This window comes from Buttiauxella sp. JUb87, assembly GCF_004361975.1.
GTDB lineage: Bacteria > Pseudomonadota > Gammaproteobacteria > Enterobacterales > Enterobacteriaceae > Buttiauxella > Buttiauxella ferragutiae.
The window spans coordinates 1,531,087-1,588,757 of the sequence record NZ_SNVY01000001.1; the positions used below are offsets into that span (position 1 = coordinate 1,531,087).

At 50.6% G+C, this 57,671-nt stretch carries 51 protein-coding genes, 7 tRNA genes and 1 other RNA gene (1 of these 59 running past the window's edge); 25 read left to right on the plus strand and 34 right to left on the minus strand.

All coding sequences use genetic code 11. The features are described 5' to 3' along the window. Window positions 1-88 precede the first annotated feature (88 nt). The 3 genes from EC843_RS07215 (at window position 89) to EC843_RS07225 (ending at window position 1,478) form a co-directional block, all read left to right on the plus strand. Window positions 89-163: transfer RNA gene (locus tag EC843_RS07215), tRNA-Arg, on the plus strand. 517 nt (window positions 164-680) lie between these two features. Further along, complete coding sequence (locus EC843_RS07220; RefSeq protein WP_133521979.1) at window positions 681-950, plus strand: DUF1778 domain-containing protein; 270 nt, start codon at window positions 681-683, stop codon at window positions 948-950. Window positions 951-953: 3 nt separating this feature from the next. Continuing rightward, window positions 954-1,478 (plus strand): GNAT family N-acetyltransferase, encoded by a 525-nt coding sequence (locus EC843_RS07225; RefSeq protein ID WP_133521980.1) that lies wholly within the window; start codon window positions 954-956, stop codon window positions 1,476-1,478. Window positions 1,479-1,627: 149 nt separating this feature from the next. On the opposite strand, the gene EC843_RS07230 is transcribed toward EC843_RS07225, so the two are convergent. Both EC843_RS07230 and EC843_RS07235 read right to left on the minus strand, forming a co-directional pair. Continuing rightward, a complete protein-coding gene (locus tag EC843_RS07230; RefSeq protein ID WP_064544685.1) occupies window positions 1,628-2,083 on the minus strand; it encodes a type II 3-dehydroquinate dehydratase in 456 nt (151 codons plus the stop codon). Next, on the minus strand, window positions 2,080-3,453 hold the full coding sequence (locus EC843_RS07235; protein WP_064544683.1) for an MFS transporter: 1,374 nt from the start codon (window positions 3,451-3,453) through the stop codon (window positions 2,080-2,082). Before EC843_RS07235 ends, EC843_RS07230 begins: the two co-directional genes overlap by 4 nt. Before the next feature lie 168 nt (window positions 3,454-3,621). Between EC843_RS07235 and EC843_RS07240 the strand changes: the two genes are divergently transcribed. The 3 genes from EC843_RS07240 to EC843_RS07255 all read left to right on the plus strand — a co-directional run bounded on the left by EC843_RS07240 (window position 3,622) and on the right by EC843_RS07255 (window position 6,492). Beyond that, a complete protein-coding gene (locus EC843_RS07240; protein WP_064544681.1) occupies window positions 3,622-4,548 on the plus strand; it encodes a LysR family transcriptional regulator in 927 nt (308 codons plus the stop codon). A 502-nt stretch (window positions 4,549-5,050) separates the two neighbouring features. Next, a complete protein-coding gene (locus EC843_RS07250) occupies window positions 5,051-5,590 on the plus strand; it encodes a DUF2058 domain-containing protein (RefSeq protein WP_064544677.1) in 540 nt (179 codons plus the stop codon). Window positions 5,591-6,060: 470 nt separating this feature from the next. Next, a complete protein-coding gene (locus EC843_RS07255; protein WP_083963319.1) occupies window positions 6,061-6,492 on the plus strand; it encodes a hypothetical protein in 432 nt (143 codons plus the stop codon). 111 nt (window positions 6,493-6,603) lie between these two features. On the opposite strand, the gene catA is transcribed toward EC843_RS07255, so the two are convergent. From catA to EC843_RS07320, 13 genes are all read right to left on the minus strand, one after another. Next, entirely contained in the window at window positions 6,604-7,530 is a 927-nt protein-coding gene (gene catA, locus EC843_RS07260) for a catechol 1,2-dioxygenase (RefSeq protein ID WP_121815149.1), read from the minus strand. Between the two features lie 33 nt (window positions 7,531-7,563). Next, window positions 7,564-8,679, minus strand: coding sequence for a muconate/chloromuconate family cycloisomerase (locus EC843_RS07265; RefSeq protein ID WP_133521981.1), 1,116 nt, complete (start codon window positions 8,677-8,679; stop codon window positions 7,564-7,566). After that, complete coding sequence (locus EC843_RS07270; protein ID WP_064544670.1) at window positions 8,663-10,003, minus strand: MFS transporter; 1,341 nt, start codon at window positions 10,001-10,003, stop codon at window positions 8,663-8,665. The genes EC843_RS07265 and EC843_RS07270 overlap by 17 nt, the downstream gene beginning before the upstream one ends. Window positions 10,004-10,047: 44 nt before the next feature. After that, complete coding sequence (locus EC843_RS07275) at window positions 10,048-10,542, minus strand: flavin reductase (protein ID WP_064544667.1); 495 nt, start codon at window positions 10,540-10,542, stop codon at window positions 10,048-10,050. Between the two features lie 10 nt (window positions 10,543-10,552). Further along, window positions 10,553-11,485, minus strand: a complete 933-nt coding sequence (locus tag EC843_RS07280) for a PDR/VanB family oxidoreductase (RefSeq protein WP_064544665.1) — start codon at window positions 11,483-11,485, stop codon at window positions 10,553-10,555. Window positions 11,486-11,494: 9 nt separating this feature from the next. Continuing rightward, window positions 11,495-12,235: an SDR family NAD(P)-dependent oxidoreductase gene (locus EC843_RS07285; RefSeq protein ID WP_064544663.1), complete on the minus strand. Its 741-nt coding sequence runs from the start codon at window positions 12,233-12,235 to the stop codon at window positions 11,495-11,497. 10 nt (window positions 12,236-12,245) lie between these two features. Continuing rightward, on the minus strand, window positions 12,246-12,725 hold the full coding sequence (locus EC843_RS07290; protein ID WP_064544734.1) for an aromatic-ring-hydroxylating dioxygenase subunit beta: 480 nt from the start codon (window positions 12,723-12,725) through the stop codon (window positions 12,246-12,248). 3 nt (window positions 12,726-12,728) lie between these two features. Then, on the minus strand, window positions 12,729-14,039 hold the full coding sequence (locus tag EC843_RS07295) for an aromatic ring-hydroxylating dioxygenase subunit alpha (protein WP_064544661.1): 1,311 nt from the start codon (window positions 14,037-14,039) through the stop codon (window positions 12,729-12,731). 28 nt (window positions 14,040-14,067) lie between these two features. Further along, window positions 14,068-14,580, minus strand: coding sequence for a nuclear transport factor 2 family protein (locus EC843_RS07300; protein WP_064544659.1), 513 nt, complete (start codon window positions 14,578-14,580; stop codon window positions 14,068-14,070). An 11-nt stretch (window positions 14,581-14,591) separates the two neighbouring features. Continuing rightward, window positions 14,592-14,951 carry a hypothetical protein gene (locus EC843_RS07305; protein ID WP_064544657.1) on the minus strand — a complete coding sequence of 120 codons (360 nt, stop codon included), beginning with the start codon at window positions 14,949-14,951 and terminating at the stop codon, window positions 14,592-14,594. Window positions 14,952-14,973: 22 nt separating this feature from the next. Further along, a complete protein-coding gene (locus tag EC843_RS07310) occupies window positions 14,974-16,101 on the minus strand; it encodes an acyl-CoA dehydrogenase family protein (protein WP_064544655.1) in 1,128 nt (375 codons plus the stop codon). Between the two features lie 42 nt (window positions 16,102-16,143). After that, the gene (locus EC843_RS07315; protein WP_133521982.1) at window positions 16,144-17,265 is read right to left on the minus strand and encodes an amidase; all 1,122 of its coding nucleotides are present in this window, start codon (window positions 17,263-17,265) and stop codon (window positions 16,144-16,146) included. A 330-nt stretch (window positions 17,266-17,595) separates the two neighbouring features. Next, a complete protein-coding gene (locus EC843_RS07320) occupies window positions 17,596-18,060 on the minus strand; it encodes a MarR family winged helix-turn-helix transcriptional regulator (RefSeq protein ID WP_133521983.1) in 465 nt (154 codons plus the stop codon). Between the two features lie 299 nt (window positions 18,061-18,359). On the opposite strand from EC843_RS07320, the gene hpaX reads away from it, so the two are divergent. Further along, complete coding sequence (gene hpaX, locus EC843_RS07325) at window positions 18,360-19,748, plus strand: 4-hydroxyphenylacetate permease (RefSeq protein WP_133521984.1); 1,389 nt, start codon at window positions 18,360-18,362, stop codon at window positions 19,746-19,748. A gap of 55 nt (window positions 19,749-19,803) precedes the next feature. On the opposite strand, the gene EC843_RS07330 is transcribed toward hpaX, so the two are convergent. Both EC843_RS07330 and EC843_RS07335 read right to left on the minus strand, forming a co-directional pair. Continuing rightward, window positions 19,804-21,576, minus strand: coding sequence for a patatin-like phospholipase family protein (locus tag EC843_RS07330; protein WP_133521985.1), 1,773 nt, complete (start codon window positions 21,574-21,576; stop codon window positions 19,804-19,806). Window positions 21,577-21,594: 18 nt separating this feature from the next. Next, the gene (locus tag EC843_RS07335; protein ID WP_133521986.1) at window positions 21,595-23,118 is read right to left on the minus strand and encodes a DUF2272 domain-containing protein; all 1,524 of its coding nucleotides are present in this window, start codon (window positions 23,116-23,118) and stop codon (window positions 21,595-21,597) included. Window positions 23,119-23,526: 408 nt separating this feature from the next. Here EC843_RS07335 and EC843_RS07340 point away from each other — a divergent pair, with 408 nt between their 5' ends. The 3 genes from EC843_RS07340 (at window position 23,527) to EC843_RS07350 (ending at window position 26,173) form a co-directional block, all read left to right on the plus strand. After that, window positions 23,527-24,129 (plus strand): hypothetical protein, encoded by a 603-nt coding sequence (locus tag EC843_RS07340; RefSeq protein WP_133521987.1) that lies wholly within the window; start codon window positions 23,527-23,529, stop codon window positions 24,127-24,129. Between the two features lie 345 nt (window positions 24,130-24,474). Beyond that, window positions 24,475-25,275 carry a MipA/OmpV family protein gene (locus EC843_RS07345; protein WP_064544730.1) on the plus strand — a complete coding sequence of 267 codons (801 nt, stop codon included), beginning with the start codon at window positions 24,475-24,477 and terminating at the stop codon, window positions 25,273-25,275. Window positions 25,276-25,279: 4 nt separating this feature from the next. Further along, window positions 25,280-26,173 carry a LysR family transcriptional regulator gene (locus EC843_RS07350; protein ID WP_064544648.1) on the plus strand — a complete coding sequence of 298 codons (894 nt, stop codon included), beginning with the start codon at window positions 25,280-25,282 and terminating at the stop codon, window positions 26,171-26,173. A 61-nt stretch (window positions 26,174-26,234) separates the two neighbouring features. Here the strand turns inward: EC843_RS07350 and EC843_RS07355 are convergent, their stop codons facing one another. From EC843_RS07355 to EC843_RS07375, 5 genes are all read right to left on the minus strand, one after another. Then, window positions 26,235-27,224: an aldo/keto reductase gene (locus tag EC843_RS07355; RefSeq protein WP_133521988.1), complete on the minus strand. Its 990-nt coding sequence runs from the start codon at window positions 27,222-27,224 to the stop codon at window positions 26,235-26,237. Window positions 27,225-27,250: 26 nt separating this feature from the next. Further along, the gene (locus tag EC843_RS07360; protein WP_133521989.1) at window positions 27,251-28,102 is read right to left on the minus strand and encodes an aldo/keto reductase; all 852 of its coding nucleotides are present in this window, start codon (window positions 28,100-28,102) and stop codon (window positions 27,251-27,253) included. Window positions 28,103-28,221: 119 nt separating this feature from the next. Further along, window positions 28,222-28,668 (minus strand): YetF domain-containing protein, encoded by a 447-nt coding sequence (locus EC843_RS07365; RefSeq protein ID WP_064544641.1) that lies wholly within the window; start codon window positions 28,666-28,668, stop codon window positions 28,222-28,224. 12 nt (window positions 28,669-28,680) lie between these two features. After that, entirely contained in the window at window positions 28,681-29,187 is a 507-nt protein-coding gene (locus EC843_RS07370; RefSeq protein ID WP_133521990.1) for a hypothetical protein, read from the minus strand. 75 nt (window positions 29,188-29,262) lie between these two features. Further along, a complete protein-coding gene (locus tag EC843_RS07375) occupies window positions 29,263-30,762 on the minus strand; it encodes an MDR family MFS transporter (protein ID WP_133521991.1) in 1,500 nt (499 codons plus the stop codon). 319 nt (window positions 30,763-31,081) lie between these two features. Between EC843_RS07375 and EC843_RS07380 the strand changes: the two genes are divergently transcribed. Beyond that, complete coding sequence (locus EC843_RS07380; protein ID WP_064544635.1) at window positions 31,082-31,273, plus strand: hypothetical protein; 192 nt, start codon at window positions 31,082-31,084, stop codon at window positions 31,271-31,273. 469 nt (window positions 31,274-31,742) lie between these two features. On the opposite strand, the gene alaC is transcribed toward EC843_RS07380, so the two are convergent. Beyond that, window positions 31,743-32,948: an alanine transaminase gene (alaC, locus tag EC843_RS07390; RefSeq protein ID WP_064544633.1), complete on the minus strand. Its 1,206-nt coding sequence runs from the start codon at window positions 32,946-32,948 to the stop codon at window positions 31,743-31,745. 241 nt (window positions 32,949-33,189) lie between these two features. Here alaC and EC843_RS07395 point away from each other — a divergent pair, with 241 nt between their 5' ends. The 3 genes from EC843_RS07395 to EC843_RS07405 all read left to right on the plus strand — a co-directional run bounded on the left by EC843_RS07395 (window position 33,190) and on the right by EC843_RS07405 (window position 37,657). Next, a complete protein-coding gene (locus EC843_RS07395; RefSeq protein WP_121815140.1) occupies window positions 33,190-34,431 on the plus strand; it encodes a DUF1479 domain-containing protein in 1,242 nt (413 codons plus the stop codon). 791 nt (window positions 34,432-35,222) lie between these two features. Next, the gene (locus EC843_RS07400; RefSeq protein ID WP_121815139.1) at window positions 35,223-36,929 is read left to right on the plus strand and encodes a sensor histidine kinase; all 1,707 of its coding nucleotides are present in this window, start codon (window positions 35,223-35,225) and stop codon (window positions 36,927-36,929) included. Beyond that, window positions 36,926-37,657, plus strand: a complete 732-nt coding sequence (locus tag EC843_RS07405; protein ID WP_064544627.1) for a LytTR family DNA-binding domain-containing protein — start codon at window positions 36,926-36,928, stop codon at window positions 37,655-37,657. The genes EC843_RS07400 and EC843_RS07405 overlap by 4 nt, the downstream gene beginning before the upstream one ends. Before the next feature lie 30 nt (window positions 37,658-37,687). Here EC843_RS07405 and glk read toward each other — a convergent pair whose 3' ends face one another. Further along, complete coding sequence (glk, locus tag EC843_RS07410; RefSeq protein WP_064544626.1) at window positions 37,688-38,653, minus strand: glucokinase; 966 nt, start codon at window positions 38,651-38,653, stop codon at window positions 37,688-37,690. A 220-nt stretch (window positions 38,654-38,873) separates the two neighbouring features. Between glk and EC843_RS07415 the strand changes: the two genes are divergently transcribed. Further along, window positions 38,874-40,106 (plus strand): ion channel protein, encoded by a 1,233-nt coding sequence (locus EC843_RS07415; protein WP_121815138.1) that lies wholly within the window; start codon window positions 38,874-38,876, stop codon window positions 40,104-40,106. 63 nt (window positions 40,107-40,169) lie between these two features. Here the strand turns inward: EC843_RS07415 and EC843_RS07420 are convergent, their stop codons facing one another. Continuing rightward, complete coding sequence (locus EC843_RS07420) at window positions 40,170-41,828, minus strand: thiamine pyrophosphate-binding protein (RefSeq protein ID WP_133521992.1); 1,659 nt, start codon at window positions 41,826-41,828, stop codon at window positions 40,170-40,172. A 182-nt stretch (window positions 41,829-42,010) separates the two neighbouring features. On the opposite strand from EC843_RS07420, the gene mgrA reads away from it, so the two are divergent. Together mgrA and EC843_RS07430 are read left to right on the plus strand one after the other, a co-directional pair. Further along, complete coding sequence (gene mgrA, locus EC843_RS07425) at window positions 42,011-43,000, plus strand: L-glyceraldehyde 3-phosphate reductase (RefSeq protein WP_064544620.1); 990 nt, start codon at window positions 42,011-42,013, stop codon at window positions 42,998-43,000. A gap of 152 nt (window positions 43,001-43,152) precedes the next feature. After that, complete coding sequence (locus tag EC843_RS07430; RefSeq protein WP_064544618.1) at window positions 43,153-43,509, plus strand: DUF2502 domain-containing protein; 357 nt, start codon at window positions 43,153-43,155, stop codon at window positions 43,507-43,509. 42 nt (window positions 43,510-43,551) lie between these two features. Here the strand turns inward: EC843_RS07430 and EC843_RS07435 are convergent, their stop codons facing one another. Next, window positions 43,552-44,790 (minus strand): Nramp family divalent metal transporter, encoded by a 1,239-nt coding sequence (locus tag EC843_RS07435; protein ID WP_121815136.1) that lies wholly within the window; start codon window positions 44,788-44,790, stop codon window positions 43,552-43,554. A gap of 350 nt (window positions 44,791-45,140) precedes the next feature. Between EC843_RS07435 and EC843_RS07440 the strand changes: the two genes are divergently transcribed. Then, window positions 45,141-46,328: a NupC/NupG family nucleoside CNT transporter gene (locus EC843_RS07440; protein ID WP_064544614.1), complete on the plus strand. Its 1,188-nt coding sequence runs from the start codon at window positions 45,141-45,143 to the stop codon at window positions 46,326-46,328. A 44-nt stretch (window positions 46,329-46,372) separates the two neighbouring features. Here EC843_RS07440 and EC843_RS07445 read toward each other — a convergent pair whose 3' ends face one another. The 4 genes from EC843_RS07445 to EC843_RS07460 all read right to left on the minus strand — a co-directional run bounded on the left by EC843_RS07445 (window position 46,373) and on the right by EC843_RS07460 (window position 50,710). Next, window positions 46,373-48,013, minus strand: coding sequence for a diguanylate cyclase (locus tag EC843_RS07445; protein WP_133521993.1), 1,641 nt, complete (start codon window positions 48,011-48,013; stop codon window positions 46,373-46,375). A 41-nt stretch (window positions 48,014-48,054) separates the two neighbouring features. Then, on the minus strand, window positions 48,055-50,247 hold the full coding sequence (locus EC843_RS07450) for an EAL domain-containing protein (RefSeq protein ID WP_133521994.1): 2,193 nt from the start codon (window positions 50,245-50,247) through the stop codon (window positions 48,055-48,057). Window positions 50,248-50,510: 263 nt separating this feature from the next. Next, a tRNA-Ala gene (locus EC843_RS07455) sits at window positions 50,511-50,586 on the minus strand. 48 nt (window positions 50,587-50,634) lie between these two features. Then, window positions 50,635-50,710, minus strand: a tRNA-Ala gene (locus EC843_RS07460). Window positions 50,711-50,931: 221 nt separating this feature from the next. Here EC843_RS07460 and EC843_RS07465 point away from each other — a divergent pair. Beyond that, on the plus strand, window positions 50,932-51,285 hold the full coding sequence (locus EC843_RS07465; RefSeq protein WP_064544608.1) for a YfeC-like transcriptional regulator: 354 nt from the start codon (window positions 50,932-50,934) through the stop codon (window positions 51,283-51,285). A gap of 63 nt (window positions 51,286-51,348) precedes the next feature. On the opposite strand, the gene gltX is transcribed toward EC843_RS07465, so the two are convergent. Then, window positions 51,349-52,764 carry a glutamate--tRNA ligase gene (gene gltX / locus EC843_RS07470; RefSeq protein WP_064544606.1) on the minus strand — a complete coding sequence of 472 codons (1,416 nt, stop codon included), beginning with the start codon at window positions 52,762-52,764 and terminating at the stop codon, window positions 51,349-51,351. Window positions 52,765-53,024: 260 nt separating this feature from the next. Between gltX and EC843_RS07475 the strand changes: the two genes are divergently transcribed. From EC843_RS07475 to EC843_RS07495, 5 genes are all read left to right on the plus strand, one after another. After that, a tRNA-Val gene (locus EC843_RS07475) sits at window positions 53,025-53,100 on the plus strand. 61 nt (window positions 53,101-53,161) lie between these two features. After that, window positions 53,162-53,237, plus strand: a tRNA-Val gene (locus tag EC843_RS07480). Between the two features lie 33 nt (window positions 53,238-53,270). Continuing rightward, window positions 53,271-53,346: transfer RNA gene (locus tag EC843_RS07485), tRNA-Val, on the plus strand. Between the two features lie 3 nt (window positions 53,347-53,349). Then, window positions 53,350-53,425, plus strand: a tRNA-Lys gene (locus EC843_RS07490). 31 nt (window positions 53,426-53,456) lie between these two features. After that, window positions 53,457-53,593: non-coding RNA, RtT sRNA (locus tag EC843_RS07495), on the plus strand. A gap of 98 nt (window positions 53,594-53,691) precedes the next feature. Here EC843_RS07495 and EC843_RS07500 read toward each other — a convergent pair. Continuing rightward, window positions 53,692-54,630 carry a LysR family transcriptional regulator gene (locus tag EC843_RS07500; RefSeq protein WP_121815133.1) on the minus strand — a complete coding sequence of 313 codons (939 nt, stop codon included), beginning with the start codon at window positions 54,628-54,630 and terminating at the stop codon, window positions 53,692-53,694. Between the two features lie 90 nt (window positions 54,631-54,720). Here EC843_RS07500 and EC843_RS07505 point away from each other — a divergent pair, with 90 nt between their 5' ends. After that, complete coding sequence (locus tag EC843_RS07505; protein WP_064544596.1) at window positions 54,721-55,710, plus strand: bile acid:sodium symporter family protein; 990 nt, start codon at window positions 54,721-54,723, stop codon at window positions 55,708-55,710. Here the strand turns inward: EC843_RS07505 and EC843_RS07510 are convergent, their stop codons facing one another. Then, window positions 55,711-55,926 (minus strand): DUF3820 family protein, encoded by a 216-nt coding sequence (locus EC843_RS07510; protein ID WP_133521995.1) that lies wholly within the window; start codon window positions 55,924-55,926, stop codon window positions 55,711-55,713. Window position 55,927: 1 nt separating this feature from the next. Next, window positions 55,928-57,671: the 3' portion of an NAD-dependent DNA ligase LigA gene (ligA, locus tag EC843_RS07515; protein WP_064544594.1), read on the minus strand. Its footprint extends 275 nt past the window's final position; 1,744 of the gene's 2,019 nt are visible here — the last part of the coding sequence; its start codon lies off the right edge, out of view — the gene reads right to left on this strand; the stop codon is at window positions 55,928-55,930.

Sequence of the window (57,671 nt, forward strand, 5' to 3'; positions counted from 1 at the left end):
AACAAAGTCCCAGGAGCTTACTTGAATAAGTGACTGGGGTTTGTGAATGCAGCCAACACCTCCACAATTTAAAGTATGAAGGGTATGAGTCCTCTTAGTTAAATGGATATAACGAGCCCCTCCTAAGGGCTAGTTGCAGGTTCGATTCCTGCAGGGGACACCATTCACATATATCCCATCGTCTACTCAAGACTACAAAAACCCAATAAATCAAGCCACATAACCATATTTCCGTATCTCAACGTCTTCTCACATCCGCTTTTTGTAGGTCGGAAAAGCGAAGCGTCTTCCGACAATATGCAGCAAATGGTGGATGACGCTGCCGCTTATCCACCCTACTAATCCAGTCTTAATTTGTTGTTTGCGAGCCCCTTCGCACATCAAAAATGCAACGCTGTAACTCCCATTATTCTACTTGTCACCTGAAAACCAGCGAGCGTAAGATAAGCTAATTAAACACGTTATTCACCTCTGAGTTAGCTGTGGTATTGGCGTCTCCAGAACACATTCGCGGGATCCGGAACTCATAATTTAAAAATGACGAGTTGAATGATTTGTCGACGATTTCTATAGTTGACGTACGGAATTAAGCCGTACAATTCAGATGAGTTTAAATCTCTTTGAATAACTGAAGCGAAGAGAATGACTGCCGCATAGCGTGAACAGGCAAGGAGCACGTAATGTCAGCATTGAAGAAACAGCGCATCGATCTCAGATTAACCGATGACGACAAGAGCATGATCGAAGAAGCGGCAGCCATGTCCAACCAGACGATTACCCAGTTTATGGTTGCCAGTGCCTCAGAACGAGCAGCGGAAATTATTGAGCAGCATCGTCGTCTGCTCCTCAACAAAGAATCATGGAACCTTGTGATGGATGCCATCAGCAATCCGCCTGCTCCGAATGAGAGGCTGAATCGAGCTGTTAAGCGTCTACAAAACATGGAGTAGGACGTGGCTAATTTGACCATTGAGATTTTTTCAGAAGATATCGAATATGATTTTTCGGGCTTCGATTGTGGTGAGGAGTCGCTAAATAATTTTCTTACTGCACATCTTGCACGCCAGCATAGTGGTCGAATTTTGCGGGGTTATTTGCTTCTGACTAAAGAGCCGAATCCGAAGGTCGTCGGTTATTACACTCTTTCTGGTAGCTTTTTTGAAAAGGAAACGCTTCCATCGAATTCACTGAAGCGGAAAGTGCCTTATGCCAATGTTCCAGGTGTCACATTGGGTCGCCTGGCCGTTCACAAATCCCTTCAGGGACAAGAATGGGGAAGCACACTCGTCACGCATGCGATGAACGTCGTTTATCTGGCTTCCCTGGCGGTTGGTGTACATGGAATATTTGTTGATGCTCTAAATGCGCGGGCAAAACAATTCTACTTAAAACTAGGTTTCATTGCCCTTACAGGAAGTAACGAAAATTCGCTTTTCTATCCAACGAAGTCCATCGAAAAGCTGTTTGAAGACCAATAACGAGAAGTCCCAATACATCCCGTCGCCTCCAGACTCTATTCCCCAATCGCTGACGTTTTGCTTCCTAAGCTTGCAACTGAAAACATGAAAAGGCGGCCCCGGCACTTATCTGCCTCTGGACCGCCCTGCATGCATCCGGCGAAAAAGGATCAGTTGTTAACCACCTGCCTGCGCAGCAAATCATCTATGGCGCGGATCGCCAAAGGATAACCGTCGGCCCCCATGCCACAAATCACGGCATTGACCACGCCCGACATAATTGAGTGTCGATGCAGTTCATCACGGGCATGGATGTTCGACAGATGCAGTTCAATCAGCGGTGTGTCGAGCATCTTCAGGGCATCGAGCACCGGAATCGAATGAAACGAGAAGCCGGCCGGGTTGATGATTACCGCAGCGCCCTGCTCGAAGGCTTCCTGAATCCAGTCGACCATCACGCCCTCGTGGTTGGTCTGGCGAAAATCGCATACCAGGTCAAGTTCTCCGGCGAGCCGTTCGCTGCGTTGGCGTATCTGCTCGAGCGTAGTGTGTCCGTAAATGTGCGGCTCACGACGACCCAACAGGTTCAGGTTTGGGCCGTTAAGGATGAAGACGGTGCGGTTCATGGTCGTCCTATTGTGTTATTTGAAAAGAGAGCTGAAGCAGCATTTGCTTCCGTGTCAGGTGCTGCGACGGTATTCAGATCGATGCCGCGGGTTTCTGGGCCAATGAGGATCATGGCAAGCGAGATCAGGTTGATAGCAGCGCACAGCGTCACCAGAGGCCATGGCGAGTTGTTCGACTGGCTCATCAACCACACGGCGATCATCGGCATCGGGCCACCGATCACCAGGTTTGCGCCGGTGTAGGCCAGTGCGGAACCCGAATAACGCACCTGGGTTGGAAACGCTTCGGCGAAGGCCACGGGCTGGATGCCGCTCTGAAACTGGGTGAAGCCAAGGAACAACCCCATAACAGCCATGATCGCCGCGACGTTTAATGTATTGAGGATCGGGAAGTAGACGAACAGGATCAGCAGGGTCATGCACGAACCAAAGGCCAGTGCTTTTTTGCGCCCCCAACGATCGGACAAATACCCTCCCGCCAGCGCACCAAAAATCGCGCACATGTTTGCCACCATCAGTGACATAAAGCCTGTCGACTGGCTAAAGCCGAGGTGCTTGGTCAGGTAGCTGAGGGAGAAAATCACAATCAGATAGAACAGCGCCGCTGGCGAGCAGAAGAAGAACATCAGGCGCAGGATGGTTTTGTAGTGGCTGCCTACCGCGGTCTTGAGCGGGCTTTTTTCCTGCTTGACCGGCGTCTTTTTCAGGGCGACAAACGCAGGGGTTTCGTCGACTTTCAGCCGGATAAAGATGGCGACCACCACCAGCACGAAACTCATGACGAAGGGAATGCGCCAGCCGAAGCTTTCGAATTGCGCAGTTGATAGTGTCGCGGCAAGCCCCATCAACACGCCGTTGGCCAGTATCTGACTGAGTGGTGAACACAGGCCGAGTAAGCCGGAATAACGCCCGCGTCGGTCTGGAGAAGCGTGCTCCAGCGCCATCAGTTGTGCCCCGGTGGACTCACCGCCCAGCGCGAAACCTTGAATAATTCGCAGGATAACCAGCAATATGGGTGCCCAAATACCGACCTGGGCATAGGTCGGCAACAAGCCCATCAGTACTGATGCCAGACCCATCAGTGTCACGGTTGCCAACATCAGGTTGCGACGACCCAATTTGTCACCGAGATAACCGCAGGTGATCGCGCCCACAGGGCGAGCGGCCAGACCCACACCGAAGGTAGCAAGCGAGGCGAGCAAACCGGCGGTCGGCTCCATCGCCGGGAAAAACAATTTAGGCAGAATGGTTGCTGACACCGCGCCATACAGCGTGAAATCAAACCATTCCAGGGCAGTACCTATGGTCGCGGCGGTGACCGCTTTGCGGGGCATGCGTAGGTCATGACTCGCGTGAGTTGTTGTATTCATTGAGGTAGTGGTCCTTTAATTATTATGGTTGCAGGATATCCATACCACTCCGCTCCGGCACAGGTGCACGCAGGAAACGTCGAAGTCAGTAGACATTAGCGCATCCCCTCTGCAGAATAATTATCAAAATTACGATAAATAGATAAGCTCAACTTATCACTGAGGATTATGGAACTACGTCATTTGAAAGCCTTCGTTGTCGCCGCAGATTTGCAGCATTTCAGCCGGGCGGCCGAACAACTGGGCATTGCGCAACCCGCACTGAGCCAGTTAATGCGTACTCTTGAGTCTGAGCTTGGGCTGGCACTGTTTCGGCGGGAAAACCGTGGCGTGGTGTTGACCGCGGCGGGCGAGGCATTTTTGCCCCATGCGCGGCAATCCATCGAGTCCGGTAAGCTGGCGATTGCCGCAGCACGGCGTGCCCGGCGTGGCGAGGTGGGTGAGATAAACATCGGCTATCACTCGGCGTTATTCGAGGCCAACCTGCCGCAATTACTGCGGCACTACTTCAGCACCTTCCCCGACGTCAAAGTCTCGCTGGTGGATGCGGGAATTAGCGCGCAGTTCGAAATGTTGATCGACCATAAACTGGATCTGGCCTTTGCCAGGGTGTTTAAAGATCACCTGCCGGACCGTCTGCGCATTCATCAATTCAGCAAGTCGAGACTGGTGTTGCTGATCCCGGATAACCACGAGCTGGCAGATAGTTTTACCGGTGACCTGTCGACGCTGCGCCACGAGAAATTCGTGTTTTTGCAAGACGCTGCCGGTATCGGCTTGACCTCACATACTCTTCAGGCGTGCCGACAAAACCATTTGCACCCTGAGAACATTATGTATGTCCCGTCGCTGATGAGTATTCCCGGCCTGGTCGCTGCAGGCATTGGGCTGAGCATCGTGCCAGAAACCATCACCCACTTAACCATGCCTGGGATAAGGATTGTGCCGCTGGATCAACCGGAAATGGTGAGTGAGCTGTTGTTGATTTCAAGGATTGATGAGCGTTCAAGCGCAGTGCTGCACTTTATCAATGAAGCCCACGGTTGGGATGAGGCTGCTGAGATGAAAAAGACAGGAACTAAACCCCAGCCATGAGATGACTGGGGGAAGACCGAGTTTTAATAATCAGGGACACAATTTACACCGGGCTGATGCTCCGGCTTCGGTAAGCTGTAACACTCCGTATCAAGCTCCAATACTCCCGGTCCGAAAGACTGGGCGTGTTGGAGCTGATACTCGCTGGTGCTGGTCCTTTTAGGGACAGGTTGATTACTCTCGGTCTCCACAGTTTGCGAATAACAAGGTGCGGCAATGGCAGATAACAACAAAGCAGCAAAATAATATTTCATTTCTGACCACCTTATCTGGTTGTGTCACGATGTGTTCACAAGGAACACCTCACCATGAACGTGATCTGCATCACATAAAATCATGCATTCGGGTGATTTTTACTCGTGCAACACATCAGGTACCGCCAAACCACAGCCTTACAAGGCGTTAAACCAAACTGATGCACTCTGGCTCCTACAACCTCGCACAGCCTCGAAAATTAAAGGTATAATCCCCTCAACATTTTTTATTGGTTTTAGACACGAACATGACAAAACTCACATTACAAGAACAGATGCTTAAAGCTGGCTTAGTCAGCAGTAAAAAAGTAGCGAAAGTACAAAGAACGGCTAAAAAATCGCGGGTTCAGGCTCGTGAGGCAAGAGAGGCTGTGGAAGAAAATAAAAAGGCACAGATCGAACGTGATAAACAGTTAAGCGAGCAACAAAAGCAAGCTACTTTATCTAAAGAATTAAAAGCGCAGATAAAGCAACTCATTGAAATGAACAGAATTGTTATTTCAAAAGGTGATATTGGTTACAACTTCACAGATAATAATTTAATTAAAAAAGTCTATGTGGATAAGGTAACGCAAACTCAATTAACTAATGGCCGCCTCGCCATCGCTCGTCTGGTTACAGACAGTAACCCTGACGGTGAATACGCGATTATCCCCGCGAGTGTCGCCGATAAAATTGCCCAGCGTGATGCGAGCTATATTGTATTGAATAGCGCGCTCAGCCAGGAAGCGCAGGACGAAGAAGATCCATACGCAGATTTCATCGTTCCTGATGATTTGATGTGGTAGTCAAGATTTCCAGGTGTTTAGCTGGTCAGAATCTCTTAGGGCAACGGGCTGACTCCGTTGCCCTCATCTCAATAAATCGTATCACTGTTCGTAGCCCTGAATTTCATTAACACTAAATTCCCCTTTTGCGAGCAGTCTCGCATCGCACAAATGCAACGCTGAAAACCCAACAATCTGACTTGTCACCTGCAAACCTTAGGTCGTATTCTTTCTGCGCACCAGCAAAATCTGGTGTCGGGCGTAGGAACCTGAGTACTCTCTATGGCGAAATCATGGCGTTAGCGTCTTTTTGATTGTCGCAGCACTCGCACACCTTTATCCTTATCAACGGTGGCGCTGATGGGGCAACCTTCGGGTTGGCCAGCTATCGTAGAGAGTCTGGTATTCCTACCCCCATTAGCGCCACCAACTTGAGCGTAGGAACTCCGGTGGTGACGAAGTTTATAACTCTCGCTACGGAGACAATCATCATGATGTCAGCTCAAAATTTTTCTCAGCTGCACTCCAGCAACGCCCTGCTTTCCCCCATTACCGCCAGCATGGATTTATTCCAGATCCTCAATGTCTGCGAATTGCTTGCCGATGAGCTGATCGAATGCAAAACAGTAACCGAACAACAAGCGCTTTGCGGGCGAATTGCGCACTGTCTGGAAGTGATGAAAACCACCTTTGAGCAGCCGCTGCCTGCTTATCTGGTGGAATGCCTCACCGTCGAAAAAGAAGTCAAAATACAGGTGAATCACGATTCAGAAATACAGCGCCAGTATTGCCACGCGCTCACCCAAACATTATTAAGCCGCGCCCATTCGGCAGATGTGAACCGCGCATTAACTGGCATGTTATTTGAGTTAATCAATGAACTGGTCGAGGATTTGCAGGCACCGCGATTTTTGCACGGTTAGATGATTTTGTCGGGTGGCGCTACGCTTACCCGACCTACGAAATAGGTTTTGTAGGGTGGATAAGCGATAGCGCCATCCACCATTTATACTCTGTTATTAACGCTAAAAGCGTTATTCCATCACGCGCATTCTTTTAATTTTGGCTTCATCGCTATTATCGCTTGCCGCCACCAGCGTGAAGTCGAAATTCACTTCGGTGTGCGGCTGGTTAATTTTGCGCTGTTCTGCAATGTGCGTGTCGGTAATTTTAAGCGGGTCGGCAATTAATTCTTCACGGGTGGCAAAAGCAAAGTCATCCCATAAATAAGCATCGCCATTCAGGTTAATCTGGGTGGTTAAATGTTTATAACCAGGCGCTGAGACAAAGAAGTGGATATGCGCCGGGCGGTTGCCATGGCGACCCACTGCAGTCAGCAGTTTTTGGGTTGGGCCATCTGGCGGGCAACCATAGCCGCACGGTACAATACTGCGCACGGCGTAGCTGCCATCGGCACCGGTCTGGATGCGGCGACGTAAGTTATACTGGCTTTGCGACTGGTCAAAGAATGAATATCCCCCCAACGTGTTGGCATGCCAGATATCAACAACCGCCCCAGCAACTGGCTTGCCGTTGGAGTCCGTCACTTTGCCTTGTAACCACATGATTTCAGCCTGCTCTGTGCCGTCATCCATGCGCGCGTAATTCTGGCTTAATGGCGCATTTGCCACATACAGCGGGCCTTCGATGGTGCGAGGGGTTCCCACTTCAATTCCGGCTGCCGCTTCTTTTTCATCCGCACGGATATCCAGATAATGTTCCAGCCCTAAACCCGCCGCTAATAATGCCGCTTCTTTACGCTCGCCTAATTCATTCAGGTAATTAACCGCCAGCCAGAATTCTTCATCGGTAATATCGTATTTTTTGATGGTCTGGCAAATATCACCCAGCACTTGATGCAGAATGACTTTTAAGCGCTCGTTGCCTTGCTGTGAAACTAACCCGCTGCTGATAGCAAGTAACTTTTCTAATTCAGATGTTTTTACTGGATTCACTGTCATTTTATATTCCTCACTGTAGGGTAAGAGTCTGTCTTATTTTCTGGCGTAAAAATTCAGTTTATCTGCGTCAATTTCAATGCCCAGCCCTGGCCCCTGCGGTAATGTGACTTGCCCGTCGCTGAAATCCAGCGGGCGTACCACAATGTCGTCCTTAAGCAGTAACGGGCCGAACATTTCGGTTCCCCACTGCATGTTGATTGTCGACCAGGCGTGCAATGAGGCGACGCTGCCCAGCGTTCCCTCCAGCATGGTGCCGCCATACAGCCCAATGCCCGCCGCCTGTGCCACATGCGCCAGTTTCAGCGCCTGCACTGGCCCGCCTGCTTTGGCAATTTTCAGGGCAAAAGCACCGCTGAACCCGTTGCTCGCCAGGGCGTAGCCATCGTGGCTGGTTGCCACGGATTCATCAGCGAGGATCGGTACCGCAAAACGCTGGCTTAGCGTGATCAAAGCTTGTCGGTCCCACTGCGGCGTCGGCTGTTCCACCAGGTCGATACCGCCGTCCTGCAACTGCGTCATGCCTTTTATGGCGGTGGTCAGATCCCACGCCTGGTTAACGTCAACACGGATACTGACCTCACCGCCAAGAGCAGATTTAATTGCCAGCGCGTGGCGAATATCCACTTCCAGAGCGCGCGCACCAATCTTCAGTTTGAAAGTATTGTGTCGCCCTTCGGCCAGCAGGCGTTTTCCCTCTTCGATATCTTTTTCGGTATCGCCACTCGCCAGCGTCCACAGCACCGGCAGGCGCTCAGTTAACGCACCGCCCAGCAAGTCACTGACCGGCAATCCCAGCACTTTTCCCTGCGCATCAAGAAACGCGGTTTCCAGTGCCGATTTTGCAAAGGTGTTTCCCTTCACGCTGGCGTTCATCACGTCCGCCAGCGCGGCCACGCCGTTAAAGGTTTTGCCGCACAATAACGGTGCCAGGTAGCACTCAATGGCTGACTTAATCGCCTCCGGGCTTTCCGAGCCGTAGCTCAAACCGCCGATGGTGGTCGCCTCTCCCCAGCCGATAACACCCTGCGCACAGGTCATGCGAATGATAGTCAGCGTCTGGCAGCCCATGGTTGCCATGGAAAGCTTGTGTGGACGAATGGTCGGGATATCCACCAGCCAGCAAGCAACTGACTCAATTGTGAGACTCATTAACAGCTCCTTCAGTTAAACGCGGCAACGCCGGTGATTTTTTCTGTGAAGGCAGGCTCCACAGCGCAATCAGCGCCAGCAGGGCATAGCCCATCAGCAATAATGAAACCGGCCAGTAAGCATCAAATTCAATCAGCAACGCCACCGCCAGCATCGGCCCTAAACCACCGGAAAATATCGATCCCACTTCATGCCCCAGCGCCAGGCCTGAGTAACGTACCCGCACCGGGAAGAGATCGCTCATGATGCACGGCTGAGTACCGATCATCGCCCCGTGGCACACCGGTAAACCGAGGATCATCGCGACCATGATCCAGCCATAATCGCCGGTCGACAGCAGCCAGAAGAACGGGAAAGCCATCACCAGCAAGCCAATCACGCCGACGTAATACACCGGTTTGAGGCCGATACGGTCAGACAATGCGCCCCAGAACAGAATCGAGAACAGCTCCACCACCATCGCGAGCGTCACCGCGCTAATGATGACGCCGGTGCTGATACCAATGTGTTTGGCATACACCACCGAGAAGGTGAAAAAGATGTAGGACGCGCCATTCTCTGGCAACCGCAGCGCGATGGCCTGCAACAGCGCTTTCGGGTGCTCTTTAATCAGCACCAGCAATGGCAGTTTTTCGTGTTGGTCTTGAGGCTTAGCCTGTTGAAAGACCTGGCTTTCACGGATGTTTTTACGGATATAAACCCCGACCAGAAAAATCAGCAGACTCAGCAGGAACGGCACCCGCCAGCCCCAACTCATGAAGGCCGCTTCCGGGAGTTTCTGCACCAGCCAGAAGGCAAATGCCGATAACACAAAGCCCCCGGAAACCCCCATCTGGCTCCAGGCGGTAAAGAATCCACGGCGTGATGTCGGCGCATTTTCGCTCAACATCAGCACACCACCGCCCCACTCGCCACCGGATGCCACGCCTTGTAAGAAGCGCAGGCTGATCAGTGAAATCGGCGCCCAAATGCCAATCTGTGCGTAAACCGGCAGCAGACCAATCACAAAGGTGGTCGCGCCCATTAACGACAGCGTCATCACCAGAGTCATTTTGCGGCTGTATCGGTCACCCAAATGCCCAAACACAATCCCACCCAGCGGGCGAGCCAGGAAACCGACCGCAAAGCCTGAAAACGCTAATAACGTTCCCTGTAGCGGATCGCCGCCCACCGGGAAGAACAACGGGCCAAACACCAGTGCGGCGGCCGTCCCATAGAGGAAAAAGTCGTACCATTCCAGCGCATTACCGAGCACCGATGCGATAACAAGCTTGCGCATTTGCCGGGCATCGTGCGGTGCATTTTCTTTCGCGATGTCACTCATGGAGCGTTTCCTCGTGGATAAAAGATGCGCTAAACCGTTGGCGGCTACACTTCAACATCGTCGCCGATGGTGTGGTAACGGCGGTTAAAGTAGACCAGGCCGCGTGGCTGTTCGCTGACACGAATCGCCTGCACCTGGCAATAAAACACCGTGTGGCTGCCGACTTCATGGCAGGTATCAATAACGCAGTCGAAGCTGGCGACTGATGAGCTGAGAACCGGCGCACCGCTGGCCATTACCTGCCAGTTATCGTGCAGAAAACGTTGCTCAGAACGCAGGTTGGCATTAGCAAAAACGCCGGACAAATCCTGATGCTCGCCGGACAACACGTTGACGCATAACGCGCCGTTTTGTTTGAAATGGTCGTTAGCGAAGGAGTTGCGGTTCATACACACCAGCAAGGTTGGCGGCTGGTCGGTCACGCTGCATACCGCAGACGCCGTGAAGCCGAATTTTCCCGCCGGGCCATCGGTGGTAATCACCGAAACCGCGCTCCCCAGTTGCGCCATCGCATTACGAAAATCTGTTTGCAGAGTCATGGGATATTCCTTACAAATCGATGATTAAACGCGCGCCTTTGGCGCGGGAACAGCACAACAGGATTTGATCGCCATCGGCTTTCTCTTCATCCGTCAGATAGCTGTCGCGGTGGTCCGGTTCGCCTTCCAGCACATCGGTCAGGCAGCTGCCGCAAATCCCTTGTTTACAGGAAACGCAGACTTTCAAACCCGCCAGTGCCAGTGCTTCGACGATGCTTTGGTTTTCAGCCACCTGCACGGTGATCCCGCTGGCCGCCGCCACCACTTCAAATGCCTTGCCCTGAATCTGGACATCGGCACTAAAACATTCCTGATGAATCTGTTGCGCCTGGTAATTCAGGGTTTTGGCCGTCTCATTGACCGCATCCATTAATCGCGTCGGGCCGCAGACATACACATGGGTATTCGGTGGTACATCGCTGAGCACCGCTGAAAGGTTCAGGCGCTGCTCGTCGCTAAAATGCAGCTGAACTTTTTCGGCATACGACGCGCTTTCCAGTTGCGCGACAAACGCCGCACCAGAGCGTGAACGGCAAGCGTAATGCAGAGTAAAAGAGCGCCCGGCGGCGTGCAGTTCTGCGGCCATCGCCAGCATCGGCGTGATGCCAATCCCGCCGCCAATCAGCAGGCTATGTGCCGCGCAGGCTTCAAGAGCAAACAGATTTCGTGGCACGCTGACCTGCACTTCATCGCCTTCACGCAGGGTATGCACCGCCAGCGATCCGCCCTGAGATTGACTGTCTTTCAGAATACCCAGTTGGTAATGCTGGCGGTTTTTTGGGTCGCCACACAGCGAGTACGGGCGCACCAGATCTTCACTCAGATGCAGGTCGATATGCGCACCCGCACCGTATTCCGGAAGCTCAAGGCCGTCGGCGTGGGCGAGCGTGAGTAGCACGACATCGCCCTGCAATTCGCGCTTAATAATTTGCAAAGTCAGCATGTCCGCTCCTTAGCGCATAAACAGGCCACCGTTGATGTCCCAGGTTGCCCCAGTAACAAACGATGCCTGTGGTGAAGCCAGTAATGCCACGGCCTGAGCAATAAACTCGGCCTCGCCCAGCTTGCCGACCGGGATCATCTGCAACAGTCCGGCCATTTTTTCTTCCGGCACCAGCGCATGAACCGAAGGCAAATCCATCGGCCCTGGGGCGATGGCATTAACCGTGACGCCGGATTTGCTCAGCTCGCGGGCAAAGATTTTGGTCAGCGTCAAAATGCCGCCTTTTGACGCGGCGTAATGCGCGCCGGAAGCGGTGCCGCCGTTCTGTCCTGCCAGCGAAGCGAGGTTGATAATCCGCCCGTAGCCACGCTTAGCGAAGTAGCGCCCCATCGTCTGGCAACCAACAAACGTGCCGCGCAGATTAGTGGAGATCACCTGGTCAAATTCATCGACAGTGATATCCATTACCGGGGTTGCCAGCGTCAGCGCGGCGTTGTTAACCAGCACATCCAGGCTGCCAAAACGCTCAACGGTTGCCGCCAGCGCGAGTTCAAAATCCTGCGGCTGGCGAATATCCAGCCCGACCGCCAGCACCTTGCCCTGGCCGTTATCCAGGTTGTCTGCCGCCTGCTGCGCACGTTCGCGGTTCACGTCCGACAACACCACCTGGAATCCCTGCTCCAGCAGGTATTTGGCGATGACATTTCCCAGTCCGGCAGCAGCACCTGTGACTAATACGGTTTGTGTCATAAATAGCCCCTTAAAGGATGTAACCGATGCTGTGCAGCACATCGTCGCTGTTGATCAAGCGGATCACTTTTTGTTTGATAAGCAGTTGATCACCCTGGCGTTGTAACTGCCAGGTAATGTCTGCGGCGTAGTGGCGGCTGTGGCCTTTGCGGTGTTCCCACAGCGACTGCGCCCCACGCACCACAATCACGTCATCCTGCGATTCCAGCAGGCGAAAACGCGACAAGGTGCGCAACGTCCTGGCGCGCGGCGTAGTGGAGATCGATTCGCCGCTATACAGGCGTTTCACGCGGCGGGCGCGCATTTCATGGTCGTCGCAGGCGTAGTTCAGGGTGTTTTTAAAATCAGTTTCCTGTGGGTCAATCGGCACCACATACAAGCCGTCGCGCTGCCATAACTCCAGCCAGGCGTTGAATTCGCCTTGATCAAGCAGATCGCCTTCGAGGTTAATCAGCGACATCGCCGCAAACAGATCAGAATCTGGCTTCATCATTTATTCCGCCTCCGTCATCAGTTTTTTCCACATCTGGTAAGCCGCTCGCATGCCGGTTTCGGCACTCACATCGCTGCGCAAACCATCGTCTGTACGGTATTCCCCCGCCAGCCCGCGGTTGAGCATGATCCACAGATCGTTGCCAGAGGTTGCGCCGCGCTGCACGCGTTCCCACGCTTCGGAGTCGTCCGGTGTGCCAAAGCCCATCGGCCCCTGGAAGTGTTCATGCAGGCGCAATCTGGCCTGGTTGGCGATTTCTGGCCCGCCGTCCATCATGATCACCGCATGGTGAATTTCAGTTTCCTTGACCGAAACCGGCTGTAACACGCGGAAGAACGCCATCGAGCAGGCAATGTTCGGGAAGATATTGAGGTTAAAGCCGGAACCGCCGACGGCGCGGACAATACGGCGCACTTGCTGTTCGTCGTGCTCCAGACGCAGCGCATCAGCCAGTTCGCTAAAGCGTTCCGGGATCGGCGCGTCGAGATTAGCGTCCAAATCCACCAGTTCCGGGATCATCACCATCACGCTGTGGCCATTACCCAAATCTTCGACATAACCGCTGCCATCGACGAAGTTGAGCATCTCTTCGGTCTGCTTATCGACAGAGCTAAGGAACGAGCGGTGCACCACCGGGAAGTGATAGCCGTCCGTGGTGTTTTCGAGCTGGATTTTCCAGTTACCCGGGAAGCGGAAACGGTGTGCAGGCCCGGTTTTAATCGGGAAGCCCGCGCCCTGTTTCATAAACAGATCCATCCATTTTTTGGCAGCACCGAGGAAATCTTCCAACGGTTCAATCTGTTCATTGAAGGTGGCAAAAATCATTCCGGCGTATTGTTCGGTGCGCAGCGACACCAGCCCTAACTCGCCCTTTTCCAGCTGGTCGGCATAGCTTTCCGGGTGCGGAACACCGCGCAGAGTGCCGTCCAGCGCGTAACCCCAGCCGTGGTACGGGCAGACGAAGCTGTTAGTTTTGCCGCTGCGGTGTTCGCAAACGGTGGCGGCGCGGTGGCGGCAACGGTTCAGTAAGGTATGAACGGTGCCTTTACGGTCACGCACCACAATCACCGGTTGGGTGCCGATTTCGGTGGTTTTAAAGCTGCCGGTTTCCGGGATTTCGCTGGCATGTGCCACCCAAACCCAGGTTTTGCTGAAAATTCTGTCCAGCTCGAGCTGGAATAATTGCTCTGAGTTATACAACGAGGTGTGAACGCGATCGTGTTGCACTAAGGCGGCAATTTCCGCGCAATCAGGCACCGCTGGCGCTGTGGTATCAATATTTTTTATGTTGATGATGTTGTCGCAATTCATGTCCAATCTCCTGCACGTCTTCGGCTGTCTATTTTTTATCCGGCACCGGGAGTTCATCCGCTGCATGCCAGTGGTTTACCGGGCGGCTGAACAGGTTGCGCGTCGTAAAACGGTGGATACGCATACCGCTGGCTTCGCGGCAAAATTCCACGTTAATTTCCGCCGCGTTGAGATGAGCGCCTCCGGCGGAAAACTCGGAGGTTTGCAACATCAGCCAGCGGCCACAGAGCTTGCCGTCGGGCTGCTGGCTGAGCGCTTCAGAGCAAAGAAAATGGGCGTTCATGGCAAAATGCGCCGGGGTTCGCACATAACCTGCCATCATCGCCACAATCGCCTCACGCCCAAGATGTCTTCCCAGGCGCGCGGCATACGGCTCGCCGACACCTTCCCAGCAGGCGTCTGCGGTAAACAGTTCGCCGATAGCCTGTACCGTTTCTGCCGTATCGAGTTGGTCGCACAACCACATGTACTGGCTGATACAAACCCTGGCGGCTTGCTGGTCTTCAAGCTGCTGTAAACGCTGTGCGTCCGGTGAATTCATCATCGACTCCGTTAGCCCTGAATAATCAGTTCACGCCCAACACGCGCTTCGATTTTGCAGTACTTCCACAGCTTGCTACCGCTATCACCCACTGGCGTGGTGCGGAACAAGTTGCATACTGCCGCGACGTTTTCCAGCGCGTCGGCATCGGCCAGAATGTAAGTCGTCCACGGTGCGGTGGTGGACGGGCCAACCATTAACTGGTCGTCATCCATATTGCCAATCACGCGGATGCCAGGGGTTTCTTCAACACCTTTCATCATCACGCCAAAAGCGCCCCACACTTGCTTCGCTTCCGTTGGGCTGGCATCGAAAAAGTTCTGATTAACCCCGATGCAGAACAGCACACGTAATTTGTTTGTCTGGCTCATTTATTGCTCCTTTAGAAAAGAATCACAGGTAACCCGGCAGCGGTTTGCCACCGAAAAAGACCGTACCGGCGTTGAGATAAGAGAGGTCGCCCATAAAGGCGTGTTGCGTAATCACCATGGTGTCGCGCACATAACGTTGCAGCGGGCTGGTCATCGCAACGCCGCCCATGCCGTTGAGTGCCAGCGCCTGGCGTGCCACTTCTGCTGCCACGCGGGTAACGTGCGTCGAAGAAAGACGCAAGGCATTAATTTGTTCTGGGCTGGCTTCGTCACCGGCGAGCAATTTTTGCCACACTTCGTCGATAGCTTCGTAGAACCAGGCGCGGGCCGAGCGCAGATCCGCTTCACAACGGGCAATTTGCATCTGTGCCTGTGGCCTTTCAGCAAGCTTCGGCGCGCCAGTAACCGACTGCTGACGATGGGCAATCTGGTAGATTTCATTGAGTGCCGCGCGAGCCACACCCAACGCCACCACTGACAGCACTTGCGTGGCGAGGGAAAGCACCGGATAGCGATACAGCGCCCCTTCCAGATTCAGTGCGCCACCGCGAATAAACGTCCACTCCTGCGGAACATACGCGTCGTTAACCAGCAGATCGTGGCTGCCGGTTCCGGCCAGCCCGACGGTGTTCCACACCGGATCAATCTGCACATATTCCCGTGGCAGCACCGCCATACGCGGCAGCGCTTTTTCTTCATCTGGCTGGATACCCACGCCAAACACCGATGCGCCCATGCTGCCGCTGGCAAAACTCCAGCGCCCGCTAACGCGATAACCCCCATCGGCCCGCATGGCTTTGTGTGTCGGGTAAATTCCACCGGCAAACACCACGTCTGGCCCATCGCGGTATAGCTCTTTCAGGGTGTCCGGCGGCAACGCCCCAAGGTAGAACGGGCTCATGCCAAAACTTGCCACCCAACCTGCCGAACCGTCTGCTGTGGCAATTTGCTCAATCAGTTCGCAAAACTGCGCGGGTGAGCATTCGTCACCGCCGTAAATTTTCGGCACCAGTGCGCGATACACACCGACCTGTTTGAAGCGGGTAATAATGTCTTCAGAAATATGGCGTTGATGTTCAAAATCGGCGCTACGAGTCGTCACTTCACTCAGTAACGGAACCAGCTCTTCACGAACGTTGACGACAGACATGGCTAACTCCCGAAGTAATGGGGTGCAAATGGTGGATGGCGCTTACGCTAATTCCCGACAAAACCACTCGGCGGCCTGAACCAACAAGCCTTCACGCCCTTTGGCCGCCACTAATTGCAAGGCGACCGGACGACCGCGTAGTTCGCCCATCGGCAGGGTGATTGCCGGATGTCCACTGAGATTGAAAGGCCGCACCAGGCGAGTCAGGTTGACGACGCTAAGCGGGTCTTGTGCTTCTTGTAGCGTTGGAGGAAGTTCCGGCAAGGTTGCCAGCGCCAGCAAAGGTGTTTGCTCAAGTAACGCATCCACCTCGGCGGTGAATTTGATGCGCACACGTTCGGCGTTAGCCAAAGCGGCAGCGTCCACATCTTTGCCCGCCCGAATACGGCTCGCGACATCTGGCGAAACCTCTTCACTGCTGAGCAATGAGTTAAACGCCTGCCAGTTTTCGTGGCTGATAATCGCCAGCCCGGCGCGGTGTGCGTCGGCAAGCGCAGGAAGTTGTGAACGGTGAGGACGAATGCCCTGTTGTTCGAGTTGCCCCAGCAGAAGCGCGTCAATTTCTGGGATTGCCGCCGCCACAAAGGCCACTTCAGGCAACGCAGTGATTGGCTCGCCGACAGGAATGGAAAGGTGCGTCAGAACCTGGCGCAGCACCGTAGCGTTACGGGCAAAAATGCCGACGCAATCCAGCGAGCTGTGTGCCGGTAAAACCCCATCGCGGCTGATGACACCGTAACCGGGTTTCAGCCCCAACACTCCACAACAAGCGGCAGGCATACGCACCGAACCACCAGTGTCAGTACCCAGTGAAAAATCGACTTCACCTGATGCGACAACCGCCGCAGAACCACTTGATGAACCGCCAGGGATCAGCGCCGGAAACAACGGATTCACCGGGGTGCCGCTCCAGGCGTTAATGCCCGTCACCCCGAATGCCAGTTCGTGCAGCGTGGTTTTGCCGGTCAGCACGCAGCGGTTGTTGAGTAACGTCGCCACGACGCCAGCATGATGCTGCGCAACAGGTGCTGCTGCGAGCGCCGGACATCCGGCACGAGTACGGTAACCAGCGATATCCAGGGTGTCTTTTACCGCAAAGCGCAGTTCACCCTCGCCGAGGACAAACTGCTCTACATAACCATTGCTCTCACAAATAGACTTCATCATTAAGCCCTTAATCAGATAATGTGAATCACATCAGGCAAACAGTCATCGCTGCTTTTTCGTTCTGAGTAAATATGAATCAATCATGGAATATTTAGATGAAAATTCAAGTAATATTTCACGTAAATTTTACGATTGATTAACATGGAGCTAACCAAATTTAACAAATGAATTTTTGATTATGCTGATGAATTGATAAGGAAAAATTTGGCGAATGCCAAAAAGTCGTCATGAGAACTCAGGACGACGAGTGGAAAAAAATATTTATTTTACAGTGGGTTGGAAGAAATTTTTAACGCGGTCACAAATTTGTCATTCTGTCGATCAGGCTCAAATTTCGTTCAGGTTATCGAGCACTTTAGCCAGTGAAAGATTCATTTTTTCCACCTGCGCCACACTCATGCCCTTAAACCCTTTCTCGAAAACTTTACCTGCCAGACGGTACGCTTCTTCCACTTTTTGCTGGCCTTTGGCAGTCAACATCACTTCGGTGACTCGCGCATCTTGTTCACTGCTGGCGGTGGTGACTAAACCTTCATCGCGCAGGCGGCCAACAATTTTGGTTACCGTCGGCATTTTGACCATCGCGTATTCGGAGATTTGCGAAATGCTGGCCTTGCCATATTGCTGCGTCACCATTAAGACCCGGAAGCCAGAGACATCCAGTTGCACCTTTTTCAGCGTCACTTCCATGATTTGGGTGTAGCGCGCATAGACGTTGACTATCCAGTAAAACGGGAACTCCTCACGGTGAAATTCGGCATCCACATCCGGTGTTTTCTTTAGGGTACTCATGAGGTTCCTTAGCAAGACAGTTGTCAATTGGGCGATTATACCTGCTTAAACCTGGCGGCTATAGCGCTTCGGACAACGCTATTGTTCAATTCTGAATTTTGGGCGATTACCGCACACTTAATGATTCGAAAATGCCACATGAACAACATTTTTGTATCATTTTCACAACACCGCATTGACATCCAATCTTCCTCTTTCCTATACGTTAGCGCACGGGTTTGCGTTGGCTGGGACGGGCAGTGCTCAATCCATGACAACACCGGACTAACAATACTAATAAACGCAATGTGGAGCTCTTCATGAACGAAAGTCCTTCTCTGGAACAGGCTCGCTCCGAGGTGCTGGCACCGCCATCACCAGGCGAAATAGCACTGGATCCCCGGCAACAGGCGGTGATTAAAAAACTGTTTCGTCGGTTGATTATCTTCTTGTTTGTGCTGTTTGTTTTTTCGTATCTGGACCGCATCAACATTGGCTTTGCCGGTTTGACAATGGGCAAAGATCTGGGCCTCACCAGCACCATGTTTGGCCTGGCGACCACGCTGTTTTATGTGATGTATGTTATCTGCGGCGTGCCGAGTAACATCATGCTGAGTATTGTCGGTGCACGCCGCTGGATTGCCGTTTTGATGGTGGTCTGGGGGATTGCTTCCACCGCGACGATGTTTGCCACCGGCCCTGGCAGCCTTTACGTGTTGCGTATGCTGGTGGGGATTGCTGAAGCCGGATTCTTACCGGGTTTGTTGCTCTATTTAACATACTGGTTCCCTGCGCAATATCGCGCTCGGGCGAATGCGCTGTTCATGATTGCGATGCCCGTCACCATGGCGCTGGGCTCGCTCGCTTCCGGCTATATTCTTAACCTTGATGGCTTGCTCAACCTGAAAGGCTGGCAATGGCTGTTCCTGCTCGAAGGGTTCCCGTCGGTGTTGTTAGGTCTGGTGGTGTGGTTCTGGCTGGATGACTCACCGTCGAAAGCCAAATGGCTGACCGACGATGATAAAGCCTGCCTGAACGAGATGATGGAAGCCGATAAACTGGCGATTCAGAAATCACAACAAGGCACCAATATCGGCCCGACATCCCAACGCGGCATGCTGCGGGAATTATTTACGCCGGTGATTATGCTTTATACGCTGGCCTATTTTTGCCTCACCAACACATTAAGCGCCTTGAGCGTCTGGACGCCGCTTATCCTGCGCAGTTTTAACCAGGAAAGTAATAACATCACCATTGGTTTACTCAGCGCGATTCCGCAAGTTTGTACTATTGTCGGGATGATTTGGTGGAGTAAGCGTTCTGACCGCTTTAATGAACGTAAAATTCACACTCTGTTGCCGTATCTGTTTGCCGCCGCAGGCTGGGTTTTAACAGCTTCAAGCAGCAATCCGATGCTGCAATTTACCGGCATTGTGATGGCCTCGTCAGGTGCATTTGCCGCGATGGTCATTTTCTGGACCACGCCGGATCAATCCATCTCTTTGCAAGCCCGCGCCCTGGGTATTGCGGTGATCAACGCCACCGGTATGACTGGTGCCGCGTTAGGGCCATTGTTGATGGGCTGGATGAAAGATGTCACCGGTAATTTCAACGCCGGTATTTATATGGTGGCCGGGTTCCTGGTGTTGGGCGCAATTGTTATTTCATTGATTCCGATGAAGAAGATGGCGCAAAGAAGCAGTCTTTAAACACTTTTTATTGGTAATAAAAAGGCCCGGGCTTGCACAAAACAGCACCGGGCTTTTATTCATGTTTAGTTTTAAAGGGCAGATTCCTTTTTCCAAAATCTTTTTTAATATATTCAACTAATTTGCCGCTAATAATATTTCGTGCACAACGAGTTTTCAGTAGAAAATTGACAACCCAAGCCGAGAATTTAGATGATTTTTTAATTTTCATTTTCATAAAAGTCAGAATAATGTTCCTGGCACGCTCATCAATTTTGTCCGCCAACTCGTCAAGATTAACTGTTTTTTTCGGCCAGGCCGGTAAAGGTTCCTGCGCCTGAACCTGTCTCATTAACGGGATAATAGGAAATTCACTATTACTTTTGATTGGCAGATTGTTATCACCAGCCTTAAATAACGGGTTCCCCTGTGGTAATGAAAAGTATTCCCGCAGAAATTGCTGGCAGTTCCTGCGCCCCAGCATGTAGTCATGGTGCCTAAATTCCTCGCTAAGAAAACCGCCAAATCCCCCCAGAGAACCACTAGCGATAGCCTGGTCATTGAAGGTTTTATCACGGATGTCATCCGATCGAATCGGCGCAATCAGAAAACGACTGTAAGTATGCTCGTCCACCGCTAATGCTAAATCGGCGGAATTAAAACGCATCTGATGACTGATGGTTGAAGCGATGCCCTTTATGCTGTCGAACAGGGAAAATGGAGAGGTTATGCAGGGCTTATCCTCCACCGACTGAGGAAAAGGGTCAATCATCACCACAGCACGGAAGGCATCTTCTCCCTTTCGCGGATTGTGGCAGGCTAGCCCCGCCAATTCAGTGCGCGCTAACTCTAATGGCTCGTTATCCATCATCCCACCATCAACGATATATTCCTGATAAACCGCAGGTGGATTTACCCAACTCGGGGATAACTGCCGTATTTTAAATGTCTCGGAACCAGGTACATTAGTATCAGAGCGAGGTTCGGTCGTAATAGAAAACCGCCAGTTGAGGCTCGTAAGATTGCGTTTTTCTAACCTGGGTGCCAGCATAATAGGAAATGCCCCGGAACCTAATGCGGCATTACCCAGTTCTTCCCAATCGGCAATCGTCGTTTTCTGCTGTAAGTCTGAATCTAATTCAATATCATCAATTCGCCGTTTAAAAACTTGTTGCCCCTGATAACGAACAGAAAAACTACTATAGGTTTTATGCAGAACCATACCTTTCCCACTGTTGGTATTCCCCGGAAGATGAAAGTAATAAGGAATACCCTGCAAACTACTTTGCGTAAAAATATAACGCACTCGAGCATTAAGATAAGGTCGCTTAATAGGTGCCGCGCTATAATTAAGCGCATTATTAGTGATTTGCTGTAGCACAGAGCAATCCAGTAACGATGTCACGATTTGATCCCGTTTTAAATCTTCGTCACCCAGCAAATCATTGATATTAATGCCTTTAACCCAGCCGGTATAAAATGGATTGTTAATATCCCCGGTCTTTACTCCGGGGCGTATATGTGGGAAATCATAATGTAATGCCCCTGCCGCAATGGCTGCATTCATTCCCCCCGCCGAGGCACCGGCAATAACCCGAATCCTCACTTTGTGATGAGGGACGGTGGGATCTTCTTTAGCTTTTTCCCAGGCATCCAGCGCTTCAAATAAATAGTCCAGCACCCCAGCAGCGTAGCAACCAGCGCTAATTGCGCCAGCCATCACCAGGCCAATTTCAAAAACTCCGGGTTCAGGCTTTTCCTCCGCGATCAAATACGGTGCAATATCAGCTTCCCAGGGTTTCCCATCAGGATCATGTTCAGGATGATAATAGCCATCATTTTCCATCATAATAGAGTGACTCCTGAGTTAAACCTTATCGGCCCGATTCTTTAAAAGTGAAATAACACCTTGCCCTGGCTTAATAAAACCATCCTCATTGAGTTCATATTCCTGCGATTCACTTCCATAAGATACCGTATTTGCGACATTACCTCCCATGACCCGTACTACATCAGCAGTGACCTCCACCACAATGTCGGAGTGGCTAATGTAGTCAGCATGATTTTCGGCATACGAGAATGAAAATAAATTCCCACTTCTATTTATTTGAATAATATCGCCAAGAGCTGGCTTTTCTTCATTAATTGCGTATCCCCAGAAGGGTTTATTCAATTGCTGTGTAAAACGAGCTTTGATGGCGCTATTAACAAAAACTGAATGGTTGGCAGCAAAATTGAAATCCTCATAGGCTTTACCCGCCTGGCGTACAACCCAGGAAATAAAAGCGGCTGACCAGGGCACATCATTTTTTCCATCCCACGGTTCGCCAATGGCAGCCCACATGTCACGAATGTAGCGATAATAAGGGCCGTTTTTTTCATTGCCTTTGCCTTTATCAAACCGTAACCATTCCGCAATGGCTGCCTGTAGCAACGCTTCGATTTGTTTCCCAGCGGGTTCACGTAAATACTTGCCAAATACCACTCCGCTTTCGTTCCCTACCTGAACTTTCTGCCAGCCAGCTACAGGGCTGGCACCCAGATCCTCAACGGCTTCTCCAATGGTGAGGTCACGGATGATGGTACCATTTGGCTCAGTGCGTAATCGTACTCCTTCAGTGGTGATTATGCGGTTGGTTGATGCGGTTGAAAGCGAGAACAACACAGGTTCAGACCGTACTATGACGACCTTATTTTCCACATGACCTTCTCCTGCTTCATCAACAGTAAACGCCCCCAACTGTTGGGGAGAAAGACGTAAAATATTGCGGTCATAATCGACTTTGGGCGAAGGAAATTCTTGCTCCGGCGGTAATTGCCGTAGCGCCCACTTGTTGCTGTAAAAGAATGACTCTGTGCCAAGAAAACCCCGCGACATCGACAACCACGGCACTGATATTAAATTTTCCGCCAGCAATTTTGACAACACCGCTCCACTGCCATATGCGCCAATAGAGAATGCAGAATTAACGGTCTGCTGGATAGCCATAAAGTAATCCAGGATCGGGCCATCTATCGCGGGTGCCTGGTAATCGGCATCAACTGCGAAAATTATTGTGCTGCCAGCATTTGCGGGTTGGCCAATTGTAGAAGCAAATGTCAGTGCGCTCTGGGCATTTTTTTTCCCTGAAGCCGTCGAAAAATCAGTAATTTCACGGCTTGAGTTCTGGAAAACGGGGAGCAAATTAAATCCTTGCAGCGAAAGAAATTTGGCCTCCTTCACTGTTAATGTCTTTGGGTTGCTGGCATCAGTAGCATAATAACGAATGATGGTTGAGACATTATTCTTCGTAAGAAAATCGAGAAACTGGCTGTGTTTATTGTCTAACCGAATATTGAGGTCAATCGCTGACCAACCTGCAGCACGCTGAAACTCATCTTTATAAGACATAAACAACCTCAACAGTTAATATATTTAACAATAAAATGGCTACGGGAAGAATGTAATATTTCACCATACCGCTGTCGTTGAGATTCAGGTTTAGCACATAAAAATACTAATCGTTATAATACTTTCTGCTGAACTACATAATCACATATAAATAGTTTTATAATTCTTTAAAATGATTTTCATATAAATATCATCACATTGAATCATCACCTGAAAGAGGTTAGGCATGAATAAAATAGAAATTTTATACTATTAACTTGAAGGCGTTATTTTTCCTTCTACGCTAATAACAGTCACAACAGTAAATCCATATATAGCTCAATGAGTTGCTCTCCCAGTCTTTGATATCGAATGATGTTGTCTTCCCGTGGCACTCGACTTATCGTTTACAACGAAAGAGGAATGGCTATGTTTAATCGTTTAGAAGATAAAATCTCTATTTACCTCACTCACTTACGCATTCTTAAATCTTTCGATTTTGCCAGGAATACTTTAGAACCTTTTCTAATCGCCATAATTACTGATAAGCAGAATGGTCAACTCAGAATGACTCACCGTGTTTTTAATTTCCCAAACTCCATAGTTAACCAGCTTATTGTTAACTCTGACACTAGCATTTGCCTATATGGCCCTGAAAATCCGGGTGAATTCGTCACCGCAAACCTGATGCTGATTGAGTCCGATGCAGACATTCGCACCGTCGGACAAGAAATAGAAACGTTCATCAATAATGAATCTGGCAAGAAAGAACTTGTGGAAAAATTAATTACCAATCCGACCATTCAAGTTATTACAAGCCTTGCAGAAGGGATTCTGAGCGGGGTCGCATTGTTGATGAAACATAACAGCGATGACCCAATAATGTTTATTTATGACACTTGGGAGCAAGGGAAAAATCCTCCCTACGGTACTAATCAGTATAAACTTCATTCTAACCGTGCAGCTGAAATGACACTCAGTGTTTATCCAACACCTAAGCTAGCTCAACAGAAATGGACCACCATTGTCTAAGGGAACAAATAAAAGGAGTAGGAAACCAGTATTTATCGCACTCCTTCTCTGCGAGCTTGCAGGTATAGGAGAGAAGGTGTGCGGACAATTGTTGGCCTCCGCAATAATACGGCTATCATCTATCTGAGCGAGGGTGATAGTTCGTCATCACGCAAAAATCAGATTACCAAAATGAAACAAGTCACCTTTAGTGATCTTCTCGGTCTTTGGGCTAAACTATGCGAGTAGCCGCCAGGTAGAAAGTCCATCATTTATATAATGAAATCATCAGCAATGATTAGAACAGGACGGACATTGTGGCAGAAATTAAAATACCCGACGCGCTCACCATTTTTGGGAAACCCGATGAGACTAAACCGACATTTAGCCACAGCACTCAGCCCCCTGTTGCTGCTTAGTGCCTCTGTTCACGCCGAGGTCGATCTTGGCTCCTTAGAGCTATTCGCGAAAGACAATGACACCAGCCCCATCCCCAAGGGTTTGATTTTGGGCGGCGCGGTGATTAGCGGCACGGCACGTTACGAAGCGCAAAAAGATGAAACTTATGTCATCCCCGGCGCGCTCTATTTTGGCGATCAATTCATGTATCTCGGCGACCGTGGTCGCTACTATTTTCATCTTGATGACAACACCGCCGCTTATGCGTATGGCAGGTTCCGCTTTGGTAACCTGGATCCCGATGATGAAGATGCTTTCGATGGGATGCACAAGCGAAAGTCAGAATTTGAAGCGGGCGTCGGCGGCACTATTATTACCCCGTATGCACTGCTTAGCGCCCGTGTCAGTTCTGATGTCACCGGGCGCAGTAATGGCCAGGAACTACTGTTGTGGGCGGATTTCCCTATCGTAAAAGGGAATTTGCTGGTGATGCCTGGCATGGGGATGATGATTCGCAGCGATAAGATGGCGAACTATTACTTTGGTGGCGTTTCGAAAAGTGAGGCCACCGCCCAACGGCCAGAATGGGATACCGGAACCACCTTCTCGCCTATGGCTGCAGTGATTACTAGTTACCGTTTCAGCCCAAAATGGGTGGGGATGCTGGCGGCCAACTACGAGTTTTATGATAAAGATATTGCCGACAGCCCTATCGTGCAGCATAACGGTGAGTTGTATGGGATTTTGGCCGTAGGTTATATCTGGTAGCGAGATGCTTAAAGAAAATTTCAATGAGCTGCAAATCTTTCTGGTGGTGGCAAAAGAAAGGAGTTTTACCAAAGCCGCAGGGAAACTGGGCGTTTCACAATCCGCGTTAAGTCATGCGGTGAAAGCCCTGGAAGAACGTTTAAATGTGAGGTTGCTGACCCGCACCACCCGCAGTGTTGCCCCCACCGAAACCGGTGAGCGGCTCATTGCCAGCCTCGAGCCTCGCCTGGCGGAACTTGAGAGCGAACTGGAAAGCATTCTGCAATTAAATGGCGGTGCTTCAGGTAATATCCGGCTTTCTGCCGGTGAACATTCCGCGCGTAAACTACTGTGGCCGAAGCTAAAACCGTTTCTCAAACAGTACCCGGATATTAATGTCGAGCTGGTGGTCGATAACGGTTTTGTCAATATTGTCGAGGGCCGTTTCGATGCCGGAATTCGGCTGGGGGAAAGTGTCGATAAAGACATGGTGGCGGTGAGAATCGGGCCGGATTTGCGCATGGTGGTTGTCGGTTCGCCGCAATATCTACAGGCGCAAGGTATTCCGCAAACGCCGCATGAATTACAACATCATCGTTGTATTAATATGCGTTTACCCACCGCAGGCGGTTTGTATCACTGGGAATTTGAAAAAGACGCTAAACCCCTGCGCGTGCGCGTGGAAGGCCAGCTGATTTTTAATCTGCTTTCCGAACGGATTGATGCCGTGCTGGCTGGGTTTGGCCTGGCCTGCGTCCCTGATGATATGGTTCAGGATGAGCTGAAATCGGGGGAGCTGGTGCAGGTTCTTGCCGACTGGTGCCCAACATTTCCGGGCTATTACCTTTATTATCCCAGCCGTAAACAACACCCACCTGCCTTTGCATTACTTATCGATTCGTTGCGTTATTCAGAATAAAAAACGGTGGATGACGCTAACGCTTATCCACCCTACAAAACCCAACCCGACATTTTCAGGATTAACGCCCGACGCGAGCCTGCAATGCCGCCGGATAACGTTCACCGACGATTTTCACCGTTTCCAGTGCCAGGGTGATTTTACGCAAATCATCCTGCGCAAGGGTTAAATCCGCCGCCGCCAGGTTCTCTTCCAGACGATATAGCTTAGTGGTTCCCGGAATCGGTACAATCCACGGTTCCTGTGCCAGCAACCACGCCAGTGCGATTTGCGCCGGGGTCACCCCTTTTTCTGCGGCCAGTTCACTGAGCAAAGAAACCAGTTTTTCGTTGGCTTCCAGTGCATCAGCAGCAAAACGCGGTACTTTGCTACGGAAATCATCCGCGCCGAAGGTGGTGCCAGACTTAATTGAGCCGGTCAAGAAGCCTTTGCCTAACGGACTAAACGGCACAAACCCAATCCCCAGTTCTTTTAGCACCGGCAGAATTTCTTGCTCCGGCTGACGCCACCACATCGAATATTCACTTTGCAGCGCGGTGACCGGTTGCACAGCATGGGCGCGGCGAATGGTTTGCGCCCCCGCTTCGGACAAACCAAAGTGCTTCACTTTCCCTTCAGCAATCAGGTCTTTTACTAAACCTGCGACGTCTTCAATCGGCACATCGGGATCCACACGATGCTGATACAACAGGTCGATAACGTCGGTTTTCAAACGGCGTAACGACCCTTCCACCGCCAGGCGAATATGTTCCGGACGGCTGTTTAAAATTTGCTGCTTATTATCCTCACCAAAAGTGAAGCCGAATTTGGTGGCAATAACTACGCGGTCGCGGAACGGTTTTAATGCTTCGCCGACAACATCTTCATTGAGATATGGGCCATACACTTCGGCGGTGTCGAAAAATGTCACGCCACGCTCGACGGCAGCACGAATCAATTCCACAGCCTGGCGGGTATCCGTTGCCGGGCCATAGCCGTGGCTTAGCCCCATACAACCCAGACCCAGTGCGGAAACTTCAAGACCAGAATGACCGAGATAACGCTTTTGCATAATGATTCCTCGTGAATGGGTGGAAGTTATACGTCTAGTTTGCGGCCGGTTAGCCACTCAACCCTCGCCGGATCACGATGCGAGAAGAAGGCACTGGTCGCGGTATCCAGCGCGGTAATTTGCAGAAAATCGTCGCGGCTCAGTTCGAAATCCAGAATATTGAGGTTCTCTGCCATGCGAGTTTGGCGCACGGTTTTCGCCAGCGAAACGATGCCACGCTGGAAGATCCAGCGCAGGACGACTTGCCCGATGCTCTTACCGTGTTTTGCCGCAATCGCCGCTAATAGCGGATGCTGGAACAGATTGTTGCGCCCTTCAGCAAACGGAGCCCAGGCCTCTGGCTGAATGCCACGGCTTTGCATCCACGGCGCGGCATGCAGTTGCTGATGGAACGGGTTCACCTCCACCTGGTTGACGGCGGGAACCACGCTGTTAAAAGCGATAAGATCAGCCAGTCGATCAGGCTGGAAGTTACTGACGCCAATGGCGCGGATTTTCCCGGCTTGCTGCAACTCTTCCATCGCACGCCACGCGCCATGCACATCACCGTACGGCTGGTGAATCAGATACAAATCGACATAATCCATTTGCAGGCGGTTGAGCGAACGTTCGAACTGCGCTTTCGCGCCTTCGTAGTTGGCGTCTTGCAACCATAGTTTGGTGGTGATAAACAACTCTTCACGGGCAATGCCACTGTTTTTTAAAGCATTACCGACTTGCGTTTCGTTCTGATAAGAGGCGGCGGTATCAATCAAACGGTAGCCGGTTTCAATGGCGTCAATAACCGCACGTTCGCATTCTGCGGCCTCTGTCATCTGAAAGACGCCAAAGCCCAGCAGTGGCATTTCGATACCGTTGTTCAATATGACGGTTTGCATAGCGTTCCCCCTAATCTGTGGTGTGGGAAAAAGCATAACGCAAACAGGTTTATCTGATTAGGCACCCTAATTCGCTAGGGTTTATTAGCAGGATTCATTAATGAATACGAGCGGCGGGATTATTTGCTTTCCGGGACAATCGAGATATGCCCGTTGCGTTCGAGAATGGCGAATTTAATTTCTGCCAGTTGGGTGATTCCGTGATCAACACGGGCTGTTTGTAAAATATCATCACAGGAAATATCGACTTTTTTCATTTTCTCCTGAAACAAATAGCCGCTTTCAACCAAAATGACTGGCGTATTATCAAGAAAATCATCAGCTCCCGGTAAATGTTTCTTTATCAAACCAAACAGCATATCCACCACGATCAAGGTGACAATGGTCAGCATGGCTCCGGTGACGGAAAAGTCATTGCCTAATAACGCTTGTTGCGTGGCCTCGCTAATAATTAATAGCAATATCAAATCAAAGGAGGTCATCTGTAATAGCGTACGGCGGCCAGCAATCTTGAACACCACCATCAATATCAGATAAATGGCCAGCGCCCTTATTACCATATCCATTGTCTGGTTACCTTAGGGATAAATAAATTGTTGGAAAGGGATTTCAGCGCCGTTATCAATTGCGACGGTGCTTTTCATGGCCCCGAATTTCATCGGCGTCAGACTTAACCACAATGTTTGCTTAACGCCAGGTGCCATCGGTTGATATTCCAGAATCATCTCGCCATTCAGGCTGTACATTTTATCCGGCTGCGGTTGCAGCGTATCAATGCGAAAGCCCTCCATAAAATCACCGCCCAGCACAATACGGTTACGTTTCCCAGGCGGGGTAACCGAGGTGATTTTCATGTCCATGTCGCTCATCAGGCGATTGAATTTTTCGTAATCAAGAGTGAGGGAATGGTCGTCGTTCGAACGGGTGGCCTCACTGAGATAGCCGCGTGAAAATAGCCCCGCCAGAGCGGCCGCAACAATCAGCAGCAACAGCACAAAACCGACACGCCGCAGCTGAAATTCAAAGTTCAGCCAGAACGGTTTTTCGGCCACGGGTGAAGATTGTTTGGCGGGCGTTGTTTTCATTTATTGATCCGGCCAATGCAGAGTAAGTGGCTGTTTTGAAGTCTAGTCAACAGCGGCAACACTAGCCAGCCTGGATTATTTTCGCAACGGTACATCCTTCATCAGCAATGACAGGATGAACGCAAACACCACCACTGCCGCAGAAATCAGGTACACCGAATGCAATGCCGAGCCAAAGGCTTGCAGATAATCATTTTGCAGCGCCGCCGGAAGTTCATGCACCGCCTTTGCACCCAGTTGACGGGGCAATTGAGTATCAGGTGGGAGCAATTCGCTCAGTTTGTTTTGCAGCACATTGGTGAAAATTGCGCCGAAGGCCGCCACGCCAATCGAGCCACCAATCTGGCGGAACAGCGTGGTGCTGGAGGTCGCAACACCAATCATTTTTTGCTCCACGCTATTTTGCACCGCCAGCACCAACACCTGCATCACCATGCCCAGACCAAAGCCCAACAACGCGATGTAGAGATAGAGCGTGTGAATAGGTGAGTCGATTTTAAGCGTGCCGAGCAATAACATGGCGATAAACGTCAGCAAGGTGCCAACGATCGGGAAGATGCGATAGCGCCCTATTTTGCTGATGATGCGGCCACTGATAATTGAGGTCAGCATCAGCCCACCCATCAGCGGCAGTAACTGAATCCCGGCTTCGGTCGGCGTGGACGATTTCACCACCTGCAAGTAAAGCGGCAAGAAAGTCATCGAACCAAACAGCGACATGCCGATAATAAAACCAATCAGGCAACTCAATAAGAAAGTGCGGTCACGGAACAGGCCGAGGGGAATGATCGGCTCAAATGCCCGCCGCTCCTCATAAATAAAACCGCCGAGCGTCACCACAAAAAAGGCAAAAATGCACCACAGTTGCGGGTCAGACCACGCCATTACGGTGCCGCCCTGGCTGGTGAACAGGATTAAACAGGTCAGCGAGGCGGCGAGATAACCCGCGCCAAGAAAATCGATTTGGTGGCGAATACGCGCAGTTTGCGGTTTGAGCACCGCGCCAATCACCAGCAGCGCGAAAATACCGAGCGGCAAATTGATGTAGAAAATCCAGCGCCAGGAGAAATGCTCAACCAGGAACCCGCCAATCAGCGGGCCAATTACGGTGGCAAGGCCAAACACCCCGCCAAACAAGCCCTGATATTTGCCGCGATCCGCAGGCGGGATAACATCGCCCACCGCCGCCATAGTGACCACCATCAGCCCACCGCCACCCAACCCTTGCAAGGCACGCATCAGAATTAACTGCGTCATATTTTGCGCCAGCCCGCATAACGCGGAGCCAAGCAAGAAAATCACGATAGCCGTTTGCAGCACGATCTTGCGCCCCAGCAGATCGCCAAATTTACCGTATAGCGGCACCACAATAGTGGAAGAAAGCAGATAAGCGGTGACCACCCAGGAGAGTTTTTCCAGCCCACCCAGCTCACTGACAATGGTCGGCAAGGCGGTGGAAACGATGGTCTGATCCAGTGCGGCGAGCAGCATGACCAGCATCAGCGCACAGAACAATAAACGAATTGAAGTTGCCTGCTGATGCGTTTCTGCCTGAGGTGTTTCGGTGACTGTCATGTTACCTGTCAGCTTGGGATTAATTAATTTGGTAATTAATGTAGGGTGAATAGTTTCACCCGGTCAATGGATGGCGCACGAAACGCCCCTAAAAACGGCTGTGATAAATCCGAAATCACACCATTGCCCGCCTTGTAGTATCGGGTCGCTGGAGATTCACCGGCCATTTAGCAATTTGTGATCTGGAAATAAATACATTTTCCGCATCAATGATTAAGCTTTTTCCTAATTTACCCATACCAAAAATAATGGATTATGCCAGCGCCAGAAACGGCGTTTCCGCTGCGGCGGCTTCTTCTTAATTTTGGGTTAAACAGCAATGAAAAAAATAATGTTGATGATGGTTGTAGGTATGGCTGGAACATTGGTTGGCTGTAGTACTCCGGCGCAGCGCCAGGCAGAATGCCAGGCTCAGGGAGTCAGCAAAGATGCCTGTTATATGGCCGAGCAAAACAGACAAAACGTAGCCTTAAAGCAGGCGATGGAAAATGCCCACGACGCGGTGAAATAACCCAACGGCTTCGTCATTAATCCAGGCTCGCAAGGGCCTGTTCCTGCTTTCCCCTTCCAAAATACATCCCACATAATTCATTGAATTATGGCGACTTTGTCACAGTCGATTCGCACGAAATGTAAAGTTTAAAAAATGATGCTTTTCTCAGTTTGCTGGCTCTTGTATTCACTCTGAAAGGGAGAGTACATTAGCGCCGGCGAATCGATTCATTAGCCAAAAAAATACAATATGCAGCGGCCATCTGGTGAAGTTAATCCCAAAAGTCATGAATGGCGGTTTCATCTTTCTATACTGAATTTTTTAGCAAAATTGCGCGGCAGCACGCGCGGAGCAATGTAACGTGAAATATTTCATGATGGGCTTGTCGTTTATTTTGTTGGTTTGGGTCGGTACGTTTGTGATGATGGTCGAATGATGAAAAACAGGAGCCATTGGCTCCTGTTTTTCATCATTCAACCATTAAACGTTAACCCAATACCCCATCGGCACGGAACATCGCTTTGATGCCACGTACCGCCTGGCGAATACGGTCACGGTTTTCAATCAGCGCAAAGCGCACATGCGTGTCACCGTAATCCCCAAAACCCACGCCTGGCGAAACGCAGACTTTCGCATCCTGAAGCAGTTTTTTGGCAAATTCCAGCGACCCCATTTGTGCATAGTGCTCAGGGATTTTCGCCCACACATACATCGACGCTTTCGGGCATTCCACCATCCAGCCCGCTTCGTGCAAGCCTTTCACTAACACATCACGCCGGCGCTTGTACTGCTCGGCGATATCGCGCACACATTGTTGATCACCTTCTAGTGCCGCAATGGCCGCGACTTGTAGCGGCGTAAATGTGCCGTAGTCGTGGTAACTTTTGATTCTCGCCAGTGCGTTCACCAGCTCTTTATTGCCCACCATAAACCCGATGCGCCATCCCGCCATGTTGTAGCTTTTTGACAGGGTAAAGAATTCAACCGCGACATCGCGAGCGCCAGGGACTTCCATAATTGACGGGGCTTTCCAGCCGTCATAAACGATATCGGCGTAGGCCAAATCATGCACCACCAGCACGTCGTAACGTTTTGCCAGTGCCACCACACGTTCGAAAAATTCCAGTTCTACGCACTGCGCGGTTGGGTTCGATGGGAAGCCGAGGATCATCATTTTCGGTTTCGGGTAGCTTTCGCGAATCGCACGTTCCAGCTCGGCAAAGAAATCGACGCCTTCCACCAGCGGCACCGAGCGCACTTGCGCTCCGGCAATGACCGCGCCGTAAATATGAATCGGGTAACTTGGGTTCGGCACCAGCACCGTGTCGCCGTGGTCGAGGGTTGCCAGCATCAGGTGCGCCAGGCCTTCCTTCGAGCCAATGGTGACAATGGCTTCGCTTTCCGGATCAATCTCGACGTCGTAACGATCTTTATACCAGCGCGAAATAGCGCGGCGTAAACGCGGAATACCTCGGGAGGTGGAGTAACCGTGGGTATCTTCACGCTGCGCAACGGTGCAGAGTTTTTCAACGATGTGCGGCGGAGTTGGGCCATCAGGGTTGCCCATGCTGAAATCGATTATATCTTCGCCACGGCGACGCGCCGCCATTTTCAGCTCAGCGGTGATATTAAATACATACGGCGGGAGGCGATCGATACGCGAAAAACGACGTTTTGGACTGGAGTCAGCCATAAATTCCTCAGATTAACGTTAGCGCCCGGACCGTCCGAGCGACGCTGCCACGTGATGTGGCTTGTTTAGAAAATAGCCTGAATAAAAATCATCTGTCGAGAGGGAAAGAGAAATATTTTTATTCCACCAAAAAGAGGATGCTTCATTCGAAGCCTATCCCTATTTTATTTGATACAAGTGGATTACATTAACCATGTCGCAACAATCCAATAACCTTCTTTAAGAGACGTGGAGTATCACCATGACCCTACAGATTGATGACTTACCGCGTGCAATCCGTGAGATAAAACAAAAACTTCGCCACGAACTGCCAAATTACCAAACCGCTTTTGAGCAACTCGAAGGCGATATGAAGCGCCAGATCGACGAGATCCGCGCAGAGCTGGCGCGCGGGGAAAACCCAGTGCCAAAAATTAATGCTGACGATATCGTGAATCATCGCGTTAGCGAGCAGCAAAAAGCACTTATTCGCCAGCGGGGTTGTTGCACCGTGAAAGGGGTATTCCCGCAATCTCAGGCGCAAGCCTGGAATGAGGAAGTCGGGAATTATCTGGAGCGCAATAACTTTGTCGAGAAACTGAAGAACGCTGCAGAAGATAACTATTTTGGCACACTTGCCGCCAGTAAGCCGCAAATTTACGGCATCTACTGGTCGAAGCCGCAGGTTGAAGCGCGCCAACATGCCCGCATGAAAGCGGTGCAGGTGTTTCTGAATAATTTATGGGAAACCGAAAGCAACGGTAAGCAGCATTTCGACCCGGACCGTGTGGTGAGCTATGCCGACCGTACCCGCCGCCGCCCGCCGCGTTCCAACTCTTTGGGCCTGTCTCCACATGTGGATGGCGGTTCAGTTGAACGCTGGCTGGATGAGAATTTCCGCCATGTTTATCGCCATGTGTTTTCTGGTGAATGGCAGAAATACAGCCCGTTTGCTGCTGAAGGGCGTACCGAAGTGCGTGAATTCCCATCGCCAGCGGTGTGTTCGATGTTCCGTACTTTCCAGGGCTGGACGGCGCTTAGCCCGCAGCGTAAACATGGCGGCACACTAACCTTGCTGCCGGTAGCGAATGCGATGGCCTACATTTTACTGCGCGCTTTGCAGGATGATGTGCCGGAAGAATCGCTGTGCGAAGCGAAGCCTGGCCGCGCACTTTCTATTAACGAGCAGTGGCATCCCCTTTTATTAACAGGGATTTCCTCAATTCCGGATATGGAAGCGGGCGATACGGTTTTCTGGCACTGCGATGTGATCCATGCTGTTGAAAATGAACACCTTGGTGAATTTGATAGCAACGTGATGTATATCGCCGCCGCACCATGGTGTGAGAAGAACGCCGCTTATCTTGAACGCCAGTGGTCATCCTTTGTTGAAGGTAAATCGCCACCTGATTTTGCCGCCGATGATTTCGAGGTTGATTTCACCGGACGTGCGATGCCAGCGGATATGACAGCCGCCGGGCGCGAGCAGTTAGGTGGGAAGTAATCCCCTCACCCTACCCCTCTCCCCAGGGGGGTGTCTCTTAGTCACAACTTTGAGGGGCGGTTCCTGCCGATCCGGAGAAGGTTCCGTTCACCAGGCGATAGCGTGTTTATGTCGCGACTGAACCGGTGAACGTCTTAGGGTGACCACCGTCGTCACCCTAAGAACCCTGACTCCCGGCAAATAAATCGCCGCAAGCGGTAAACCTCCATTTTGCCTCCGTGTCAGGGTCGGTTGCGATTCGTTCCCGACGATCGCGCCCTCCAGCCGTTCCCGACGGCTGGACCCTGCCACCTGGAGTCAAAATGGAGGCGATTTAAGCCGGACCCGAAATTCAAAGTCAAAAGCCAGAGCGGTTTTGACCTTGTCCCCGGCTTCAATCGCGCCGTTTTTTACCCTTCAGTCGGGGTCACGTGGTCGGGAACCACGTGAGAGAGCGATCGTCTGGAACGAATCGCGAACGACCCCGAATGTTGGGTGAAAAATGGTGTTTACCGCTTTAGCGGCGATTGATTTGCCGGGCGCCTGGATTATCAAGGGGTTGGCGTTAACCCCTTGATACGTTCACCGTTTGCGGGAATTAAAGAGATAACTGAACACACGGGTGAACGGAAAACCTGCAGGGCTTACAGATCTCACCCTGACAAGATAACCAGGATGAGTTGTGTATAAGAGACAGCTCCCCAGGGAGAGGGGATAGTCCAGTTTGCCATGTCCCAAAAATCCACGTTTCTGGTAACCACTCAGTAATTTCCTTATCATTGCCCTTCCATTCCTGGTCACGCGAGTTACCCGTGCACGAAATTTTTAATATGCTGCTGGCGGTGTTTGACCGAGCGGCGCTGATGCTTATTTGCCTGTTCTTTTTAATCCGCATCCGCCTGTTCCGCGAGTTGTTGCATAAGAACGCCCACACGCCGAAAGAGTTACTGGCCGTCACCGCTATTTTCTCGATGTTTGCCCTGTTCAGCACCTGGTCCGGCGTGCATGTTGAAGGTTCGCTGGTTAACGTGCGGATTATCGCCGTGATGGCGGGCGGGATCTTATTTGGGCCGTGGGTCGGTATTATTACCGGTATTATCGCCGGGCTTCATCGTTATCTGATTGATATCGGCGGGATTACCGCCGTTCCTTGCCTGATAACCAGTATTGTCGCCGGTTGTATTGCCGGTTGGATAAACCGCAAAATACCGAAAGCTCAGCATTGGCGGGTGGGGATTATTGCCGGGATGTTGTGCGAAACCATGACCATGGTTTTAGTGGTGCTGTGGGCGCCGTCTGTTTCACTGGGCATCGATATTGTGTCGAAAATCGGTATTCCGATGATTGTCGGCACCGTTTCCATCGGCTTTATTGTGTTGCTGGTGCAAAGTGTTGAAGGTGAGAAAGAGGCCAGCGCCGCGCGTCAGGCCAAGCTGGCGCTGGATATTGCCAATAAAACGCTGCCGTTGTTCCGCAAGGTGAACAGCGAATCGCTGCGCCAGGTGTGTAATATTATCCGCGAGGATATTAACGCCGACGCGGTAGCCATTACCGATAAAGAGAAAGTGTTAGCCTACGTGGGTTTTGGGGAAAGCAATTATAAACAGAATGATAATGGGATTAGCCCACGCACCCAACTGGCGCTGCGCGAAGGAAAAATCATTATCCGTAACGATGATGAGGCTTATCGCACCCCGGAAATTCACTCGCTGATTATTATTCCGTTATGGGAAAAAGGTGTCGTCACCGGCACGCTGAAAATCTATTACCGCCATGCTCATCAAATTACCTCTACTTTGCAGGAGATGGCGGTCGGGCTTTCGCAGATTATTTCCACCCAACTGGAAGTTTCCCGTGCCGAGCAGTTGCGCGAAATGGCAAATAAAGCCGAACTACGCGCGCTGCAAAGCAAAATTAACCCTCATTTTCTGTTCAATGCCCTGAACGCGATATCCTCGTCTATTCGCATGAATCCCGATACCGCACGCCAGTTGATTTATAACTTGTCGCGCTATTTGCGCTACAACATTGAATTAAAAGACGATGAACAGATCGATATTAAAAAAGAGCTGTATCAAATAAAGGATTACATCGCCATTGAGCAGGCACGTTTTGGCGACAAGCTGACGGTGATTTATCACATTGATGAAGAGGTGAATTGCCTGATCCCCAGCCTGCTGATCCAACCGCTGGTTGAGAATGCGATTGTCCACGGGATACAGCCATGTAAAGGCAAAGGCGTGGTGACCATCAGCGTTGAGGAGAGCGGTAATCGCGTGCGAATTGCGGTGCGCGACACCGGTAACGGTATTGATCCGCTGGTGATTGAACGCGTGGAGGCCAACGAAATGCCGGGCAATAAAATCGGCCTGTTGAATGTGCATCACCGCGTAAAATTACTCTACGGTGAAGGTCTGCATATTCGTCGCCTTGAGCCAGGCACTGAGATTGCATTTTATGTGCCTCACGCCGCCAGTACCGTTCCACCTTTATTGCCGCAACAAGGAGGTAATCTATGAAAGTCCTCATCGTAGAAGATGAAGTCCTGGCTCAGCAGGAGCTTAACTGGCTTATCAAAGAGCACAGCCAGATGGAAGTGGTGGGCACCTTTGATGACGGCATGGATGTGCTGCGTTATCTGCAACATCATGAAGTTGATGCTATTTTTCTCGACATCAACATCCCCTCTTTAGATGGCGTGTTGCTGGCACAAAACATCAGTAAGTTCGCCCATAAGCCGTTTATTGTGTTTATCACCGCCTGGAAAGAACATGCAGTGGAGGCGTTTGAGCTGGAGGCTTTCGACTACATTCTCAAGCCGTATCAAGAGTCGCGCATTATTGGGATGCTGCAAAAGCTGGAAGCCGCTTTCCAGCAACAAAACGCCCCTGCCGCTGCTAACACCCCGGGGCGTGAAGCGTTGACGGTTAATTTGGTGAAAGATGAGCGGATTATCGTTACCGATGTTAACGATATTTATTACGCCGAAGCGCACGAGAAAATGACCTTTGTGTACACGCGACGTGAAGCGTATGTCATGTCGATGAACATCACTGAGTTTTGCCATCGCCTGCCGGAAAGCCATTTCTTCCGTTGCCATCGCTCATATTGCGTTAACCTGAGTAAAATCCGTGAGATAGAACCGTGGTTTAACAATACCTATATTTTGCGTTTGCAGGATTTGGAATTTCAGGTGCCGGTGAGTCGTAGCAAAGTGAAAGAGTTTCGCCAGTTGATGCGTTTGTAAAACGGGCGCAAGAATTTGCGCCCGATGGGATTACAGAACCTGCCCCAGCGTTTGGCGCAAATGCGCGCCAGCGCCCAGCAATCCTGGTTGATCGTGAACAATCAAATACACCGGAATGTTGTGCACGTATTCTTTGAAACGCCCTTTGTCTTCAAAACCGCCACGGAAACCGGAAGCTTTAAAGAATTCGAGGAAACGTGGCACGATACCGCCCGCAATGTACACGCCGCCAAACGTCCCAAGGTTTAACGCAAGGTTACCGCCAAAGCGCCCGAGGATGACGCAGAACAGCGACAAGGCACGACGGCAGTCGGTGCACGTGTCTTCAACAGCCTTTTCGGTAATGTCTTTCGGTTTATAGTTTTCTGGTTCACGCCCGTCTGATTTAACAATCGCGCGATACAAATTCACTAAACCGGGGCCAGAAAGCACACGTTCTGCAGAAACGTGGCCGATTTCGGTACGCAGTTCTTCGAGGATAATCCCCTCTTCTTCGCTGTTTGGCGCAAAGTCGACGTGACCGCCTTCACCCGGCAGGCTCACCCAGCGTTTATCGACGTGAACAAGATGTGCGACGCCAAGCCCGGTGCCAGCACCATAAACCGCAATCGGTTTGCCTTCGACTGGCTCATCGCCACCAAACTTGATCAGGTGCTCTTTTTTGAGCGCCGGAATAGCCATGGAAACGGCGGTAAAGTCGTTGATAATCTCCAGATGTTCAAAGCCGAGGTTCTTTTTCATCTCGGCGGTAGAGAATGCCCAGGTATGGTTGGTCATTGCCACCCAATCGCCAGTAATCGGGCATGCAATGGCGATACAACCGTCAGTCACGGCGACATTGTGCTCTTTGAGATAATGCGCCACCACCGCTTCCAGACTTGGGAAATCGAGGCCCGAATAGGTTTTTGCCTGGGTGATGTCACCATTTTCAACGTTGCACAGTGCCAGACGCGCATTGGTGCCGCCTACATCTCCCACCAAAGCATATTTTGTCATTCTTTCACTGCTCCGCTAAAGTCAAAATAAGATCTGGCATCACTGTAAAATTAGCTAGCCTAAACAACAACGACCAGATGAGAAGTGCCTTGGGATTATCGATCTTCGTCACAGATTAGCTTGAGCGTTTCAGCCCGTATTGCACAGTGGCTTAAAACTAATCAGGCAGAGGGTTTGCCGCGACGATTTGCGCTGAATAAATTTAGAGTAAGGAAAATTTATGCTCCATCCGCGAGCCAGAACCATGCTGGTTCTTTCTGTCCCAGCGTTAATCATTGGGGTTTGTTCCAGTCTGGTATTGATTGTAGTGATGAAAGTCGCTGCGGTTTTGCAAAAATACCTGTGGGTTACCCTGCCCGCCAATTTCGACCTCAATATGAACTCCCCGATGTGGATTCTTTTGATGCTGACCGTCACCGGCATCGCGGTTGGGTTGGTGGTGCGCTATATGCCAGGCCACGCGGGGCCCGATCCGGCAACAGAGCCGTTGATTGGCTCGCCGGTACCGGTGATGGTGCTACCAGGTCTGATTATTGCGCTGCTGCTGGGGCTTGCCGGTGGGGTTAGCCTCGGGCCGGAACACCCTATTATGTCGGTGAATATTGCGTTGGCGGTGGCGATTGGTGCGCGTTTATTGCCTAAAGTCGCCGCGCTCGACTGGACTATTCTCGCCGCAGCAGGAACCATCGGTGCGCTATTTGGTACGCCAGTTGCGGCAGCGTTAGTGTTTTCGCAAACGCTGAACAGCAGCAACGATGTACCGTTGTGGGACCGGCTTTTCGCCCCGCTGATGGCCGCCGCTGCCGGAGCCATGACCACCGATTTGTTCTTCCAGCCTGATTTCTCGATACCGGTGCTGCAATATACGGAATTGCGCGTGGTGGATATCTTCAGTGGAGCCGTGGTAGCGACTATCGCGATTGCATTGGGGATGGTCGCCGTCTGGTGTTTGCCGCGTGCGCATCGCATGATTCACCAGCTCAAACACCCGGTGTTTATTCTTGGCACCGGCGGTTTTCTGTTAGGGGTATTAGGGCTGATTGGTGGCGAAGTCACACTGTTCAAGGGGCTGGATGAAATGCGCCAGCTGACCGCCGGGAGTTTTTCCGTGGCAACCCTGTTCATGTTTGTGGTGGTAAAACTGGCCGCGCTGGTGGTTGCCTCAGCCTGCGGATTCCGTGGCGGACGGATTTTCCCGGTGGTGTTTGTCGGGGTTGCGCTGGGGATGATGCTCCATCAGCATGTCGAAGCGGTTCCGGCAGCAATTACCCTGTCATGTGCCGTCCTTGGCCTGGTGTTGGTGGTCACGCGTGACGGCTGGCTTAGCCTGTTTATGGCAATGGCAATCGTACCAGATATCAAGTTGCTGCCGCTGCTGTGCATCGTGATGTTACCCGCCTGGCTGCTGCTGGCGGGTAAACCGGTGATGATGGCCGAGAAACCGAAAGTGTAGCTCTGCGTTACCTGTTTTGTCGGATGACGCTATCGCTTATCAGACCTACGAAGAGGCCAGTCATCAGTCTCGTGCGGCATTGCGTTTTGCCAGCGATGTTGTGATGGCATGCAACAATTCGGGTATATCCTGTTTCGGCAGGACGACTTCCACAAGCGTAAGTCGTTCTGCTTTTGCCACCTTCTGCATCACTTCTTCTAACTGCATCGGTTCTGTTACTCGCCAGCATTGCGCCGGATTGTGAACATTCATCGCTTGCGGGATTTGCGTCCAGTTCCATGGCGCAATGTCGTTATAGCGCTGCTCCGCGCCATGTATCGCCCGCTCAACCGTGTAACCATCATTATTAAGCAAGAAGATCACTGGCCGCTGCTGGTCACGCAGCATCGACCCCATTTCCTGAATAGTCAGTTGTGCCGAACCGTCCCCTACCAGCAATATCACTCGCCGATTTGGGCAGGCAGTTTGTGCGCCAAATGCAGCCGGGAGGGTAAAACCAATCGAGCCCCAGAGCGGCTGAGCGATAAAGGTCACACCTGCAGGCAAGGTCAGCGTCGCGGCACCAAAAGCGGCGGTTCCCTGGTCGGCCAGCACAATGTCCCCCGCTTGCAGGAAGTTTTGCATTAATTGCCAGAAGGCGTGCTGGTCCAGCGTTCCGTTGGTGGTGGAGGGTAACGCAGGCGGCTTTTGTTGTGGCACCGGCCAACCGGAAACCTGGTGTTTACACAGCTGATGCAGCACCTCAACGGCTTGCGCCATCGCAATGCCACTGAACCAACGGTCACCAATGCGTGTGGCGTGTGGCTGAATGTCGATAGTTTGTTGTTCGGTGAGGTGTTGCGTGAACCCGGCGGTGAGCGTGTCGGTGAATTTGACGCCGGCGCAGATGACCAGCTCAGCGCGTTCAATAGCGTGCTTCACTTTTTCATCGCTGGCCGAGGCGCTGTAGGTTCCGACAAACCCTTGCTGGCCTTCATCAAATAACCCTTTGCCCATCAGCATGGTGGCATGAGGCATCGGGGTGTCGTCCATCCATTGCTGGAGCGCTTTTTGTTGCCCAAAGCGCAGCGCCAGGAAATCAGCCAATAACGCCACACTTCGGCTTTCTGCGAGGCGTTCCTGGGCACAGGCGCGGAATTCGGCCAGCAATGCCGGATCGCAGCCTGATTGCACAGCGAACAGAGGTTGAGTCGGGCGAATGGCTGGAGCCTGGGAGACATCGCTGGGGAGCAACAAATAACCCGGACGGCGTTGCGTGAGGGCTTGTTGTAAAACACGGTCAATTTCGTAACAGGCGTTTTCCGGTGTGAGCGAAGCCTGAGCCACCGTCACCTCCTGCGCCATTCTGGCAAAATGGCAGAAATCGCCGTCACCTAATGTGTGGTGCAGCAATTCGCCGCGCCGTTGTGCCCCAAGGCAGGGCGCGCCCACCACATGGATAACCGGTAAGTATTCGGCGTAACTTCCGGCGATGCCATTTATTGCGCTTAATTCACCCACGCCAAAGGTGGTGAGTAACGCGGCGGCACCATTACAACGCGCATAACCATCAGCGGCGTAAGCGGCGTTCAGTTCGTTGGCACATCCGACCCAGGCTAGAGTCGGGTTTTCAATCACGCTATCCAAAAACTGTAGGTTGTAGTCACCTGGGACTCCAAATAAATGGTTGATCCCGGCTTCGGTGAATCGGTCGAGAATATAGTCCGCTACACGGTAAGTCATGACGCATTCCTTCTCAGAGGGCTTACAGTGAGTATTGGGCATATGTGATCGCTGTCGAGAATCCACGCGAATAAGGCCATGGAAAGAAGGATTTACACTTAACTGCGGTGTAGTCTGATAGCCAGAAACTTTGTGAAAACGTATACACTAAATTGGGTATTTTTACTGACGAAGGAACCAACATGGTCTATCAGGCAAATTCTGCACGTTATGAATCAATGGAATATCGTCGTTGTGGACGCAGCGGTTTAAAACTCCCGGCGATTTCGCTGGGCCTGTGGCACAACTTTGGCGACACCACGCTTCTGGCTAACAGCCGCCAGTTATTACACCGTGCTTTTGATTGCGGTATTACCCATCTGGACTTGGCGAATAACTACGGGCCGCCTCCAGGTTCGGCAGAAGAAAACTTTGGCCGCATCCTGCGTGAAGATTTCCTTCCATATCGTGACGAACTGATTATTTCGTCAAAAGCGGGATACACCATGTGGGATGGGCCTTACGGTGACTGGGGTTCTCGTAAGTATCTGATTTCAAGCCTTGATCAGAGCCTGAAGCGCATGGGGCTTGAGTATGTCGATATCTTCTATCATCACCGTCCGGACCCGGAAACCCCGCTTGAAGAGACGATGCGCGCGCTGGATAGCATAGTGCGCCAGGGCAAAGCGCTGTATGTCGGCATTTCAAACTATCCGGCAGAACTGGCTGCTCAAGCCATTGATATTTTGAATGATCTGGGTACACCATGCCTGATCCACCAGCCTCGTTATTCGATGTTTGAGCGTTGGGTTGAAGGCGGTTTGCTGGATGTGCTGCAAGAGAAAGGCGTCGGCAGTATCGCGTTTTCGCCTCTCGCAGGCGGCCAGTTGACCGATCGTTATTTGGACGGCATCCCTGCCGATTCCCGCGCAGCCAGTGACAGCAAGTTCCTTAATGCTGAGCAACTCACCGAGGTAAAACTGGAAAAAGTGCGTAAATTGAATGCGATAGCACAACGTCGTGGGCAGAAGCTTTCGCAGATGGCGCTGGCGTGGGTACTGCGTGGTGACGCAGTGACATCGGTTCTGATTGGTGCAAGTAAGACCAGCCAAATTGATGATGCGGTGGGGATGTTAGCAAATCGTCATTTCAGCGCCGCAGAGCTTGCCGAGATCGAAGAAATTTTAGTGTAACCGTTAACATTGAATGGTCAATTGTTAAACTAAATTAGCAAAAAGTGCTCTACCCTGCGAATTAGGAGTTGTGGCGATGAAACACTTAGTTACCACAACTTACTATACGGATAACAAGCCGCCCTGGCGGTTACCGTGTATGAGGAGAGAGTATGTTCAGGTCACTGATTCTTGCGATTGCATTACTGGCATCTGTACCGATGATGGCGAATGCGGGCGAAATCACCCTGCTGCCGTCGGTGAAGCTTCAAATTGGCGATCAGGATTATCGCGGTAATTACTGGGATGGTGGCGGCTGGAGGGACCGCGATTACTGGCATCGTAACTATGAATGGCGCGATCGCGGTTGGCACCGTCATGACAATGGTTACCATCGTGGCTGGTATAAAGACCGTGGCCGTAGCAGCTTTGAGAAGGGCTACCGCGCGGGCTGGAATGACCGGGACGACCATCGCGGCCCAGGACGTGGTGGCCGTGGACATGGTCACGGCGGCGGTCATCGCCACTAATACTTAACGGTGGGGGGATTATCACCCCCACCGTTTTCACTGTTACAGCCCCAACACCGTCCCAATCAGCAGCCACAAATTCAACGCAACCACTATCGCCACAATCACCCACCCCGTTGTTTTCACGACGCGTGTATTGACTAAATCGCCCATCAGTTTGTCATTGCTGGTAAAAATCAGCAGTGGAACCAGTGCCAGGGCAATCCCGAAACTGAGTAATACCTGGCTCATCACCAGGATGCGAGTGGGATCAAGCCCCATCAGAATCACAATGAATGACGGTGCCATGGTCACGGAGCGGCGAACCCATAGCGGGATATAAAAACGCACGAAGCCCTGCATCACCACTTGCCCGGCTAACGTCCCCACCACAGTAGACGACAAGCCCGCAGCAACTAAGCTTAAACCAAAGATGGTAGCCGCCGAGTGACTGAGCAACGGTTGCAGTGTGAGATAAGCTTCGTCGAGGTCAGCAACACCGGTATGGCCCGTGAAGTGAAATGCCGCGGCGGCGGTGGCCATCATCGCCAGGTTAACAAATCCGGCGATGGTCATTGCTATCGCCACATCCCATTTGGTCGCTGAATAGCGTTCAGCCCGATTGCCACCATGTAAATGTTGGGTGAGCGACGAGTGCAGATAGATAACGTGCGGCATGATGGTGGCGCCAAGCACACCCGCCGCCAGAAATACCGCTTCGCTGTTTGGCAGGCTCGGGATCAACATACCCTTGCCCAGATCCACCAGTTTAGGCTGTGAGAAAATGAGTTCGACAATGTAAGCGGCTGCGACAAATAGCAATAACCCGCCAATCACTTTTTCGAGTGGTTTTTGGCCGCGCCGTTGCAGCATCAAGATTAAGAACGTGGCAATACCTGTCAGCACCGCGCCCTGCAATAAAGAAACACCGAGGATTAATTTAAAACCAATCGCCGCACCAATGAATTCGGCGAGATCTGTCGCCATGGCAATAATTTCGGCTTGTACCCAGTAAAGCCAGACGACCGGGCGCGGATAATGGTCGCGAATCTGTTCGGCAAGATTTTTACCGGTCGCGATGCCGAGTTTTGCAGACAAGATTTGGATGAGCATCGCCATCAGGTTGGCCCAGACCACCACCCACAGCAATTTATAGCCAAAGCTGGCCCCCGCCTGGATGTTGGTGGCAAAGTTACCAGGGTCGATATAACCAATGGCAGCAATAAAAGCCGGCCCCATCAACGCCAGGCGTAATCTGCGCGCTGTGCGAGTACCACTATTTTCAACGCGAGTATTAGTCATCATCTGCCTCTGAGATATAGCCTTTGCTATGTTTCAAGCTAGCAAAAGTGAGAATGATTATCAAATTCATTTAAGGGACAAAAACTGATTTCTTCTATAGTTTGAAACAATGAGGGATTTTTAGGCGCCGATTAACGAACCACAATGAAGACAACAACTATTATGAAGATATGTGCATTGACGCAACTTTTACCTTCTTTACTTAACATAGCAGAAATGTATGGTTGATCACTAATTTTGAGATTGGTCACATGTCATTACTATAGTGTGCGATTGCTCTCGTTTTCTTATTGCTTGTTACATAGAATGTGCAACGAAATTAAACCTGCCTCATAATATTTGGAGCAAATATGTCCCGCGTTCTGCATTTTGTTTTAGCGCTTGCCGTGGTTGCGTTGCTTGCTTTGTTGCTCAGCAGCAATCGTAAGCAGATCCGTATTCGCTTTATCGTTCAATTGTTAGTGATCGAACTCATTCTCGCCTGGTTCTTCCTGAACTCAGAAGTGGGCCTGGGCTTCGTGAGAGGCTTCTCAGAAATGTTTGAGAAACTCCTGTCGTTCGCTAATGAAGGGACAAACTTTGTATTCGGTAAGATGAATGACGAAGGACTCGCCTTCTTCTTCCTGAAAGTACTTTGCCCAATCGTCTTTATCTCTGCGCTGATTGGTATTTTGCAACACATTCGCGTGCTGCCAATTGTTATCCGCTTTATCGGTACCCTTCTGTCTAAAGTGAATGGTATGGGTAAACTGGAATCCTTTAACGCCGTAAGCTCACTGATTTTGGGACAGTCAGAGAACTTTATCGCCTATAAGGATATTCTCGGTAAGATGTCCCGCAACCGCATGTACACTATGTCCGCTACGGCCATGTCTACTGTGTCCATGTCGATTGTCGGCGCTTATATGACGATGCTCGAACCTAAATATGTGGTCGCAGCGCTGGTATTGAACATGTTCAGTACCTTCATCGTGTTATCTCTTATCAACCCATACCGTGTTGAAGAGAGCGAAGAAAACCTGCAGATGTCTAATCTGCACGAAGGTCAAAGTTTCTTCGAAATGCTCGGTGAATATATCCTGGCAGGTTTTAAAGTTGCGATTATCGTTGCCGCAATGCTGATTGGCTTTATCGCTTTGATCTCTGCATTGAACGCACTGTTTGCAGCTATCTTCGGTATCTCCTTCCAGGGCATTCTGGGTTACATCTTCTATCCAATAGCCTGGGTGATGGGTGTTCCTTCACATGAAGCCCTGCAGGTTGGCAGTATCATGGCAACCAAACTGGTATCGAACGAATTCGTTGCGATGCTGGATCTGCAAAAACTGGCGGGTACGCTCTCCCCACGTGCGGAAGGTATCCTGTCTGTGTTCCTGGTGTCGTTTGCTAACTTCTCTTCTATCGGGATTATCGCTGGTGCGATTAAAGGCCTGAACGAAGAACAAGGTAATGTGGTTTCTCGCTTCGGCTTGAAATTGGTTTATGGCGCAACGCTTGTGAGCATTCTGTCTGCTTCTATTGCAGGCCTGTTCTTGTAATCCTGACGCTACAAACAAAAACCGAGGCTTACGCCTCGGTTTTTTTATGCCTGAAATTTATCTTCACCCAACCAACACACCTGATTTCTTCCGCGTGCTTTGGCCCTGTACATACGCATATCCGCAAGGGATTGGATCTGCTCAAGCATGTATTCAGGATGCTCGCGATACGACGCGACACCCAGCGATGCGGTAACAGGTAACTGCGAGCCATCTTCAAGAATCAGCGCCGATGACTCAAGCTCCCATTTGATACGTGTCGCCACCTTGATCCCGGTTTTAAGGTCAGAGTTTGGCAGGTAAATACAAAACTCCTCACCGCCTATACGCCCCAAAATATCCTGTTTACGTATGGCACGCTGGATACGCCCAGTGGCGTGGATCAACACATTGTCACCGACCTGGTGCCCATACATATCGTTTACTTTTTTGAAGTGATCGAGATCCAATAGAACAAGGGTGTAATCGACATAATTAGGGCTGACTTGCGATGTTTTCTCGAAGAAACCACGCCGGTTAAGTACTCCGGTCAAATCATCGTGAAGCGCATGATGCTGCATTTCACGTTGTAAATTGCCCATATTGCCCACCAGGCGGCAAATAATGCGATGTGCTCCTAAAAGAGAAAGCACAAAAATCAAAAACATCGTGACGAGAAGTAGACTGAATCGCCCAAAATCTTCGTGCAGCCCCTGGCTCAGGGTTTGGGTGCTCACCAGAACCGAGTGTGTCCCTCTCAGTTTACCAAAAGTGATAAATACCGACCCGGAACGGAAAGTGCCGCGCGGTTTATCAATCAACATCTTGAGAATGGTTTTCTTCTGCTCCACGTTCAGCTGTACGTTGTTTTCCGCACCCACCGCTTTTGTCAGCGGTTTTAACTGCTCATCATATAATCGGTAGGCACTTTGCGTCCCTTCAGGTAATGAAGAGGCAAGAAATTTCTGTACTGACTGATTATCAAATGCAATTCCCAACAACCCGACCCATTCACCACCAAAATCGACTGGTATCGCCGCGTTAATCACTGTCTCATCGCTGTTAGCGATGTTTTGCCGCGTCCAGAACGGTGCGCGCCGGGGATTCAAAAGCGGTGAAGCCAATACGAAACTACCCTGCTTTTCGTGCGGGTTATAACTATTGATCAGTTGCTCGTTAACCTCTTGCGATAAAGAGGCGATAAATTCACCTTCACGCGAGATATAGTACAAATCGGCAAGCAGTTCATGTTCCCCGGTTGCCAGCGGGAAAAGCCCCTGTATTTTACGCAACCCATTGAGTTGATTACGCACTTCCTGTGATTCTTTGCCCTGAAAAGCTTCATCTTCAGTGACAGTATCAGGCAGGGGTAACTCGCCAATCCATAGTGGCCTTTGAATCGCATTCTCATTGACTTCCCAGGGAGCCACCGGGCTACCAGGAAAAATCGGATCATCCATCGCTTCAATAAAAATTCGTTTTAAATAGCGAAGATTATCAACCTTGTATTGTGCTCTGCTTTCAAGCCGCGCAATCACGCTTTCCAGGTGGCTTAACTGCCCGGTGCGATAACCCTGGCTAAACAACTGGCCTTGCTGCCAGAACAGTATGGCGGTCAGGACAAAAACAAAAATAAAGCACAGATGAATAACACGCAGTGTGTTGGCCAACGGTAAACGGAATCTATTCGCTCTGGAAGTGCTCACAATAAAGTCCTGTGATCAGATGCTCGCAACATACTGCTACCTTAAAAAGTATGGACTGTATTAAGAGGCTCTGGTTTGCCAATCAGATAACCTTGTAAAAACTCTACGCCAAGGCTAAGCAAAAGGTTGCGCTGTTCTTCTGTTTCAACAAACTCGGCAACGACACTGAGCTGCTTCGCTTGTGCCATGTCACATATTGATTTAACAATCAGCGGATCAAGCGAGTCCGATGTGATGTCTTTAATGAAACACCCATCAATCTTGATAATGTCCGCATGAAGCCGTTTGAGTCTTTCGTAATTGGCATAGCCTGTGCCAAAGTCATCAATGGCAATTTTAAAGCCGCTTTCACGCAGCAGCGTGATGTTCTGCATTGAGATTTCTGATTCTGAAAATGCCTGTTCCTCAGTAACTTCAATAATTACACTGCAGGTTGGCACCTGATATTCAGCAAACAAGGAAACAATGTCCTGGGCGATATCTTTTTGCATTAACGTCAACGGCATAAGATTGACAGAAAAACGCGGTTGTTGGCTTTCAACAGCATGTTGCTGCAGGAAACTCACCAGTTTCTTCATGATTAGCATGTCGAAGCGGGTACTGAGGTTAAATTCAGTGATCACAGGAATAAACTTATCCGGCGTAATAACTTCGCCATCTAATATTAAACGACTGAGTATTTCGTGATAGCCCTTCCCCTGCACGTTCATAACGGGTTGGGCATACAGCACAAAAGATTGTTCATCATTCAAAGCATGTTTAATTTTTTGCAGAAGTAAAACGCGATCTGTCGTCTGGCCTGAAACATCTTCAATTCGGGTATTCAGACTTAGCACACGCCTGCTGGCACAAGCCTGTTCAGACAGATAACTTAATTGCCCTAATGTATGGTGTAATTCAACAAGGTCATTATCGATAGCGCTATAAGATGCACTGTACTCAATGTCCAGCATAGTGTTATGCCATTTTATTTGTTTACTATTGAGTGTATCGACCATATTGCCGAGTCGTGCAGCAGCATCCTGAGTATGTAAAAATATTAATAATTCACTGCCAGGTAATTGAAATACCTGTTCACCTTGATGTAGCAAAGGGGTTAATTGGCTGGTGATAATACGTTTACAGTCAATACGCATCATCATGCCATAATGGCGACTTAAAAATTCCAGATTAGACATACGCAAGCAACACAACGTCCCTTTTGGATAACATTGCACATGATGTTCCAGCGCACGAATATTCGGTAACTGAGTTAAGGGGTCAGTCAGGGCTTGCGAACGATAAATATGCTTCATCCACTCATTTTTCTTGAACATCGACGTCATATACACCATACAGACGCTAAATGAGATAAATACCGAGAGAATAAAGGACAGAGCAAATTCAGTATTTACCCCATACAGGAAACCATCGTTATAGGTCAGCAATAACCATGCAGAAATCGCCCACATTAGCCCCATGATACGCGGGCCGAAATGGCGGATTCCGAGAGCAAATAGCACGAAGATGACCGGTACCAGATAGCCAGAAACCTGCAGAACCCCCCAGGAGGAACACAAAACCCCCAGCAGGGTTATTAAGCAAAAGACCCAAGTCAAGGAGTAACAACGGCGCGGCCCAACAAAATCACGCACCACACAACGGAGCCAGAATGCGCGCGCATAATAAGGATTCAGGATCATCCTTAATGGGTAATAGAATAAAGGGGTAAAAATAAGCGATGCGGCAACCAGGCTTTGGAAATCGACCACCATGAAAATAAGTGAGTTATCACCGAAATACGCTGCAACCCGAGCAGGAAAATGAATATATATTCCGGAAATATACATCAATATTTTAATAAAGAATGGGACAACAAAACCAAGCCAAAATATCCTGATGCCAATACCTTTATCTGCTAAACCATGACGCCAGCGTGCACCGAGATAATAACGAGCCATCATGCAACAAACTGATATTGCAGAGACCAGACAAAGGACAAATACCACCACCGCAAACCAGGATATTTTCAAACAGAATGAATATGCGACGATTGAAGCTATTATTAACGGAATAATACCTAACCGCCCATAGATAAGCACCATGGCGATCATGAAACTTATTGGAAGGTATGCGAGATAAATCTGCTTAGATTCAACAACTGTAGCGGGTGAGATGTAGCGAGAAAGAGGAACAAGCAGAAGGCTTAAAACCAGTGCTGTGACGGATTTTTTTATCATTTTTCGGAAAGTCATAAGCTCTGGAGTGAGTATTCTGCATTGTTTGGCAGCGTTATTCGGTGATGAATAATACGTTTATTTATTGCGCAGATCAAGTTTGCGAAATACCACATCTCTTTAATTTACTTCATCTTTTACACATCCCAACAAAGAGAAATAGTTTGATATATTCACTAGGTGAATAGATGTGTAATAAATGTCGCTGGTGTGCGGTGATTTTGAGTTTTTTTGTTATTAAAACGAAAAAACCCCCGCCATCAGGCGAGGGTTTTATATTTTGGTGGAGCTAAGCGGGATCGAACCGCTGACCTCTTGCATGCCATGCAAGCGCTCTCCCAGCTGAGCTATAGCCCCACGAAGGGTCTTATTGTGTAAACGGTTCAAATCTTGCTGGTTAAGATTTGGTGGAGCTAAGCGGGATCGAACCGCTGACCTCTTGCATGCCATGCAAGCGCTCTCCCAGCTGAGCTATAGCCCCATACCGTGAACACCGTGTCGTATCGACGGGCGGCATCATATGAAACCCATTCAACAGTGTCAACGGCAAATTCTTGTTCTGCGGTTGATCGTCGAAAAAGCAAACAATGTGAACAAAGCTAATTGCATATCATGATGCTGTAGTTAATCCTGTCACAGTTTCCAGTAAAATGATCCTCTAAAATGAACCACTAATAACCCCTTTGGACTTAAGGAAAAACTGTGCTCAAGGAACGTATGACCCCAGAAGAGCTGGCGATAATTACCGGTTACAGTCGTCAAACAATCAACAAATGGGTACGTAAAGAATGTTGGCTCACCACGCAAAAACCCGGTGTTCAAGGTGGTAAAGCTCGGCTGATTCATGTTGACGAACGTGTACGCGATTTTATTAATAGTGCAAAACGTGTTTCTGAGAAACACAGCAACTACCATGTTAATGACACTTCCCTGGAAGGCCTTCTGCTTAATTCGATGAAACAGATGTCGATAGTTGAGCAAGAAAAGTTGTCTGCACTGCTTCTTCGGGAAGGAATTGCGGGAGTTTTAAAACGTTTAAGTATTCGTGATGAATAAGACGAGTATTAAAAAGCCGGCATAAGCCGGCTTGTTAGCAAGTACTCTTTATTACCGTACGCGTTACTGTTGTGCTTCGCGCTGTGCAATAAATTCCAGCGCCTGGTTGATACGCGCAATAGAACGTTGTTTACCAATTGCATGGACGGTGACATCCAGACCAGGTGACTGCCCTGCTCCAGTAACCGCTACGCGCAGTGGCATGCCAACTTTGCCCATACCCACTTCCAGTTCATCAGCTGTTGCCTGAATTGCGTTATGCACGTTTTCTGCTGTCCAGTCAGTTAACGCTGCCAGTTTGTCACGCACCACTTCCAGTGGCTGACGCGCAACCGGACGCAGGTGTTTCTTCGCAGCATCCGCATCAAACTCACTGAAGTCTTCGTAGAAGTAGCGGCAAGTTTCAGCCATCTCTTTCAGAGTTTTGCAGCGATCGCCAAGCAGTTTCACCAGTTCAGCCAATTGCGGGCCATTACGGGTATCAATATTTTGCTGCTCGATATGCCATTGCAGATGCGTGGCAACATATTCAGGTGCCAAATGGTTAATGTAGTGGTGGTTCAACCACTGCAATTTTTCCGTGTTAAATGCGCTGGCAGATTTGCTGACTGAATCAAGGGTGAACAGCTTGATCATCTCTTCACGCGTGAAGATCTCTTGATCGCCGTGTGACCAACCCAAGCGCACCAGGTAGTTCAGCAAAGCTTCAGGCAGATAACCATCATCACGATATTGCATGACGCTTACGGCACCGTGGCGTTTAGAAAGCTTTTTACCGTCATCGCCATTAATCATAGATACGTGCGCATATACCGGAACAGGTGCATTCAACGCTTTCAGGATGTTGATCTGGCGAGGTGTGTTGTTGATATGGTCTTCACCACGAACAACGTGGGTGATTTCCATATCCCAGTCATCGACTACCACACAGAAGTTATAAGTTGGGGAACCGTCGGTACGGCGAATGATCAGATCGTCTAGTTCCTGGTTGCTGAATTCGATTGGGCCACGGATCTGGTCGTCGAAAATCACAGAACCGTCTTGCGGGTTGGCAAAACGCACCACACAAGGTTCGTCTGCCGCGTGATGTTCATGACCGTGACGGCAGCGGCCGTCGTAACGCGGCTTGTCGCCATTCGCCATTTGTTCTTCGCGCAGCGCTTCAAGGCGTTCTTTAGAGCAGTAACATTTATACGCTGTGCCCGCTTCCAGCATTTCATCGATAACCGCGTTGTAGCGATCAAAACGTTTGGTCTGGTAGTACGGGCCTTCGTCCCACTCAAGGCTCAACCAATTCATGCCATCCATAATAGCTTCGATAGCTTCTGGGGTTGAACGCTCAAGATCAGTGTCTTCTATACGCAGCACAAACTCGCCGCCGTGGTTACGAGCAAAAAGCCATGAGTAAAGAGCAGTACGAGCGCCACCAACGTGCAAATAGCCTGTTGGGCTTGGCGCGAAGCGAGTTTTGATTTTCATTAAACGGCCTTAATTACGCAAAAGTGCCGGGAAACCGGCAAATGCCAGGGAATATTTAGTCGAAAACATTCTACCACTGTGTGCTGATTCCTCAATGTCGATACCTTGTGTTCTCAGCAATCCTTATATTCTGGTGATAAATCAATCACCAATGGATATTTGGCGATCGCATTGTTTATTTTTACGACGAACAAACAAAATCTTTAGAAAAGGCGTTGACTCATTTTCAACTCTCCCTATAATGCGACTCCACACAGCGGGGGTGATTAGCTCAGTTGGTAGAGCACCTCCTTTACACGGAGGGGGTCGGCGGTTCGAGCCCGTCATCACCCACCATTCATTAGTGAGTGATACCGCAGTGTGTAGTCATTAAGAAGTACAGTAAGAGATAAGATTTGGGTGATTAGCTCAGTTGGTAGAGCACCTCCTTTACACGGAGGGGGTCGGCGGTTCGAGCCCGTCATCACCCACCATTATCTACTCTTGCGATAGCAGTACCGAAGTTTGGGTGATTAGCTCAGTTGGTAGAGCACCTCCTTTACACGGAGGGGGTCGGCGGTTCGAGCCCGTCATCACCCACCATTCGGGGCGTTAGCTCAGTTGGTAGAGCAGTTGACTTTTAATCAATTGGTCGCAGGTTCGAATCCTGCACGCCCCACCAATGTAGAAAGGCGCCCTAAAGGCGCCTTTTTGCTATGCGCGATTCGGGCGGGATTTGAACCTGCTGCAGGTTCGACAAAATCGTCGGGAACGATTTTGCATCACCGCTTGCGGTGACCCGAAGGGCGAGTCTCAGGATGAGACGAGTGATATCCTGCACGCCCCACCAAATTCAGACAAAAGCGCCTTCAGGGCGCTTTTGTTGTTTCTAAGGCAGGTTCAAGCTGAGTGCTGCGAAACAACATTGCCGCTTACGCTAATTTCCCCCTACAAAACCTCATTATTATCAAATAGCGGATCGCCCTGGCGCGCTGCAGTTAACTGCTGGGCCTGTTGACGGACAACCTGCCAAATCGCCTCCGCTGCACGCGATAGCGAGCGATTTTTGCGCCGTACCAGCATTAATTTCCGCTCCACCACCGGGACAAGTGGCCGCACAACCAATGGCCGGCCTTGCGGTAATGGCAATGCAAGTGCGGGAAGTACACTAATGCCGATTCCAGCTTCAACCATAGGATACAGTGTCGCCGGATGACCTATCTGCTGCACAATATTTGCCTCAATGCCCTGGCGCATTAATGCATCATCGATCAATGGTCGACTGCCCGATGCATAATCCTGCAAAACCAGATTTGTACCTTGTAGCTCCTGCCATGGAACCTGTTTGCAGGCAGCAAATGGATGGTCATTACGGCACAGTAATAAAAAAGGCTCAGATAGCACAGCCTCACAATCCAGATCGCTTGCCTGAATGGGGTCGATAACCATGCCAAAATCCACTTCCCCCTGGCGAATACTTTGCAGCACCCACTGCTGCGGACGGTCATGTAGCACGAAGCGAATAGCAGGATATTTCAGTGCCGCCGCCGCAATAGATTGTGGCATCAAATGAGCGGAAATAGTCTGGCTTGCCGCAACTCGCACGGTACCGCTTAGTTGATGGCCGACACTGCGCGTGTCCAGCAATGTACTGGTCAACTCTTCCAGCAACCGCTCAAGCCGTGCTGCCAGTTGTTGGCCCGCATCCGTCAGCACAACTTCGCGCGTGGTGCGATCCAACAGTTTTACGCCTATTTCATTTTCCAACTCTTTCACGCTGTGGCTGACTGCCGATTGGCTCAGGCCAATTTGCTCCCCTGCCCGGCTAAAACTTCCAGCATGAGCCACGGCAACGAAGACTTTTAACTGACGCAGAGAGTAATTCATCTGTTTTTTTCATTAATGTATTCAATAAATCAATTTTATTTCTAAAAACGATAAAAGCACAATGGCGCGATAACAGTTTGAGGAATGATGATGAAACTCTTTCGCGTGCTCGACCCTTTTACTATGACGTTGATTGTTACCGTACTGCTGGCGTCTTTCTTCCCGGCTCAAGGTAGTTTTGTGGGCTTTTTTGAAGGGCTAACAACTGCGGCTATTGCATTGCTATTTTTTATGCACGGCGCAAAGCTTTCGCGTGAGGCAATTATCGCGGGTAGCAGCCACTGGCGGCTGCACTTGTGGGTGATGTGCAGCACCTTTGTACTCTTCCCGGTATTGGGTGTTTTGTTTGCCTGGTGGGCACCAGTTAATGTCAGTCCGGAAATTTACACCGGCTTTTTGTACCTTTGCATTCTGCCTGCCACCGTGCAATCTGCCATTGCCTTCACTTCACTTGCCGGAGGGAATGTTGCTGCTGCCGTATGCGCCGCTTCCGCTTCAAGCCTGCTCGGTATTTTCCTCTCGCCATTGTTAGTTGGCATGGTGATGCACGTCCACGGCGCAAGCGGTAGCCTGCAACAAGTCGGCAGTATTATGTTGCAGCTGCTGGTGCCATTTGTCGCCGGGCATTTATCGCGCCCGTGGATTGGTGATTGGGTTGCGCGCCATAAAAAATGGATAGGTAAGACTGACCAGACATCAATTCTTCTGGTTATCTACACGGCGTTTAGCGAGGCGGTCAGACATGGAATTTGGCACAAAGTCGGTTTAGGTTCACTACTGTTTATCGTTGTTGTGAGCCTGATATTGCTGGCCATTGTTATCAGTATCAATATGTTCGTCGCCAGACGTCTGGGTTTTAGTAAGGCGGACGAAATTACTATCGTGTTCTGCGGTTCAAAAAAGAGTCTGGCGAATGGTATTCCGATGGCAAATATCTTATTCCCGGTCGCTACCGTGGGGATGATGGTGCTGCCACTGATGATCTTCCACCAGTTGCAGCTGATGATTTGTGCTGTTCTGGCAAGGCGTTACCAGAAAGAGACTCAAGTGGCGGCCAAAGCCGCCACCGACAATGCTTAATTAATGCCGTTTGAGGGGCTTGACCATCCCCTCCAACCCTTCAGTTTTAATCAGCAATGTGAGCCTCATCAACTCACCCAGATGACCTTGCGGGAACTCATCTTTGCGAGCAAACCACAGCAGATATTCTTCCGGTACATCGATCAACACGCGACCTTTGTACTTGCCGAACGGCATCACAGTATTGGCTATCTCAATAAGCTGTTCTTTATCCATTTCATTCACCCAATAAGCGAATCATTTCAGCTTCATCAATCACCTCAATACCCAGTTCCTGAGCTTTAGCAAGCTTAGAACCCGCCGCTTCGCCCGCGATCACCAGATCCGTTTTCTTCGACACACTACCTGCCACTTTTGCACCTAACGCCACCAAACGTGCTTTCGCATCGTCACGCGACATGATGTTCAGCGAGCCAGTCAGCACCACCGTTTTACCGGCGAAAGGACTGTCAATTTCTTCAGCTTTGATAACCACGGGAGCTGGCCAGTGAACGCCCGCTTCTTCCGTCAACTGGCGGATCACTTCACGGTTGCTCTCTTCGGCAAAGAAGTTAAACGTATGAGTAGCCACCACAATGCCGACGTCAGGAACTTTTTGTAACTCCTCGATGCTCGCAGCAGACAGCGCATCAAGCGTACCAAAGTGAGCGGCTAAACTAGCAGCTGTCGCTTCGCCGACTTCACGAATACCGAGTGCATATAAGAAACGCGCAAAGGTGGTTTCTTTGGCTTTAACCAACGCATCAACCACGTTTTGCGCAGACTTCGGCCCCATGCGGTCGAGCCCGGTAAGTTTACCCGGCGTCAAAGTAAATAGATCGGCTGGGGTGTGAACGTATTCTTTCTCCACCAGTTGATCGATGATCTTGTCGCCCATCCCGTCAACATCCAGCGCACGGCGCGAGACAAAATGCTTAAGCGCTTCTTTACGCTGCGCACCACAAATCAGGCCTCCGGTGCAACGAGCTACCGCTTCGCCTTCCACACGTTCAACGTCTGACCCACAAACCGGGCAATGAGTCGGGAAAACTATCTCTGCGGTGTTCTCCGGGCGCTCAGATTCCACCACACCAACAACCTGTGGGATAACATCGCCAGCACGACGGATGACCACGCGATCACCGATTCTTAAGCCCAGGCGCTCAATTTCATCCGCATTATGCAGTGTGGCATTACTGACCAACACCCCCGCGACCTGAACAGGTTCAAGACGTGCAACCGGGGTAATAGCGCCAGTACGCCCAACCTGGAATTCAACGTCACGAACAAAGGTCATCTGTTCCTGAGCCGGGAATTTAAACGCCACTGCCCAGCGTGGTGCACGAGCAACAAAGCCGAGTGTTTCTTGCAACGCAAGCGAATCTACTTTGATGACTACACCGTCAATATCAAAGCCGAGTGTTGGGCGGTCGGCCTCAACCTGGTGATAAAACGCCAGTACTTCTTCTGGTGTGTTGCACAGACGAATGCGGTCGCTAACTGGCAGGCCCCACTCTTTGAACTGCTGCAAACGTGCATGATGACTGGCTGGCAATTCACCACCTTCAAGCAAGCCGACGCCATAACAGAAGAAGGTTAATGGGCGTTTTGCCGTAATGCGAGGATCGAGCTGGCGCAATGATCCGGCCGCCGCATTGCGAGGGTTGGCAAAAATTTTTCCGCCCGTACGGCGCGCTTCTTCGTTAATTTTCTCAAAGCCCGCCTGTGGCAGGAACACTTCACCACGTACTTCCAGGCGGCGAGGAAGATTTGTGCCGCGCAATTTGAGTGGAATAGCACGAATGGTACGCACGTTGGCGGTGATATTTTCACCCGTCGTACCGTCGCCACGCGTGGCAGCACGAGTCAATACACCGTCTTCATAGAGCAGGCTTACCGCCAGGCCATCCAGTTTCAGTTCACAGCAAAAAGTCACGGCTTCGGTGCTTTTTAAGCGGTCCTGGACACGCTTGTTAAATGCC

Bases quoted from the DNA above. Each gene is read 5' to 3' on its own strand.
- EC843_RS07220 (WP_133521979.1), top strand. From the start codon at position 681: ATGTCAGCATTGAAGAAACAGCGCATCGATCTCAGATTAACCGATGAC.
- EC843_RS07230 (WP_064544685.1), bottom strand. From the start codon at position 2,083: ATGAACCGCACCGTCTTCATCCTTAACGGCCCAAACCTGAACCTGTTG.
- EC843_RS07235 (WP_064544683.1), bottom strand. From the start codon at position 3,453: ATGAATACAACAACTCACGCGAGTCATGACCTACGCATGCCCCGCAAA.
- EC843_RS07240 (WP_064544681.1), top strand. From the start codon at position 3,622: ATGGAACTACGTCATTTGAAAGCCTTCGTTGTCGCCGCAGATTTGCAG.
- EC843_RS07250 (WP_064544677.1), top strand. From the start codon at position 5,051: ATGACAAAACTCACATTACAAGAACAGATGCTTAAAGCTGGCTTAGTC.
- EC843_RS07255 (WP_083963319.1), top strand. From the start codon at position 6,061: ATGATGTCAGCTCAAAATTTTTCTCAGCTGCACTCCAGCAACGCCCTG.
- catA (WP_121815149.1), bottom strand. From the start codon at position 7,530: ATGACAGTGAATCCAGTAAAAACATCTGAATTAGAAAAGTTACTTGCT.
- EC843_RS07265 (WP_133521981.1), bottom strand. From the start codon at position 8,679: ATGAGTCTCACAATTGAGTCAGTTGCTTGCTGGCTGGTGGATATCCCG.
- EC843_RS07270 (WP_064544670.1), bottom strand. From the start codon at position 10,003: ATGAGTGACATCGCGAAAGAAAATGCACCGCACGATGCCCGGCAAATG.
- EC843_RS07275 (WP_064544667.1), bottom strand. From the start codon at position 10,542: ATGACTCTGCAAACAGATTTTCGTAATGCGATGGCGCAACTGGGGAGC.
- EC843_RS07280 (WP_064544665.1), bottom strand. From the start codon at position 11,485: ATGCTGACTTTGCAAATTATTAAGCGCGAATTGCAGGGCGATGTCGTG.
- EC843_RS07285 (WP_064544663.1), bottom strand. From the start codon at position 12,235: ATGACACAAACCGTATTAGTCACAGGTGCTGCTGCCGGACTGGGAAAT.
- EC843_RS07290 (WP_064544734.1), bottom strand. From the start codon at position 12,725: ATGAAGCCAGATTCTGATCTGTTTGCGGCGATGTCGCTGATTAACCTC.
- EC843_RS07295 (WP_064544661.1), bottom strand. From the start codon at position 14,039: ATGAATTGCGACAACATCATCAACATAAAAAATATTGATACCACAGCG.
- EC843_RS07300 (WP_064544659.1), bottom strand. From the start codon at position 14,580: ATGAATTCACCGGACGCACAGCGTTTACAGCAGCTTGAAGACCAGCAA.
- EC843_RS07305 (WP_064544657.1), bottom strand. From the start codon at position 14,951: ATGAGCCAGACAAACAAATTACGTGTGCTGTTCTGCATCGGGGTTAAT.
- EC843_RS07310 (WP_064544655.1), bottom strand. From the start codon at position 16,101: ATGTCTGTCGTCAACGTTCGTGAAGAGCTGGTTCCGTTACTGAGTGAA.
- EC843_RS07315 (WP_133521982.1), bottom strand. From the start codon at position 17,265: ATGAAGTCTATTTGTGAGAGCAATGGTTATGTAGAGCAGTTTGTCCTC.
- EC843_RS07320 (WP_133521983.1), bottom strand. From the start codon at position 18,060: ATGAGTACCCTAAAGAAAACACCGGATGTGGATGCCGAATTTCACCGT.
- hpaX (WP_133521984.1), top strand. From the start codon at position 18,360: ATGAACGAAAGTCCTTCTCTGGAACAGGCTCGCTCCGAGGTGCTGGCA.
- EC843_RS07330 (WP_133521985.1), bottom strand. From the start codon at position 21,576: ATGATGGAAAATGATGGCTATTATCATCCTGAACATGATCCTGATGGG.
- EC843_RS07335 (WP_133521986.1), bottom strand. From the start codon at position 23,118: ATGTCTTATAAAGATGAGTTTCAGCGTGCTGCAGGTTGGTCAGCGATT.
- EC843_RS07340 (WP_133521987.1), top strand. From the start codon at position 23,527: ATGTTTAATCGTTTAGAAGATAAAATCTCTATTTACCTCACTCACTTA.
- EC843_RS07345 (WP_064544730.1), top strand. From the start codon at position 24,475: ATGAGACTAAACCGACATTTAGCCACAGCACTCAGCCCCCTGTTGCTG.
- EC843_RS07350 (WP_064544648.1), top strand. From the start codon at position 25,280: ATGCTTAAAGAAAATTTCAATGAGCTGCAAATCTTTCTGGTGGTGGCA.
- EC843_RS07355 (WP_133521988.1), bottom strand. From the start codon at position 27,224: ATGCAAAAGCGTTATCTCGGTCATTCTGGTCTTGAAGTTTCCGCACTG.
- EC843_RS07360 (WP_133521989.1), bottom strand. From the start codon at position 28,102: ATGCAAACCGTCATATTGAACAACGGTATCGAAATGCCACTGCTGGGC.
- EC843_RS07365 (WP_064544641.1), bottom strand. From the start codon at position 28,668: ATGGATATGGTAATAAGGGCGCTGGCCATTTATCTGATATTGATGGTG.
- EC843_RS07370 (WP_133521990.1), bottom strand. From the start codon at position 29,187: ATGAAAACAACGCCCGCCAAACAATCTTCACCCGTGGCCGAAAAACCG.
- EC843_RS07375 (WP_133521991.1), bottom strand. From the start codon at position 30,762: ATGACAGTCACCGAAACACCTCAGGCAGAAACGCATCAGCAGGCAACT.
- EC843_RS07380 (WP_064544635.1), top strand. From the start codon at position 31,082: ATGAAAAAAATAATGTTGATGATGGTTGTAGGTATGGCTGGAACATTG.
- alaC (WP_064544633.1), bottom strand. From the start codon at position 32,948: ATGGCTGACTCCAGTCCAAAACGTCGTTTTTCGCGTATCGATCGCCTC.
- EC843_RS07395 (WP_121815140.1), top strand. From the start codon at position 33,190: ATGACCCTACAGATTGATGACTTACCGCGTGCAATCCGTGAGATAAAA.
- EC843_RS07405 (WP_064544627.1), top strand. From the start codon at position 36,926: ATGAAAGTCCTCATCGTAGAAGATGAAGTCCTGGCTCAGCAGGAGCTT.
- glk (WP_064544626.1), bottom strand. From the start codon at position 38,653: ATGACAAAATATGCTTTGGTGGGAGATGTAGGCGGCACCAATGCGCGT.
- EC843_RS07415 (WP_121815138.1), top strand. From the start codon at position 38,874: ATGCTCCATCCGCGAGCCAGAACCATGCTGGTTCTTTCTGTCCCAGCG.
- EC843_RS07420 (WP_133521992.1), bottom strand. From the start codon at position 41,828: ATGACTTACCGTGTAGCGGACTATATTCTCGACCGATTCACCGAAGCC.
- mgrA (WP_064544620.1), top strand. From the start codon at position 42,011: ATGGTCTATCAGGCAAATTCTGCACGTTATGAATCAATGGAATATCGT.
- EC843_RS07430 (WP_064544618.1), top strand. From the start codon at position 43,153: ATGTTCAGGTCACTGATTCTTGCGATTGCATTACTGGCATCTGTACCG.
- EC843_RS07435 (WP_121815136.1), bottom strand. From the start codon at position 44,790: ATGACTAATACTCGCGTTGAAAATAGTGGTACTCGCACAGCGCGCAGA.
- EC843_RS07440 (WP_064544614.1), top strand. From the start codon at position 45,141: ATGTCCCGCGTTCTGCATTTTGTTTTAGCGCTTGCCGTGGTTGCGTTG.
- EC843_RS07450 (WP_133521994.1), bottom strand. From the start codon at position 50,247: ATGACTTTCCGAAAAATGATAAAAAAATCCGTCACAGCACTGGTTTTA.
- gltX (WP_064544606.1), bottom strand. From the start codon at position 52,764: ATGAAAATCAAAACTCGCTTCGCGCCAAGCCCAACAGGCTATTTGCAC.
- EC843_RS07500 (WP_121815133.1), bottom strand. From the start codon at position 54,630: ATGAATTACTCTCTGCGTCAGTTAAAAGTCTTCGTTGCCGTGGCTCAT.
- EC843_RS07505 (WP_064544596.1), top strand. From the start codon at position 54,721: ATGAAACTCTTTCGCGTGCTCGACCCTTTTACTATGACGTTGATTGTT.
- EC843_RS07510 (WP_133521995.1), bottom strand. From the start codon at position 55,926: ATGGATAAAGAACAGCTTATTGAGATAGCCAATACTGTGATGCCGTTC.